Origin of the sequence: Pseudoalteromonas amylolytica (assembly GCF_001854605.1) — a bacterium.
GTDB lineage: Bacteria > Pseudomonadota > Gammaproteobacteria > Enterobacterales > Alteromonadaceae > Pseudoalteromonas > Pseudoalteromonas amylolytica.
Window position 1 is genome coordinate 1 of record NZ_MKJU01000008.1, and the last position, 57,671, is coordinate 57,671.

Annotated in this window: 42 protein-coding genes (1 of these 42 running past the window's edge); 29 read left to right on the forward strand and 13 right to left on the reverse strand. The window is 42.9% G+C overall.

Annotation, left to right across the window (positions count from 1 at the left end; genetic code table 11):
- The 11 genes from BET10_RS03765 to BET10_RS03815 all read left to right on the forward strand — a co-directional run.
- The coding region (locus tag BET10_RS03765; protein WP_070983505.1) for a non-ribosomal peptide synthetase at positions 1–5,420 on the forward strand (5,420 nt) is incomplete at its 5' end.
- Between the two features lie 2 nt (positions 5,421–5,422).
- Positions 5,423–8,887 carry a non-ribosomal peptide synthetase gene (locus BET10_RS03770; RefSeq protein ID WP_170829108.1) on the forward strand — a complete coding sequence of 1,155 codons (3,465 nt, stop codon included), beginning with the start codon at positions 5,423–5,425 and terminating at the stop codon, positions 8,885–8,887.
- A 58-nt stretch (positions 8,888–8,945) separates the two neighbouring features.
- Complete coding sequence (locus BET10_RS03775) at positions 8,946–16,100, forward strand: non-ribosomal peptide synthetase (RefSeq protein WP_070983509.1); 7,155 nt, start codon at positions 8,946–8,948, stop codon at positions 16,098–16,100.
- Between the two features lie 8 nt (positions 16,101–16,108).
- Entirely contained in the window at positions 16,109–16,927 is an 819-nt protein-coding gene (locus BET10_RS03780; RefSeq protein ID WP_070983511.1) for a hypothetical protein, read from the forward strand.
- A complete protein-coding gene (locus BET10_RS03785) occupies positions 16,927–19,227 on the forward strand; it encodes a M28 family peptidase (RefSeq protein WP_070983514.1) in 2,301 nt (766 codons plus the stop codon). The genes BET10_RS03780 and BET10_RS03785 overlap by 1 nt, the downstream gene beginning before the upstream one ends.
- A gap of 4 nt (positions 19,228–19,231) precedes the next feature.
- On the forward strand, positions 19,232–20,878 hold the full coding sequence (locus tag BET10_RS03790; protein WP_070983516.1) for a cyclic peptide export ABC transporter: 1,647 nt from the start codon (positions 19,232–19,234) through the stop codon (positions 20,876–20,878).
- A complete protein-coding gene (locus BET10_RS03795; protein WP_070983518.1) occupies positions 20,869–21,789 on the forward strand; it encodes a branched-chain amino acid transaminase in 921 nt (306 codons plus the stop codon). The genes BET10_RS03790 and BET10_RS03795 overlap by 10 nt, the downstream gene beginning before the upstream one ends.
- A gap of 8 nt (positions 21,790–21,797) precedes the next feature.
- Positions 21,798–22,148 carry a nuclear transport factor 2 family protein gene (locus BET10_RS03800; RefSeq protein ID WP_070983520.1) on the forward strand — a complete coding sequence of 117 codons (351 nt, stop codon included), beginning with the start codon at positions 21,798–21,800 and terminating at the stop codon, positions 22,146–22,148.
- A 36-nt stretch (positions 22,149–22,184) separates the two neighbouring features.
- The gene (locus BET10_RS03805; protein ID WP_070983523.1) at positions 22,185–22,820 is read left to right on the forward strand and encodes a DsbA family protein; all 636 of its coding nucleotides are present in this window, start codon (positions 22,185–22,187) and stop codon (positions 22,818–22,820) included.
- A gap of 15 nt (positions 22,821–22,835) precedes the next feature.
- Positions 22,836–23,342, forward strand: a complete 507-nt coding sequence (locus BET10_RS03810) for a disulfide bond formation protein B (RefSeq protein WP_070983526.1) — start codon at positions 22,836–22,838, stop codon at positions 23,340–23,342.
- Positions 23,343–23,398: 56 nt separating this feature from the next.
- Complete coding sequence (locus tag BET10_RS03815) at positions 23,399–24,742, forward strand: hypothetical protein (protein WP_139158531.1); 1,344 nt, start codon at positions 23,399–23,401, stop codon at positions 24,740–24,742.
- A 202-nt stretch (positions 24,743–24,944) separates the two neighbouring features.
- Here the strand turns inward: BET10_RS03815 and BET10_RS03820 are convergent, their stop codons facing one another.
- From BET10_RS03820 to BET10_RS03835, 4 genes are all read right to left on the reverse strand, one after another.
- Positions 24,945–26,129, reverse strand: a complete 1,185-nt coding sequence (locus BET10_RS03820; RefSeq protein WP_070983530.1) for a right-handed parallel beta-helix repeat-containing protein — start codon at positions 26,127–26,129, stop codon at positions 24,945–24,947.
- Between the two features lie 179 nt (positions 26,130–26,308).
- Positions 26,309–26,728 carry a hypothetical protein gene (locus tag BET10_RS03825; protein WP_083330431.1) on the reverse strand — a complete coding sequence of 140 codons (420 nt, stop codon included), beginning with the start codon at positions 26,726–26,728 and terminating at the stop codon, positions 26,309–26,311.
- A 137-nt stretch (positions 26,729–26,865) separates the two neighbouring features.
- Complete coding sequence (locus tag BET10_RS03830) at positions 26,866–28,203, reverse strand: NAD(P)/FAD-dependent oxidoreductase (protein WP_070983532.1); 1,338 nt, start codon at positions 28,201–28,203, stop codon at positions 26,866–26,868.
- Positions 28,204–28,224: 21 nt separating this feature from the next.
- The gene (locus tag BET10_RS03835) at positions 28,225–28,782 is read right to left on the reverse strand and encodes a GNAT family N-acetyltransferase (protein WP_070983535.1); all 558 of its coding nucleotides are present in this window, start codon (positions 28,780–28,782) and stop codon (positions 28,225–28,227) included.
- A gap of 285 nt (positions 28,783–29,067) precedes the next feature.
- On the opposite strand from BET10_RS03835, the gene BET10_RS03840 reads away from it, so the two are divergent.
- Both BET10_RS03840 and BET10_RS03845 read left to right on the forward strand, forming a co-directional pair.
- Complete coding sequence (locus tag BET10_RS03840) at positions 29,068–30,510, forward strand: chitinase (RefSeq protein WP_083330432.1); 1,443 nt, start codon at positions 29,068–29,070, stop codon at positions 30,508–30,510.
- A gap of 419 nt (positions 30,511–30,929) precedes the next feature.
- Entirely contained in the window at positions 30,930–32,132 is a 1,203-nt protein-coding gene (locus tag BET10_RS03845; protein ID WP_240503634.1) for an RsmB/NOP family class I SAM-dependent RNA methyltransferase, read from the forward strand.
- On the opposite strand, the gene BET10_RS03850 is transcribed toward BET10_RS03845, so the two are convergent.
- On the reverse strand, positions 32,122–32,712 hold the full coding sequence (locus tag BET10_RS03850) for a LysE family translocator (protein ID WP_070983537.1): 591 nt from the start codon (positions 32,710–32,712) through the stop codon (positions 32,122–32,124). The genes BET10_RS03845 and BET10_RS03850 overlap by 11 nt on opposite strands.
- A 409-nt stretch (positions 32,713–33,121) precedes the next feature.
- On the opposite strand from BET10_RS03850, the gene BET10_RS03855 reads away from it, so the two are divergent.
- On the forward strand, positions 33,122–34,747 hold the full coding sequence (locus BET10_RS03855) for a winged helix-turn-helix domain-containing protein (protein ID WP_070983539.1): 1,626 nt from the start codon (positions 33,122–33,124) through the stop codon (positions 34,745–34,747).
- An 18-nt stretch (positions 34,748–34,765) separates the two neighbouring features.
- Here BET10_RS03855 and BET10_RS03860 read toward each other — a convergent pair whose 3' ends face one another.
- The 5 genes from BET10_RS03860 to udk all read right to left on the reverse strand — a co-directional run bounded on the left by BET10_RS03860 (position 34,766) and on the right by udk (position 39,444).
- Entirely contained in the window at positions 34,766–35,677 is a 912-nt protein-coding gene (locus BET10_RS03860; RefSeq protein ID WP_070983541.1) for a glycoside hydrolase family 16 protein, read from the reverse strand.
- 196 nt (positions 35,678–35,873) lie between these two features.
- On the reverse strand, positions 35,874–36,356 hold the full coding sequence (locus BET10_RS03865; protein WP_070983543.1) for a GNAT family N-acetyltransferase: 483 nt from the start codon (positions 36,354–36,356) through the stop codon (positions 35,874–35,876).
- A 237-nt stretch (positions 36,357–36,593) separates the two neighbouring features.
- Complete coding sequence (locus BET10_RS03870) at positions 36,594–37,334, reverse strand: hypothetical protein (protein ID WP_070983545.1); 741 nt, start codon at positions 37,332–37,334, stop codon at positions 36,594–36,596.
- 240 nt (positions 37,335–37,574) lie between these two features.
- Positions 37,575–38,798, reverse strand: coding sequence for a NupC/NupG family nucleoside CNT transporter (locus BET10_RS03875; protein ID WP_070983547.1), 1,224 nt, complete (start codon positions 38,796–38,798; stop codon positions 37,575–37,577).
- Positions 38,799–38,814: 16 nt separating this feature from the next.
- Complete coding sequence (udk, locus tag BET10_RS03880; protein WP_070983550.1) at positions 38,815–39,444, reverse strand: uridine kinase; 630 nt, start codon at positions 39,442–39,444, stop codon at positions 38,815–38,817.
- A 303-nt stretch (positions 39,445–39,747) separates the two neighbouring features.
- Here udk and BET10_RS03885 point away from each other — a divergent pair, with 303 nt between their 5' ends.
- From BET10_RS03885 to BET10_RS03915, 6 genes are all read left to right on the forward strand, one after another.
- Entirely contained in the window at positions 39,748–40,962 is a 1,215-nt protein-coding gene (locus BET10_RS03885; RefSeq protein WP_070983553.1) for a phosphopentomutase, read from the forward strand.
- A 15-nt stretch (positions 40,963–40,977) separates the two neighbouring features.
- Complete coding sequence (gene deoD, locus BET10_RS03890; RefSeq protein ID WP_070983555.1) at positions 40,978–41,679, forward strand: purine-nucleoside phosphorylase; 702 nt, start codon at positions 40,978–40,980, stop codon at positions 41,677–41,679.
- A 192-nt stretch (positions 41,680–41,871) separates the two neighbouring features.
- Positions 41,872–42,870, forward strand: a complete 999-nt coding sequence (locus tag BET10_RS03900) for a hypothetical protein (protein ID WP_139158530.1) — start codon at positions 41,872–41,874, stop codon at positions 42,868–42,870.
- A gap of 65 nt (positions 42,871–42,935) precedes the next feature.
- Positions 42,936–43,676: a ferredoxin--NADP reductase gene (locus tag BET10_RS03905; RefSeq protein ID WP_070983562.1), complete on the forward strand. Its 741-nt coding sequence runs from the start codon at positions 42,936–42,938 to the stop codon at positions 43,674–43,676.
- A gap of 67 nt (positions 43,677–43,743) precedes the next feature.
- Positions 43,744–44,070 (forward strand): hypothetical protein, encoded by a 327-nt coding sequence (locus BET10_RS03910; protein WP_070983564.1) that lies wholly within the window; start codon positions 43,744–43,746, stop codon positions 44,068–44,070.
- A 19-nt stretch (positions 44,071–44,089) separates the two neighbouring features.
- The gene (locus BET10_RS03915) at positions 44,090–44,980 is read left to right on the forward strand and encodes a type 2 periplasmic-binding domain-containing protein (RefSeq protein WP_070983567.1); all 891 of its coding nucleotides are present in this window, start codon (positions 44,090–44,092) and stop codon (positions 44,978–44,980) included.
- On the opposite strand, the gene BET10_RS03920 is transcribed toward BET10_RS03915, so the two are convergent.
- Positions 44,955–45,824, reverse strand: a complete 870-nt coding sequence (locus tag BET10_RS03920) for a TPR end-of-group domain-containing protein (RefSeq protein WP_070983569.1) — start codon at positions 45,822–45,824, stop codon at positions 44,955–44,957. The two genes, BET10_RS03915 and BET10_RS03920, sit on opposite strands and share 26 nt — an antisense overlap.
- Positions 45,825–45,981: 157 nt before the next feature.
- Between BET10_RS03920 and BET10_RS03925 the strand changes: the two genes are divergently transcribed.
- Positions 45,982–46,701 (forward strand): substrate-binding periplasmic protein, encoded by a 720-nt coding sequence (locus BET10_RS03925; RefSeq protein ID WP_070983571.1) that lies wholly within the window; start codon positions 45,982–45,984, stop codon positions 46,699–46,701.
- A 7-nt stretch (positions 46,702–46,708) separates the two neighbouring features.
- Here the strand turns inward: BET10_RS03925 and BET10_RS03930 are convergent, their stop codons facing one another.
- Positions 46,709–47,617, reverse strand: a complete 909-nt coding sequence (locus BET10_RS03930) for a histone deacetylase family protein (RefSeq protein WP_070983573.1) — start codon at positions 47,615–47,617, stop codon at positions 46,709–46,711.
- A 136-nt stretch (positions 47,618–47,753) separates the two neighbouring features.
- On the opposite strand from BET10_RS03930, the gene BET10_RS03935 reads away from it, so the two are divergent.
- Positions 47,754–48,746 (forward strand): L-threonylcarbamoyladenylate synthase, encoded by a 993-nt coding sequence (locus BET10_RS03935; protein ID WP_070983575.1) that lies wholly within the window; start codon positions 47,754–47,756, stop codon positions 48,744–48,746.
- A 180-nt stretch (positions 48,747–48,926) separates the two neighbouring features.
- The gene (locus BET10_RS03940; protein WP_070983578.1) at positions 48,927–50,933 is read left to right on the forward strand and encodes an alpha-amylase; all 2,007 of its coding nucleotides are present in this window, start codon (positions 48,927–48,929) and stop codon (positions 50,931–50,933) included.
- Positions 50,934–50,976: 43 nt separating this feature from the next.
- On the opposite strand, the gene BET10_RS03945 is transcribed toward BET10_RS03940, so the two are convergent.
- The gene (locus tag BET10_RS03945; RefSeq protein ID WP_070983580.1) at positions 50,977–51,993 is read right to left on the reverse strand and encodes a tetratricopeptide repeat protein; all 1,017 of its coding nucleotides are present in this window, start codon (positions 51,991–51,993) and stop codon (positions 50,977–50,979) included.
- A gap of 123 nt (positions 51,994–52,116) precedes the next feature.
- Between BET10_RS03945 and BET10_RS03950 the strand changes: the two genes are divergently transcribed.
- The 6 genes from BET10_RS03950 to BET10_RS03975 all read left to right on the forward strand — a co-directional run.
- Entirely contained in the window at positions 52,117–52,704 is a 588-nt protein-coding gene (locus tag BET10_RS03950) for a GNAT family N-acetyltransferase (protein ID WP_070983582.1), read from the forward strand.
- A gap of 116 nt (positions 52,705–52,820) precedes the next feature.
- Positions 52,821–53,876, forward strand: a complete 1,056-nt coding sequence (locus tag BET10_RS03955; RefSeq protein ID WP_070983584.1) for a DUF418 domain-containing protein — start codon at positions 52,821–52,823, stop codon at positions 53,874–53,876.
- Between the two features lie 130 nt (positions 53,877–54,006).
- A complete protein-coding gene (locus tag BET10_RS03960; RefSeq protein ID WP_070983586.1) occupies positions 54,007–54,258 on the forward strand; it encodes a DUF2999 family protein in 252 nt (83 codons plus the stop codon).
- A 208-nt stretch (positions 54,259–54,466) separates the two neighbouring features.
- Positions 54,467–54,697 carry a FeoA family protein gene (locus tag BET10_RS03965; protein WP_070983588.1) on the forward strand — a complete coding sequence of 77 codons (231 nt, stop codon included), beginning with the start codon at positions 54,467–54,469 and terminating at the stop codon, positions 54,695–54,697.
- A gap of 8 nt (positions 54,698–54,705) precedes the next feature.
- Positions 54,706–56,808 (forward strand): ferrous iron transport protein B, encoded by a 2,103-nt coding sequence (feoB, locus tag BET10_RS03970; protein ID WP_070983590.1) that lies wholly within the window; start codon positions 54,706–54,708, stop codon positions 56,806–56,808.
- A 187-nt stretch (positions 56,809–56,995) separates the two neighbouring features.
- Positions 56,996–57,671, forward strand: the 5' portion of a protein-coding gene (locus BET10_RS03975; RefSeq protein WP_070983592.1) for a DUF417 family protein. Its footprint extends 164 nt past the window's final position; the window shows 676 of its 840 coding nt (coding positions 1–676); the start codon lies at positions 56,996–56,998; its stop codon lies beyond the right edge, outside the window.

A 57,671-nucleotide genomic window follows, 5' to 3' on the forward strand; every position in this document is an offset into this window, starting at 1 on the left:
AATTAACCGCAGAGCGTTTTATCACGGTTAGTTTGTACGAAGGTCATGAAGAAAGAGTATACCGTACTGGCGATTTGGTTCGTCAACTACCGGATAACAATATTGAGTTCATTGGGCGTAAAGATGATCAGGTCAAGATCCGAGGGTTCCGTATTGAACTTGGAGAGATTGAGTACCAGCTTTCTCAGTCAAGTGATGTGCAGTCTTGTGTGGTGGTCGCACGTGAAGATGAGCCGAATAAAAAGCAGTTGGTTGCCTATGTGGTATTGAGTAACAAGGAAGCAATTAGCGCGGAGGTGGTGTCGTCTTTGAAGTTACGACTTACCGAGCAGCTACCCGATTACATGGTGCCAAGTGCGATTTTGGTATTGGATGAAATGCCACTGACAGCCAATGGTAAGGTGAATAAAAAGCAATTACCTATGCCTGATTGGGCGAGTATCGCAGTCAGTAACTATGTTGCTCCAATGAATGATATTGAACAGCAATTGGTGGTGATTTGGGCTGAGCTATTAGGTTTGGCAGCGGAGCAGCTTAGCATTGATGCTAACTTCTTTGAGCTTGGTGGTGACTCTATCTTATCGATTCAGGTAGTTTCAAAAGCGGCAAAGGCAGGGCTGTTCTTTAGTGTTAAAGCCCTATTTGATATGCCGACTATCCGTCGTTTAGCCACCAGTGTGAACACGGGACCAAAGGTACTTGCACCACAAGAAGCCACGAGCGGAGCACAACCTTTGTTACCCATTCATCGTGAGTTCTTCACGGATGAAACGGATATTAATCACTTCAACCAAAGCTTGTTATTACAAGTACCAGACACGCTGACGTTGGAGTTACTACAGGCTATGTTCACTGAGCTTTATCAGCGTCACGATGCATTACGCTTAGTGTTTACAAAATCGCGTGATGAGCAGTGGCAGGGACAGTATGTAGCACACAGTGCACAATCAATCTCATCGCTGGTATCACAGATCACATGGCCACTTACGAGTGCTCAAGCGCAGATCAGCGAATTTGCTGATTACGCAACGCAAGTGCATAAGAGTTTAGATATCACAGCGGGTCGTTTGATGAAAGCGGTGCTAGTTAAGAATCTAGAGCCGACCAAGCAAGATCAGCATGTGTTTATTTGCGTTCACCACTTAGTGATAGACGGTGTATCGTGGCGGGTGCTGCTGGATGACTTAACCACGTTATTTGAGCAACACCAAGCGGGTAACGCCTTGAAACTGGGTGCGAAAAGCTCATCTTACCAACAGTGGGGAGAGTTTTTGGAAGACTACGCCCAACGCTCAAGTGTGGTTGATGAGTTGGGTTATTGGCAAGCGGTGGTGTCTAGTCCGGTTGCTCGTTGGAGCGCATCGGCTCCTGAACATGGATTGGCGACCACCTATGAAGAAGCCAACTTTAGTTTATCTACGGCTTTGACATCTCAGTTAATTAACGAGAGTAATCAGGCATATAGAACGCGTATCAACGAGTTGTTGTTGGCGGGTTTGTTTGTGGGTATGAAGCAGTGGCAAGGTGTATCGGGTATCCGATTGGATTTAGAAAGCCATGGTCGAGAAGCCCTGAGCGATGAAATTGACTTAAGTGAAACCTTAGGGTGGTTTACGAGTATTTATCCATGCTTGTTAAGCCATGACAGTGATGATGTTGCAGCGCTCATTTGTGCAGTAAAAGAGCAGTATAGAGGGATCCCAAATGGTGGCATAGGGTACGGTTTATTACGCCATGGGGTTGGCTCAGTAGAAGGACATGCGGTGCTATCAGAAGGTGATGCAGGCAGCGAACTGTTGTTTAATTACTTAGGCCAATTCGATGCGTCCACAGGGGAGCGGCAAAAATTCAGCCGAGCAGATATATCAACAGGACAAGGCGTGAGTGTTCGTCGTGCGCAGGCGTATGGTTTGTCATTGAATGGATTTGTAGAAAAGGGACAGCTTCATATCAGCTTAGGGTATGACAAAGCGGCTTATTCGCAAACGTTTATCGCACAGTGGATGGCGGCCTATGAAGCTGGTCTGGCAGCGGTAATAGCGCATTGTCAGCAAGTTAACCGAGGCGAGTTAGCGGGGCGGTTTACTGTCAGTGATTTTCCGCTGGCCACGGTTACAGAGCAGGCATTAATAGACTGGTCAAGCTTAACGAAGGGGCGGCTATTAGACTTATATCCGGCGACGGGTATGCAACAAGGTATGCTATTTCATAGCTTGTTGTCGTCAGACAGTTACGCGACCCAAGTGAAAGTAGAGTTTACGGATTTACATGTTGAGCACTTTAGACAAGCATGGGAAAAGGTAATCGCGAGACATGATATTTTCAGAACCAGCTTTGTGGGTGTAGAAGACGGTAATGCACACCAATTAGTACAATCGGATGTGATGCTGGATTGGCAGGAGATCTCATTATTAGAGCTGACGCCGGTAGCACAGCAAGCAGCGATAGAGCAGTATCGTACAGAAGACAAAGCGAAAGGGTTTATAGCGGCTCATGCCCCATTGATGCGATTGACGGTGTTCAACTTGTCAGAGGCAGCAGAGGGTACAAAACAAGTACTACTTTGGACACACCATCACGCCCTATTAGACGGTTGGTGTACGTCGCTGGTGTTTGGAGAGGTGACAGAGTATTACCGAGCACTTCAAACAGGCAGTGAAGCACAGCTTGGTGCGGTGGAGCCTTACAAAGGGTATGTCCAATGGTTAGCGGAGCAGCCAGCGACAGCGGCAAGGGAATATTGGCATCACCACCTTAGGGACGTAGAAGGGGTCACTCCCTTACCATTTGTAGGGTATGGGGTAGAGGTCAGTGAGCACGAAGAAGCACGAAACGGTATTCATCAGGCACGGTTTAGTTTAGAGGCGGAGAAAACAGCGGCGTTGGTGAAGCTTGCACGAGCGTGTCAAACAACAGTGAATGTGATAGTCCAAGCGGCTTGGAGCCTATTATTGAGCCGTTACAGTGGTGAATCACAGGTAATGTTTGGTGTCACAGTATCGGGGCGTCCGGCGCAGCTCAAAGGTGTTGATGAGATGGTGGGGCTATTTATCAACACGGTGCCGATGAAGGTTACGGTGGATGAATCACAAACGCTAGAAAAGTGGTTGCGTCAACTACACAAAGATTTAGTCGATGCGGACAGTTATAGTTACCTACCCCTATCAGATATTCAGCAGTTAGCGCCTACACAGCAGCAACTATTTGATAGTTTGTTTATTTTCGAGAACTATCCGGTTGACGAAAATATTAGTAAAAATGCACAACAAGCGGCGCTTGAAGTGAATGATATTACTAACTATGAAGGCAATAACTACAAAGTAAGTGTGATAGCGCATTTAGATGAATGTTTACGTGTGAGTCTAGATACGCAGCCAGGCCTATACAGTGATGAACAAATACATTACTTGCGAAGCCATCTACTGAATATACTTACACAGTTTGCGCTGTGTGCAGAGGATAAAGTGTCAACGATTCGTGCGTCTGTCACGCCGCTTAGTGTGCTTCAGATGCACCACGATAGCGAGCTTGCGAGTTCAGCAGCTTTGATTTGTGGTCAATCAGTGAAGTTTGATGAAGACACTTTGATCCACAAGCAGTTTTCTACAATAGCAGCAAGTAAAGGATCTCAATTGGCCGTTTGTGATGGAACCCAACAGCTTTCTTATCAAGCGCTTGATTACTACTCTTCCAAGCTGGCACAACAGCTAGTCGAACAAGGAGTCACTTCAGGACAGTATGTTTCAATCTGCATGAATCGTTCAGTTGAGTATATTGTCGCTATCTTAGCGGTGCTTAAAACAGGCAACGGTTATGTCCCATTGGACCCGAACAACCCAGTCGATCGTTTACGTTACATCCTTGAAGATACTAAGAGTCAGTTAATGTTAGTGGATACGGATATGTTCACAGATAAAACACCACTAGACGAAGGGATAGACACACCGTTATTTGCAGTCAATTTAGCTGTACTTGGTGCTGTTGAAGACGGCGTAGTAAATAATGTGAACTCAGATCTAACCCCATGCTCAGCAAAAAATACGACGGCGTATGTCATTTATACGTCCGGTTCAACAGGACGTCCAAAAGGAGTGATGATCAGTCATCACAGCTTATCACATTACCTTGAGAACGTTGAACAATGCTATGTTCAGGCATGTTCCGGATCATTGATTTGCACAAATATGGCATTTGATTTGACCATCACTTCAGTCTTTGGGCCTCTTTTAACGGGTGGAGTTTGTAGACTCGTCAGAGAAGGGGATGATGAATTTGCCCAATTCTGCTCAAGATTGAGTGCAGAACACACGCCGCAACTATTAAAGTTAACGCCTTCTCACATTAGTGCCTTGGTCGCTTCTTTACGGGGTCAAATTATTCCAACTGCACACGTGTTTGTACTTGGTGGAGAAAGCTTGGAATGGAACCTTGTAAAGAGACTAAGAGAGATATTTGTTCAATGCAGGATCATTAATGAGTACGGACCAACAGAAGCGACAGTTGGTTGTGTTTATCATGAAATAAACGACGGTGATAGTGGTACCGGTTCAGTTGTTATCGGTAAGCCAATGCCAGGTGTTAAAGCCTTGGTACTTAATAAGAAACGGCAACTCGTCGCGCCAGGGCAAGCTGGAGAATTGTATATTTCAAGCCCAGGTCTTGCGCAAGGCTATCTCAATATGAAACAAGAGAGTGAGCGTAAATTCGTCCATAGTTCGATTTTTGATCTACCAAACGCAGAAGATAGATTTTACCAAACAGGTGACTTAGTTCGTCTAAATAGTGAAGGCAATTTACAGTATTTGGGACGGGTTGACTCACAGGTGAAATTGCACGGCTACCGCGTTGAATTATCTGAAATAACAGAAGCAATTCTTCGGTTCGAAGCAGTAGAAAACGCTGTTGTGAGGATGGACAAAGGGCAAGTGATCGCGCATGTGATAACGACCCATAGCCAATGCAATCAAGATGAATTATTTACTGCATTGTCACGGGTTCTACCCTTTTACATGATGCCTTCCGAAATAATCTTTGAGCGTGAATTTAAGCTTACAGCGAACGGTAAAGTCGATCTGAATGCGCTGACTCAAAGCCTGCATAGTGCACAGCAAAGCCGAGGTCTAGAAAGTGATATGGAGCTTTCTGTAGCGGATATTTGGTCTGAACTGCTTGGTGTTGAGGTTACATCATTGTCTGCATCGTCAAACTTTTTTGCCGAAGGCGGTCACTCATTGCTAATGCTACAGCTGTTAAAAGAAATTAACAGTAAGCTTTCTAGCACTATAGAACTGCAAGATATTTATCAAAATCAAACGATTAAAACCCAAGCTGAGGTGATAGAGCTATCACTATTGGGTAACCAATGGAACCAAGTTACGGAAGGTACCGTGGCTGATGAGAGTGCAGAGATAATAATATGATCATGGAATTAGTCAGAGATATTCAACGAAGAGACTTAAAAGTATCTTTAGATGCCAATGGCGACTTGAAGTTACAAGGTGAACTCAAAAATGCAGACTCTGAGTTTTTGAGTCGCCTGAAGGAAAGTAAAAGTGTATTGGTGGATTGGTTAAGGCAACATAGTCAAAATCATGTCCAGATCGGTAAAGCAGACAGAACGAAACCTCTGTTAGCATCTTTTGCGCAACAGCGTTTATGGCTTGCGCAGCAAATTGATGAGAGCAGTGCTCGCAATCATGTTGTTTTGACTACTCAAATTGACAACGGCGTAGATAAAAATGCTTTTAAACAAGCATTGGCACACATTGTTCAACGACACGAAGTCTTAAGAACTACATTTGTGGCATCAAGTGTAGGCGTTGAACAATGCATACAACAAAGCGTTCAAATACCTACCCACTTTGAAGTAATAAACTATATATCGCACGCAAAGCTACACGAGCAAATTCAATCGAAGCTGCAATTAGAGAACCAAGAGTCTTTTGATTTGGAAGAGGGTCCGTTGATGCGTGTCTGTGTATTGGAATGCGCTAACGACCAAGAGAAAAAGCTAACCGTTGTTAATTTTTGCTTTCATCATATTGTTACAGATGCGGTATCGACCGACATTTTCCTTACCGAGTTTATGCACTGTTACACAAAGTTCCTACAAGGCAGCGAACCGAACCTGCCTGAATTACAGATCCAATATGCTGACTTTGCCCAGTGGCAACAAGAAATAGAAAACAGAGGCGGGTTTGAGCGACAGAAGGCATTTTGGCGGGAGCAGCTAAAAGATGCCCCTCATGTACACTGTTTACCTTTAGATGGTCTAAGAAAGGCGCAATCGGCTAACCGAGCAGGTGAAGTCCGTTTACTTTTAGGTAGTGAAGACACCGAGGCGTTAAAAGCGTTTGCTAAAAAGCGTGGTGTTACGTTATTTATGTTGTTACATGCGGCATTGGGACTGGTGATATCCAAGCACAGTCAACATGACACGGTTGTTATCGGTTCCCCCGTTGCTAACAGAACGAATGCTGAAACGACTGGGCTAATGGGGTTTTTTGTTAATAACCTTGTGCTACGCACGTCGACGAGTCACGACACGGTAGAACAGTATTTATCGCATGTGCAGTCAGTAAATCAACTATCACAAAGCAACCAAGAACTGCCTTTTGAGTTGGTTCTAGAAGCTGCAGGTGCGAGTCGAAGTAACTTATATAATCCACTTTTTCAAATTATGCTTAATTTGAAAAATGAGGATGAAGAGTTTGTTGAAGTCCTAGAGGGAACTCGCGGATATAGTTCGAAGAGTGAACAAATAAAGTTTGACATTGATATAAACTTTCGTAACTATGATAATGAGTTAGAGCTTATTTGGGCGTATAATACAGACTTGTTTGGTACGCATAGAATGGAAGTCATGGCGCAACAAACTATGGATAGTTTAAGGCAGTTTACAAGGATAGAAAATCTTAATGATGTTGCGGTTTCTGAATTGTTAGCTGCAACTTCTGATGAGATTGATCACCTTATGGCGCTGTCTAATTCACGTCACAAAAGCAACAGTGAAAGACCGCGGACTGAGTTCATTCATGAGCTGTTCAATGCGCAAGCTAAGTGCAATCCTAAAAGAGCCGCGATTGTAGATGTTCAAGGCACAATTTCCTACCAGCTTCTGAATGAGCGAAGCAACCAACTAGCAAATTACCTGATAAAAAATGGGGTGCAGAAGCATGCGCGCGTTGGCATATTATTAACAAGACAGGCTGAGTTTTTCGTAACTTTGCTAGGTATTTTAAAAGCTGGTGCTGTTTATGTGCCATTTGACCCTGAGCATCCGGTTCAAAGGCTTTCCTACATGCTTGAGGATTGTGCTCCTCAAGTCTTGATTACTTGTGAAGGTGAAGCAAAGCACATTGCTGAGCTTCAGAGCCAGTGCCAAATAATCCAAATCGATTCGAATCAAGTCCGACAAGATATTGCTGATTGCGAAATTGATTCCGTGAATGTCGCTTTTCAACTTTCAGCGAATGATCCGGCCTATATTATTTATACTTCAGGCTCTACCGGTCAGCCAAAGGGCACGGTAATTAGCCATCGCAGCGTTTCTTGGTTCGCACATTGGCAACAACAAGCATTTGACGTGTCTTCAGACAGTAAAGTACTGCAGTATTTTCCTTATTGCTTTGATGCCAGTGTGTGGGAATGGTGTATGGCACTATGCTCAGGTGCATCTTTACATCTTTGTACGAAGGAAGAGCGCCTGTGTAGTGAAACATTGCAAAACAAGATGATTGATGAACAAATCACTCACGCTACCTGTACGCCCAACGTATTCAAATTTATCTCAAGCAAAGAAGCATACACTTTAAAGTACTTGTTTATTGGTGGCGAAGCTGTACCACAAGCGTTATGTAATGAATGGAGCGAGAAGTATCAGTTTGTTAACTGCTATGGGCCTACCGAAACCACGGTCATTTCTAGTTACTCGATATTGTCTCCTAATGAGCCTGTAAATATAGGTAAACCAACTTTGGGAGCACACCATTTCGTGCTCAATGAAAACAAGGAAATGGTGCCGTTTGGTGCCGTGGGAGAGCTTTACATTGGCGGTGAGCAACTTGCGATTGAGTACCTTAATCAACCAGAGTTAACAGCAGAGCGCTTTTCTATGGTGACTTTATCGGATGGGGTAAAGCGCCGCTTATATCGCACTGGTGATATTGTTAGGTTTAATCACAATGAAAAGCTAGAGTTTTTAGGTCGCGTTGATAAGCAAGTAAAAGTGCGTGGTAATCGAATCGAGCTAGAAGAAATAAAATTCCATATCAACGTCAGTGATGCCATTTCAGCGTGTGAAGTGTTAGTCATTAATTCGGCGTCTGTACACCCAGTGATAGCTGCGTTTTTGGTGCCACACTCGAGTGCATGTGCTGATGATGAGAAAGCACGGCATGAGAAAGAAATCATAACAAGGTTACGTGCTGCACTCCCCAGTTATATGCAGGTTCAATCTTTCGTTTGGTTAGAGCACTTACCCTTTACGGTGAACGATAAAATAGATACTGAAAAACTAACCGAGTTGTTTTGTACTGAGGTTGGCAACAAAGAAAGAAAGGTGCCCAGCTTCGATTTAGAAGAGGCGGTTTTCAAGCAATGGGAAACACATATTCCAGCGGAGCGTATTGGGGTCGATGACAACTTTTTTGCGCTTGGTGGACACTCTATTTTAGCGGTTCGGATATTGTCTGAGCTGAATAGCTCGTTCAATGTCAAGCTTGAACTCAAAGACCTTTTTGAGAACGCTACGATAGAAGAGTTGACGCTAGTACTGGCGGAAAAAATAGCGATGCAGCAGCAAACAGAAGAAGCGTTTGAAGCGTTTTTTATGTCGCTTCCTAACGATATCGCTCAACAGGTTTTGAGTAAATTGGTTGAGCATTAACGCATTGTTATTCCTCACTTTAAATAATAACTAAAACAAATAAGAATCAAGGTTAGAAATGGATAGCGATTTACTTAAGAGTGCTTTTAAGTCTGTAAAGTTCAAGCAGGAAAATAGCAACGAGATTAAGATATTAAACAAAACCCAAGGTCCCCAATCTCATGCTCAAGAGAGGCTTTGGCTACATTACCTTTTGGAACCTACGGCCAATGCCTACAACCTTAACCTGTCCTATCGCATAACGGGGGAGGTAGACTTTGATCTGTTTAAACAAGCCGCAGAAAAGCTGGTTGCGAGAAATCAGGAACTTCGCACCAACTTTGCCCAGGTGGATGGGGAAAATATTCAGATTATCAATGATGAGGTCGTCTTGCCTGTGTCATTTTATGATCTGTCAAACCCTGAATTTTCAAGTGATCTTGATAAAGCCATAGCGAAAATTGAGCAGGAACAGATTTTACCTGCTTTTAATATGACGGATGATTGCTTAGTGCGCTTTAGTTTGGCCCGCCTAGGTGACAATGATTATATTATGACAATTGTTGTTCACCATATTCTATGTGATGGTTGGGCTGCGTTTTTGCTTGCTGATGAATTTCAAAAAATCTATCGCTGTTTAGCGGATGGTCATGAGCTGCCAGCAAAACAGCCAAAGGTGTCCTATTTGGATTATTCGATTTGGGAGCGTAGTCAGCAGCGCCAAGCCTATTATGATGAAGCAATCGCTTATTGGCGAGATGTGCTGCATGATTTACCTAAACTGAATCTATTTCAAACACAAAAAGATTCAAAGCAACCAAAGCAGGGTAAATTGTGTAAGGTAAATTTGAACCCAGAGCAACTCAAGCAGATAAAAGATTTTTGCAACCATAGTCGCCTGACTTTGAATATGTATTTGCTAGCATGCTATCAGCTAGTATTGGGTCGATTTAGCGGTCAAAATGACATTGCTGTTGGCGTATCTGTGGCGAATAGAGATAACAAGCAGCTTCATGATCTGGTTGGTTTCTTTACGAACTTATTGGTGATTAGAAACCAATGGGATGACACGACAAATAACATTCAACTGCTTGAGTCTGTGAAAAGCAACATGTTGGATGCAATGAAGTATCAGGATGTCTCGTACCATCATGTGAAGAAAGCTGTTTCAAACAGTGGTGCAAGAGAAAGTGCAGAGCTGTTTCAGGCAAACTTTTTTATGACGGAGCAGCTAAAAGAAATCGGCGACGGTGAAAGTGGCTTTGCAGGCATGACTTCGCAAAGGCTTATGCTTAATGAAACTGCAAACTTGTATGACCTGACTTTATCAGCTGAAGTCTCTGAGCGGGGATTAGACAGCTCATTTTTCTTTGATGAAACCAAATTTGACCCATTTATCATCGAACAATTGGCCGCGGCTTTTAACGATGCGCTGCTTAATTTATGTGCTCATCCTCAAGCTAGGGTGCATGACTATGAATTGGTCGATCGCCAACAACAGTTTTTAAACAGTGTTTATCAAGGTACCACCAGAGATATAAATAAACATGGTGACAACCTTTTCGATTGCTTTTATCGCCAAGCACAACTCCACCCAGATAGGGAATGTCTAGTTTATAAAGAGAACAAGCTTACTTATCAACAGGTTCTCACACGCGCAAATCGCCTATCTCATTACTTGCTTGAAGTTGGTGTTGAGCCAAAAACCAAAGTAGGGATCTCACTTACGTCTAAAATGGAAGTCGCGATATCGACATTAGCTATCCTTCAAATCGGCGCAGTCTACGTTCCATTAGACCCAGCGGGCAGCAGCGAATACTTTGATCAAACGATTAAAGTGGCCGCTTTGCAAGCGCTTATTAGTGAAGAGGATGTACTAGATAATCTGCCTTCTTTCTTACTTAACTTTGTAGAAGTCATTGCTGTGGATGAGGAAGAAGAAGATATTGCGCAGTGTAGCGATAACTGTGTTGAGGGTGGCTATATAGCCAATAACTCTGATCTTGCCTATGTCATGTTTACATCGGGTTCTACGGGTAAGCCAAAAGGAGTACAGATCACCCATGGAAATATCTTAAGAACCTTGAGTGATCCTAATTACCTTCCTATTAATGCTGAAGATAGAGTGATGCATGCAGCCCCCATTACGTTTGATGGCTGTACGTTAGAAACGTGGGCTGCGTTTCTAAATGGCGCCGCACTTGTAGTCGTGAATGACAATCGAATTGACCTTGAGCAAATTGAAGATTGTTTAGTTAACCAGCGCATTACTTTAGCATGGTTAACTTCTGTCATGTTTAATACCTTTGTAGATTATCGAATTGATGCTCTAAGAGGTCTTAAACAGTTGATGATTGGAGGGGAGGTCGTCTCTCCCAAACACATCAAAAAGGCGATGGAACAGCTTTCAGAATTAGCTATTTACAACGGCTATGGTCCGACAGAATGTACGGTATTTTCGTCCATGCAGCTTATTCAGCAACGAGATTTATCAAGGATCAGCATCCCCATTGGTAAACCTGTCGATAACACTCGTTTGTACATTTTGGGTCGTAATGAAGAGCTATTACCACCAGGTGCGATAGGTGAGCTTGTCATCGCTGGTGATGGCGTAGGTGTTGGTTATATCGGTGTGGATGATGTAATAAAGCATAAGTTTAAACCTTGGTCTCATGGACAGTTATCAGAAGATCGCGTTTATTTTACAGGCGATTTGGTAGCATGGAATCAGTTTGGTGAACTAGAGTTTGTGGGCCGTACTGATGAGCAAGTAAAACTTAATGGTCATCGTATTGAATTAACCGCTATAGAAAGCGCAGCCCTAGAGCTAGAAGGCGTCGCACAATGTAAAGCAATCATACAAACGATGCCTGACAAAAAGCTACTGACGCTATTTTGGGTCGCGGCAGATAGCGTTCAAGTCACAGAATCTGCACTTCGAAAGCATCTAAAGTCCAAACTTCCGACAAATATGCAGCCAAGTGTATTTGAAAAGGTTGAATCATTTGAATTCACTCGCAATGGTAAGCTCGATGTCAGAAAGCTCAAAATGGTTAAAGCCAAGGAAGAAGATGATACTAAATCTAGCTTTGTAGAAGCGAGCAATGAATCTGAGGCGCTACTGATAAAAATTGCGTCACAGATACTTTATCTGCCACAGGTTAATTTAGCTGATAACTTCTTTAATTTGGGGGGCGACTCATTATCTGCGATTCAACTCAAATCTGAGCTACAGAAGGTTGGCTATGATATTGATATAGAAAAGATATTTGAAGCTGATAGTTTAGTGGAGATAGCTGCTGAGATAGAGGTGGCTGATTTTGAGAAAAGTGGCAGCACAGCGAGCAGTAGACAAAGTTATCCTTTATCGAGTTTGCAGTTAGGTATGTTGTTCCACAGTAACATGGATCAAAGTACGGCTTGTTACCATGATATAAGTAGCTACGAACTCGATTTTTACGTTAACGTTGAAGCGCTCAAGGTTACGCTTAACGCCATTATCACAAAACACGAAATACTACGTACGGTATTTGATTTCTCAGATCTTGCAAATCCTCGTCAGCGAGTATTAACGCACTTTGATACTCCATTATCTGTTATAGATCTACAGGACCTTAGTGAGCAAGAAGTTGCTTGGTCGCTAGATAATTGGTCAGATTCAGAGAAAAGAGAAGGCTTTGACTGGGCCGTTACACCACCTTGGCGTGTAGTCATTCACCAATTGCCGCAAGACAAGACCATGGTACACCTGAGTTTTCACCATGCTCTTTTAGATGGCTGGAGTGAAGCTGCACTAGTCACTGAAATTTTGCAGCAATATCAGCAGTACATGGACATGGGAGTGCTTAATGAAGAGAAATTGTCTATCCAGTACAGTAGCTTCATTGAGAAAGAGCAGGCTGCGTTAAATAATACAGAACACCGCAATTTCTGGGCCAGCTATCTTAATGATTGTGACTTCAGCAACGAGTTAAACTCACAGGTAGCGAAGGGTGAAGCGAAAGATATTTATCTAGATTTATCATCGTCATTGAGTAACCAGCTCGTTACAACAGCAAAGCGCTTGAATGTGCCTTTAAAGTCTTTATTGCTAACTGCGCATATGGTTGCTTTATCTGGCTTGTTTAAAACTCATGATGCTCTATCTTGCTACGTTTCTAATGGACGTAACGACGGCGTAGATGGTGATAAAGTGCTTGGTTTGTTTTTGACCGTTCTCCCATTTAGGTTGACGATTAAAGAGCAAGGTTGGGATGATTTAATTACATCGGTATGGCAGTTAGAGCGCCAAATTTATTCACATAGGTTTTACCCTTTAGCTGAAATACAAAAACAAACAGGGCTTTCTCACGCTAGCAATATTTTGTTTAACTACACTGATTTTCATGTATTGAAGCAGGTAGAAAGCGAAAACAGTCGAATTACACGCTCAATTGCGGGTGACACAGGAATCCCACTCAGTGTCGACTTTTTTATGGCAAATGGCGATATTAAGGGTTGTATTGGTTATCTCAGCACGCATGTTGATGATGAGAAAGCCCTTGAGCTTGAGTCTCTTATTAATTTAGTACTCAAAGAAATGGTTGAAGCAACCCCTGCAATTCAGCCAGAAGAGGTGTGCCGCCTACCTCGCCATAAAGGCATTGGCAACAGCTCGATTCTAATCAATGAAGACTATCAAAGCGTTGCGGATATTGTTTCAGAGAAAAAGTCAGTTTTAACGTTATTCAACGCGCATTTACAAAATGCTCCAGACAACCTTGCCGTTATTGAAGGGGATAGATCATTATCGTACCAAGAGTATGAATCGCTCAGCAATCTATTTGCTAACACTTTGTTGGCCAAAGGGGTTAAAGCGGGAGATACGATAGCTATCTATTCAAAGGGCTCAATGGACAGTTTGGTTGCAGTGCTTAGTGTACTTAAAGTAGGCGCAAAGTTTGTAAACCTAGATCCTCGCCATCCAATTGATCGCTTATCGCAAATAATTCTTGATGCCAATGTGAAACTACTTTTGCATGACTCATTGGAACAATTTTCAAGCAATTCACAGGCATTGGTAGAGACGTTCTCAATTGGTGATATCTCAAAGCCTACGGACTCCAATTTGCATGAGCTTCAATGTACAACTCAAATTGAGCCAAATTCTGTGGCGTGTTTGATCTTCACTTCGGGGACCACGGGCAAACCAAAAGGTGTGTGTTTAGATCATGCTAACCTTTTATCTTATGCAGTGTCTGCACAACAAGATTATGCGATAAGTAACTCAGATAGGGTTATGCAATACTCGAACTTGAGCTTTGATATATTCCTAGAGGAACTATGCCTGTCTATCTTTGCTGGCGGTACTTTGGTTATCGACAACAGTAAATCATTGTCATGTGCGCAGTTGCTTCAAGTGTTCGAAAAGCATCAAGTTTCAGTGCTGACTTTACCAACAGGGTTTTGGGCATCCATGGTATTGGAGCTCGAGCAAGATGCAAGACTCACTATGCCTGCCAGCGTAACAACGTGTATTGTTGGTGGCGAAGCGATGAACGAAAAGGTTGCAGCAAGTTGGCATAAAGTTACAGCCAACAGAACTGATCTAATTAACACCTATGGGCCCACCGAAACGACATGTGTAACAACAAGTTATCGTGTTACTCCAGAACATAAAAATGAGTTGCCGATAGGGCGTCCATTGGCCAACAGCATTTGTGTTGTTGTGGATGAGAAAGGCGATGTAGTACCTCATGGCGGTGTAGGGGAGCTGTTAATTGGTGGTCAAGGGGTGTGTGGCAACTATTTGAACTTGGACCCTGATAGCGACACTGATACGTTTGTAGAAAATCGCTTTAATGTATTTGGAGGCAGGCTTTATCGCTCTGGTGACTTAGTAAAGCTCAACGATGAGGGACAGCTGCAGTATCTTGGACGAAAAGACAAACAGGTTAAGATAAGGGGTTATAGAGTTTCACCTATTGAAGTGAATGAAAAAGTTAATGCGCATCCACATGTGCTAAAAAGTCATGTTGTAATTAACTCAGTTCAGGTCATCGCGTTTTACATTGCAAATGACAATTCCAAAGATGAAAACAGCCTAGCTCAGATAATCCATGATGATTTAATCACCACTCTACCTAGCTATATGCTGCCATCAGTGTATCAGCGAATTGACGCTTTGCCACTGACACCAAACGGTAAAGTGGATGAATCTCAACTATTAACGCTGCTTCAACAGAATAATGCTGAACGGGCATTAACGACACAGACAGAGCAAGAGATAGCAAACATTTGGGCGTTTTTATTTGCACAAGATATAGCATCTTTTAACGCTGACAGTGAATTTTTCATGTTGGGCGGTGATTCATTAAAAGCGGTTGTGTTAATTGAACAGATAAGAGAAAGCTTTGGTATAAGCCTATCTATCATTGAACTTTATAACGCAACAACCATTGAAAGATTGGCGAGAACCATAGATAAGGCTAAGCAAAGTAAAGGGCAAGCTTTTGTCAAAAAAGTGCGAACAGTAACACAAAGCGCTCCTACTTTGGTGGCCATTCACCCCGTTGAAGGCACTGCGGGGGGTTATATGCGACTATTAGAGGGTATTGATGCACAGGCCAATATATTAGCCTTTGAGCGTCCAGAGTTGGCGGATTCAGATACAGTTACCTACAAGACGATTGAGACACTAGCGAATACGTACTGCCAAGGTTTACAAAACTATGATGGGGAGTTGATCTTGATTGGCTGGTCTTTGGGCGGAACAATTGCTTTTGAAATGGCTTCAAATCTTGAGGCGATGGGGAAAAAGGTCACGCATTTGATCATGCTTGATAGTTATTTTGCAAGTCATAGAGTTATTGCAAATAAGCTACCTCCACTTCAAGAGCAGGAGACATTTAGTTCAGAACAATGGCAAGGGATCTATAAAGAGATCGCGCAAATCGCCAAAGATTCACTAAATTTGTCTTTGATAAGTCGCTCAAACACACTTTCTGAGGTCGCAGTATTAAATGCAATAGCACAAGAAAATTACACGCCACATGGCAAGTTATCCTGTGCAGTCACGCGCTTTGTCGCAGGAGAAAGCGATATAAAACTTGATGATACGCTATCTCAATACACGGATGGTGGATTAGAAGAAATCACACTATCAGCAAACCACTATTCAATTATGACGCAACCTGCGGTCACTGAAATCAGTAATTATCTTAATCGAATTTGTAAATCAACTAAGGATGTTTAGATTTAATAATGGCTAATAATAATACACTTTATCTAATGGGCGGCATGCCTAAATCTGGCACATCTTGTCTTGCCGGTGCGCTTTATGAACTGGGTTTGGAAATGAACCTAGGTAATGTTAACGCAAATCTACAGCTTTTTGCGCCGTCATCAGGGGAAGAATTTATCACCGAAGACAAGTACTACATGTATGAATCTGGTGGACTAATGACGTTAAATGAGCAAATGTTACGAGGTGCTATTTCGGGCTGGGAGCATTACTCAACAGCGAGAAACCCTGGCTCTGGCAGTATGCTAAATCCTCCTCATGTTGACAGCTTGTGGATGGACGAAAGGGTTCTTTCTATTATTTCATCTTTTGCTATGACTTCATTGAAAGAGTTCCCATTTGGGATTAAAGACCCACGAATCACGTTTCTATACTCCATTTGGGCAAAAGGCGTTGAGCTGGCAGGTATTAAAGCCAAAGGTATTTTTTCAGTTAGACCACCATTGTCGGCAGCTCATGCATTAGTGACAAGAGGATGGATGAACAGCTATGACTCGGCGCTTGAGCTTTGGTTGAGATATAACCGCACAGTATTGAAGTGGGCACAAGAGGAAGAGGCACAAGTCGTTATTTACAACCAGGATGACACGTATCTGACACAAATCGAGGCATTGTGCGAGAAAATTGGATTAAATTATCAACAACATGTCATGGACAAGTTTTATAAAGCCGCTTCACCTGAAGATATTGACCCCGCTATTCTTGCGAATCACCCAATGAAGCGCAGTATCGAGGATGTCTTTCAGGCGTTAGTTGAAAGCCGTGTTGGTAACAAATAATGGTGGCGCTACAAAAACCCCATAGTCAGGTAGAACTGACTATTGGCTTCATCTTGATAGTTATCTTGGTGACGTTTCAAGTGACACTGAGAGATTTAGCTTTGCCTGAAGTTCAGCCTAGTGACAGTACCTCATTCTCTGCTAATAGGGCATTGGTGGACTTAAAGGCATTAAATCCTGACAGTAAACCTCATCCAGGTGGGAGTGCCCAAAATGAGCGGATTGGAAATGCAATCGTTGATAAACTAGTTAGCCTAGGGTATCAGCCAGATATTCAAGAGCAATTTTACTGTAATGAATACAGCAACGTTGCTGTAGAGTGTATGACAGTGCGTAATATTGTGGTGCATATACTTGGTAAAAAGCCGCAAGAAAATGTGCTGTTGTCAGCGCACTACGACTCGGTAGCGGCTGGTCCTGGGGCAGCTGACGCAGGGGTTGCTGTGGGCACTTTGCTTGAAGTTGCACGTCTTATGAAAGATCGGCCCCAAAGTAATATTGGCATGGTCCTACTATTTAACGAAGGCGAAGAAGACGGATTATTTGGTGCGCGAGCTTTTACACAGCACCACCCGTTAGCTAAGCAAGTAAAACTGGCTTTGAATATAGAAGCGCGTGGCAGTGCAGGTTACAGTGTGTTGTTTGAAACGGGCACGAATAGCGGCGAGCTAGTTAAAACCTATGCAGCGCAAATGACACCAATTTGGACTAACTCCCTGTTTGGTGAAGTATATCGTTTCATGCCAAATTTTACGGACTTTAACGAATACCATAAATTGGAATTGCCAGGGCTTAATTTTGCCAATGCAGAAATGGAACCACATTATCACACACCGCTTGATAATTTTGACAACTTAAACCTTCAGACTTTACAGCACCACGGTGACAATGTCTGGCTGTTTTTAGATGCAATCCTAGAGCGTGAAGATTTAGCTTTCAAAAAAGAAAACATTGTTTTTACGGACCTGTTCGGCTGGCTACTCATTTATTGGGCAAATGGCACTACGATGCTGCTTCTGGGTATATCGTCAGTGTTATTAGTGGCTTCAGTTTATGCTGCTCGTAAGCATAAGCAAGCTACAATAAAAGGCGTGTTAGCCGGTTGGTTAACCGTTTTAGCGTTAGTATTACTGTGTGCTATTTTCGCTCAGGTATGGCAGTTAGTGGTCCAAACATTGACTGGCACAGGGCCTTGGCGTTCTTCCATTATTGCCATTTCGCTTAGCATTTGGTTTATCTGTGGCTTTGTTCTGCTGCTCTTTGGTCGTCTGTTTGCGAAAAAGCTGACGAGTATGGACTTACATTTAGGTTTGTTAACATTTTTCCTTATGTTTGCAGCGATAGCAGCCGTCCTAGCTGTAGGAGTGAGTTATCTATTTATCATTCCGTTACTCGTTATCTTGCCAATAACAACCATAATGCTGTTTGTACACCGAGATAATGCAGAACCTTTGGTGTGGAGTTACCGATTAGCTATCTGTGTAGTCTTGTTTGTTTTTTACCCAGTTATTCAAATAGCTGATATTTTATTTAGCTATAACCTATCTGCATTTCAAGGCCTTATTTGGGGATGTATTTTTGCGAGCTTACTGAGTGCTGTGCCAGTCAAAGAGGTGCCGGTAAAAAAATTAAGAAGGCTGTTCCTCGTATTCAGTGTGATCTTCTTAGCTGCGACGTTTATACAAAAACCATTTACTGAAAATAAACCTCAGGGGCTAAACTTGCAGTATATGGAAGATGACTCTACAGCAAGCGTGATTGCGGGTGTGCCACGTAAAAAGTTAGCACCTGAATTACGTCAAGCTTTACCAAACTTGAAAGTTGACACCCCTTTTGCATGGGAACAACAACGTTATCGTGTAGAGCAGTCTGAATCGCAACAAATAACCCCACATATTCAGCTTGAATCACAACTGATAGATAACCAGTTGCACTTAGGTATTGATGCTCAGCAAGGTCATAATCTTCTGAATGTAAAAGTGTACTTTGCGGCTGATTCTAAGTTGACAGAAATTGTGAGTCGTGAACACCAACATGTGTACGATCCGCAAACCACGAAGCATAGAGATATGCTGTCGTATTCGTGTTTAGGCTATACGTGTGCAAATCTGAATTTAGTAGCGCATTTTTCTGAGGAGCCTAAGGGTGAAGTCTTGGTTGTGGCAAGTTATATGGGTCTGCCGAAGTCAAAGCAACACCTGATTGAAGCGAGAGGAAAGCGCTCTGTGCCGAGGAATCAAGGCGATCTGACTATGTCAGTTAAGTCTATTACGCTTGGTACAAGCGGCTCACAGGAGTAATTTAATGACTTGGTTACTAAATAGGCGAGTGGTAATCATTGGTGCTTTGGCGTTTGTCACAAGCACCATCTCTGCTGTTTTGTCTCTTTATCTACTATTTGAAGTATCTAATAACATCAGCCAAGAGCAAGGCCAAACACAGTTGCACCCTGCTTTTTTCATGATGTTGATATTGCTACTGACGATAATGATAGGTTCACGCTATATCTTATCAAAATTTTCGTCAGGGATAGTGTACGCATTACGCAAGTCTTTGGTTGATAAAATTGGCAGTAATCGATTTCAAAGAATACAGCAACTTGGAGAAACACGGCTTTACAATGTGCTATTGAATGACGTAGACAATGTTTCTCAAACATTTGCGAACCTACCCATGCTTTTCTACAACATGATCACGATGCTGCTGGCACTGCTTTATTTAGCGAGTTTGTCACCGTATTTATTTATGTTTTTGGTTGCAGTGATGGTACTCAATGTCTTTTTATCTAGAGGCTATTTTCAAGTTGCGACCAATATTGGAGATAGTCTGAGAAGTAAAAAGGATGGGCTAATAGAAAAATATAAAGGACTTATCTTTGGTAAAAAAGAGCTTCAGATAAATGCCAAGCGTAATGAGTTTTTAATTGAACAACGTATTATGCCCCAGCTTAGCGACTTGGAGCGTTTACAAAGAAGTAATCAGTTTGTATGGGGCGTGCACAACTCAATTGCGGTAGTTTCAATGTTCTTGCTATTTGGCTTTGTTGTCAAAAGTGAGGGAATTGTCAGCAACGCAGTGGCATTACAGTTTTTAGTCGCGGTGATGTATTTTAGCGGTGTCTTCAGAGAGTTAGTAGGTTATATCGAAGTATATTCAAATGGCGTTATTGCAGCGAAAAGAATTGAAGCTGTATTTGAAGAAACAAATGCTGAAGAAGCTTATAAAGCTAAGGAAGTAAAGTCGTTTACACAATGGACTCATCTACATATCGAGAACTTAACCTACCAATATGGCGAAAAATCTGACCAAGGATTCTCGTTTGGCCCAATTAACCTATCAATCAAGCGTAATGAAGTACTTTTCATCATCGGCGGAAATGGCAGTGGCAAGTCCACTTTCATAAAGCTATTGATGGGTCTTATTGCGAGTGAGCAGGGTTCGATAAAACTGGATAGTGAAGTAATAGGCAAGAATAACACCGAGCGCTATGTCCAGTTATTTAGTGCAATTCACTCTGATATGTATTTATTCCGCGAAATTCTTGACCATAATGGCGAACGAGCTGAACGGAATAAAGTAAATGAATTATTTGAGGTTTTTGGCCTAACAGACCGTGTTAAAGAAGATAAGGAGGGGTTTGCGGTTAATGCGCTTTCTCAAGGGCAAAAGAAAAGGTTTGCCATGGTGAATACCATCTTAGAGGACCGTGACATCATTATTCTAGATGAATGGGCAGCGGATCAAGACCCTCAGTTTAGGAAAGCGTTTTATAGAGACCTGATTCCTGAATTGAAAAGCAAGGGGAAAACCCTAATCGTGATTAGCCATGACGATCATTATTTTGATGTTGCGGATCGCGTCATCAAATTTGATGCTGGGAGTTGTAAAGAGCTGTGCGTCAAGGACTATTTAAGTACTAAAAACATGTTGAAGGAGGATGTGTGTCTATAAGAAATATAGAAAAAATCTGGTTAGATGGAGAGTTGAAATCGAATGAGGATGCGGTTGTTCATTGTGCGACCAACACATTGCATTATGGCTTGGGCGTCTTTGAAGGTATTCGGTCATACTCGGATGGCGAGAATAGTTACATTTTCAGGCTAGACGAGCATGTTAAGCGTTTGTTTGATAGTGCTCTGATCATGAATATAACGATTCCGTATACTCATGATGAAGTAAAACGAGCAATTGAAGACACAATTGTCGCAAACAACCTTAAAGAAGCCTACATCAAGCCAATGGTTTATTTAGGCAGTGAGAGTCTAAGCCTCGATACTCGAGAGCATACGGTTCATTTAATGGTGATAGCTTGGTCTGCATATAACTACGCAAGCAATGGTGCGCAGGGAATAAAGATGAACGTGTCATCTTTCACGCGACACCATGTCAACATAGCGATGACAAAAGCAAAAGCGAATGGCAATTATATGAACTCTCAGCTCGCATTACGAGAAGCAAAGAATGCGGGGGTTGATGATGTTTTTCTCTTAGACTCTGATGGTTATGTTTCCGAAGCGACAGGTGCAAACGTCTTCATGGTCAGCAATGGCGTGCTTTATACGCCAGAACTAGCGAACTGCCTAAATGGATTAACGCGACAAACCGTTATGCAGCTTGCTAAAGATGCGGGAATTGAAGTTGTTAGTAAGCGGATAACGCGAGATGAGTTATATATTGCTGATGAGGTATTTATCACGGGCACAGCAGCTGAAATTTTGCCTGTGTGCGAAATTGATAATCGAACTGTTGGTAAAGGCTGTGTAGGTGAATTAACACAGTCATTTATTAATGACTATCAGCTTATGGTAAGAGCAAAGTTACCAAACTATACAAGATGGAATTATAAACTAAATATTCTTTAGGACGAGTTATGGAAAATAAAATAATAATAGAAAATATGTTTTTGATTATCGACTCAGGAGAGTTTGATCGACTAGTTGAAGTTTTTCATCCGGATGTTGTTTATCAGCGCCCCGGGTACTCAAATATTGAAGGGCTGGAAGACTTAGAAAACTTTTATAAAAATGTCAGAGTCGTAAGACGGGGGCTTCACACCATTAATGACCTAGTTTGTGAGGGAGAAAAGTTGGTGTGTATTGGTGCATTTGAGGGAGAAAATTCCAAAGGGCAAAGTTTAGAAACTCGATTCTCAGACGTTTACCAACTCAAAGACGGAAAAATTAGTCATCGAGAGACTTACTTTTTTAAACCTTATATTTAGTCGTATCAATAAAAAAATTACATATGGAGATAAAACATGAATAAAAAAGTTAGCGTTATTTTTACTTTTCTTTTTGGTCTACTTTTTGGCCCAGTGGTTGCTGCTGAATTTAAAGAAGGGGTTGATTATGAGCAGCTGGAAACTGTTGATGAAAGTTTAAATGGTAAGGTGATAGAAATATTCAGCTACCATTGTCATTATTGTTATAGAGCGATGCATAGTGTAAAAGCATTTAAGAAGCAGATGCCAAAAGGAATGACCTTACAACATGTGCCAGTAACATTTGGATATAGTCAATTAGACTCATTTGCAACAACAGCTTTACTGTTAAGCGAATTGGACTTAATGGAGGAGTTACATGAGTATACTTTCCACATTGCCAAAATGCCGATTAAAGGTGAAAAGCATTATAACAAGCTAGAAAATATGGAAGGCGTTAAAGCATATTTACTAGAGCAAGGTGTATCTGAATCTCAGTATCAACAGGCACTTAAAAACATCGAAGAAAAGCAGTTAATTAAAAAATACAATAAACTGGCCTCGAAATATCAAGTAGAGGGTACACCTACTTTTATTATCAATGGTAAATACAAGGTAAGTGATTATAAAAAGGGCTCTCAATATGATGAGTACTTCACAGAGTTGTTGTTACATGTTGCAAGCTTGAAGTAATAGGGGCATGCGAGAGTGAATTCAGACTTTATTTATGGGAGAGCAACATTAGTTGCCTCTCTTCTAACCATAGTATTTCTCATTATTGCTTTGATTATGCAGTACGGGTTTAAAATGATGCCTTGCCCTTTATGCTTAGTGCAAAGAGGTGTTTTTGTTTTACTATTTATAACCATATTATCGGAATACCTAAGCCGTAATAAGACTAAGGTAAGTGCTACTTTTAGACTGTTTAGTGTTTTTTTCAGCGCAGCAGGTATGGGGATTGCGGGGCGACATGTATGGCTACAAAATACACCAGCATCGGAGCTACCGTCTTGTTTGCCGAGCTTAGACTATCTCATCGATACCTTTAGTTTTGCTCAGATTATAACAAAAGTGTTTGCAGGTTCTTCAGAATGTTCTGAGGTAAGCTGGACCTTTTTAGGTTTAACTATTCCAGAACAAACATTCATTATATTTTTCCTTTATTTTATCTTCAGTTTAATTAAATTCTATCCATTTCTACATCAAGGAAAGTAGAGCTATCTAGTTATTTACAGGGGAATTGTGTGGTAGAAAGTGTTGTAAGAAACTATGTGAGTAAACTTTCTGTTCTCAACGGTGAGTTACTGCAAAGTAAGTATATTCAAGGAGTGGCTCAATCAAGTGCTAACTTGACTGAGCTAGCTCCAGGGAGATTGGCGACCTATGAATACAGAGTTAATCCTTGGCCGTTTTTTATCAATGATGTAAATAAGAAAAAAATAGAGCTGGCTTCAATTAAAATAGTTCAATTGATCCAAAAGCTCCTTGTAGGAAAGTGGAGTCAAGGTCATTCTTTACATCATTACTATGGGTTACCAGAATTAGATTATGGCAAAGCGATTAATGCGCCATTTAACGGCAATGTGATCGGCCGCTCTGATTTATATCATGATGGAAGTGCTTTCAAATTGTTGGAAATCAACCTTGGCACGAATGTGGGTGGCGCAGATATGGTATATTACAAGGACATTTTACTTGCCCAGCCATATCTGAGAGACTTTTTAATAGAGAACTCTGAAATTAGCTTCATAGACACATACCAAGTGTTAATCGAAAATGCGTTAGCTGCCATGAGAGAGAGGCAACTTGTGGGTGATGATGGTGTGTTTACTATCGTCATTAGAAACAAACAGGCTGATGAGCAAATTGCGCAAGTATATATCAACCTTTACCAGCAAATTGCGCAGCAAATGGGGGACTCATTAAGAGTCTTTGTAGTTAAAGATGAAAAGGGATTTCAATATGCTGACAACCACCTATATTTTCAGGGGCACTTGGTCGGCTTTGTTGCTTGGTTACCTGAGGGTATGGAAACTTACAACATTTATGAGAGTTATCCTGATGAACTAAAAAAGGTGTGGCTGGAGCATAATGTTTTAGCAGGCGCTAACCTCTTAACGCATATTATTGAAAACAACATGAGCTTGGTACTGTTGTACAAACACCGTAACGATGCTTTGTTTGATGATACTGAGCGAGCTTTAATCGAAGAGGTTGTTCCTGAGACTGTGCTGCTTAGCGAACTAGATGATGATGCATTTAAAAGGGTAGAAGAGAATAAGGGAGACTTTGTTTTAAAACCGCTTATGGGCTGTCAAGGTAACGAGGTATACATAGGTTGCTACGTATCTCAGTCAACGTGGTCACAATACTTGGCACAGGCAAGAGCTAAAAATAACACCATAGTTCAGGTGAATGTCACGCCAAATAGTATTTATGCTATCGGTGAACATGGCGGTTTAAATCAGTGTACTCCTGTTTTTGGTTCATTCTTTTGCGGGGATACTTATGCATCCAGTTGGATTAGAAATAGAGAAGTGGATAGCGCATTTGATGGCGTTATTAATTCCGCTAACGGTGCATCTGAGATGATAGTGTTCCATTGTCGTAGCTAGTGGCCACATATTTTAAAGCGGATAGCAATGAACTTCATAAGGCAACTTTTAGTGTGTTGTCATGCGAACGTTATGATTACACCTAAACCTGAGGTTGTTAAGAGTAGGGCGAACGCTTTGACGGTCACTTGATTTTGTTGCTATCCAAAGTTGAACACCGTGGCTGTGAAGTGCCACGGTGTTACTCAGCACATCGACTGGTTTACTCAACAATGTAATGATGATTGTTATGTAACTCTCTTATAACTTGGTCGTTTAAGAAAGAAAAGGTCATAGGGCGACTTGCAGCGTCTAACTCGCCATTATTCTCAATGGTATTGTCAGTGATAATGTGAGGGGCTGATGTATTGGTCGCATATAGCTTGATGCCATAGGTAACGGGTTGCACCAATAGATTATTTTTATAAACATGCGGTAGACCGCCACTTATCTGGCTGTTTTGCTGCGCGGCATTACGCGCAAAAATACCATTTTCACCTGCATAGATAACATTGTTGTTCAGCACTCGCAGGTTATCACCATCTAACACCATACCGTTACCGCCACTTCGGTAAATAAGGTTGTTACTGATCTCTACATCATCTCCCCCTACCTGAATACCGGTATTCTGCCACACAGGTGCAAACGGGCTAACGCCAGTACGATAGATTTTATTGCCCGTGATTTTGGCGTTACCTAGCACTGAGTTTAGCTGAATACCATCCGCGGCTGTGTATTCTAATTTGTTGTTATATATACGAACATTTTCTAGTTTATGGGGGTAAACGGTGGTTGTTTCACCATTACAGGTTAACGTTCTACTTTTTCCTGTATAGCCCACATACATGCCTTCACCTTCTTCTGTGTGGTGCACATAGTTGTCGTGAATGCTTATACCGTGCATGGTGAAGTTTTCAGCCCATGTTGCAGAGTCGCAGTTTGGGTCGGTTTTGATCAACATGCCTGCAAATCGTGCGCGATAGATTTCAATGTGATCCACTTCGATTTGCTCAGAAAGGTTGCCTACACTGAGCGTGCCGCCTAAGCGCACGCCATAAGGTATAGATTCATTGTCAGATACCGAGGTTAGGCGGACCCATTTAGAACGCTCAATGGCGATGCTGTATTCATATGGGTTAGTGGTGACAACACCGTCTTGATTTCGGATTTGCACAGGCTGTGACTCACTACCGATTACGTTAGTAACTTTAATCGGCCCACGCGCCCCCTCTGCTAGACAAATTGTATCTCCAGGGGAAACATTCATTGCAATTCCATCAATTAAGTATTGTGATGAAGGTACGATAAAGTCGCATTCAGTACTGGCAGCGGGTGCTGCAAAAGCAGATGTTGTCAGTATTACAGGCGCACCTAACAGGCTGTATAGTGCAAAAGAAGAGTGTTTCATAAAATATCCCTAATTTATTTTTTGTCCACAATAATTAAACAGGTAATAGGGACTGTTGCAAGCTCTAATGTATATAGATGTAAAAATAGGCTTAAATTAGGAAAATAGTATTGTGTTTTAGAAAGCAACGAAAGCGCGAAGCGCTCTCGTTGTTTATATCAGTTAACAGGCCTTGGCAACTATTGACACTTAATAGTTGCATAAAGCTGGTAGCATTGGTTCTTGCTACCAGTACTTTTCTTGGTCCACACTTTTGAGTACCAGTCATAGTTAGCGTATGAAGACTCATCTTCACCACACTTGATAGTACTGCCAGTTACTTCTTGGTTGTGACCACGCTCTTCACAGAACTGATTACCATTTGTTGGATTAACAAAGAACGACTCTAAATAACCACGAACCCACACGCGAGGGCTGTAGTATGTGGTCGCGCTAGTGGCAAAAATGCCGTCCACTTCACTGACTTCGACCACTGCTTTGTCGAACGTGACAACGCCATCTTGTTCAATGTTTTGCACCAGTTGCTCAGTTGATTCAATTTGAGCAAAAGCCACGCTTGAGGTGATGGCCAAAAGGCTTAACGCTATTTTCGTTTTCATAGTTAATATACCTGTTGTTTTAGTGTTTTCAGATTCAGGTATATTTAAGTCTTACTTGATGACGGTTGCGTTTTTAAAATGTGTACTATCAATTAACTTATTTATTAATTCGTGTGACATAGCGTTAATCTTATTACTTACCCAAATCGGTCCTTGAGATGAGCGTATTGATAATAGGCCAGCTGCCCGAATCTCCTAAAGCGTGGGAAAGGGAGATACGGCAGCGGTGTTTGATATAGAGGTAACTCAGGAATCGGCTGTTTGGCAATCAATTGCGCGAGCCGATAGGCTGCTTGTGAACTAAAAGACACACCTGCGCCGCAATATCCTAAAATGTAGCCGACATTGTTTTGCAGATAAACGTGCGGCATATCATCAAGTGCTGCGGCAATAAACCCATTCCAATAATAGTCATGCTGTATGTTGGCAAGTGCCGGAAAACATGCAGCAAGTCCGTGTTTTAAGTTATTCAGATACACATCGGCGTGTTGATCTTTGGCAAACACCGCGCCTCGACCGCCAAACAAAATGCGATTATCGGGCAGTAGGCGGTAGTAGTATTTGAGGGTACGGGTATCCATTGTCACTTGGTGAGTTTTCAAGCCCGTCAATGTTAGCTCTTGTTCACTCAGCGGTCGGGTTACCAAAATACTGCTTAAAATTGGCAAATATCGATTATTGATATAAGGGTGAGATTGCTTATTGTTGTATGCGTTGCCAGTGTATACCACGGTATTGGCGGTGATGGTCGCATCATTAACGTGTAGGTGATGGCGGTTGTTTTTTTCTTCAACCCGTTCAACCAGCGCATTTTCAAACAGTTTTACACCTGCTTTTATCGCAATTTCTCGATAGCCAAGTAACAATTTCAGCGGGTTGATGCCAAAGCCGTCTGGTAGCCTCATTGCCCCGTAGGCTTGCTGATTAAGCATATATTCCTGTTCTAGCTCTGTGCTTGTCAAAAATTGTGCGTCACCGCCTAGGTGCTGTAAAAACTCGGCTTGAGTGCGCAACCCTTGCATGGCTTTTTGGTTATGGGCAATTTTCAAATAGCCTTTTTCTTGCTTCTGGCATTGGATATTGTGCTCATCAATGAGTGACTCAACACGATGCACCGCGGCACTAAATTCATCATAAATGCCCCTGCAGGTTTGCATACCCCATTTTTTTGCCATTTGCGGATAACTGAGGCGACCGGAACCCTTGAGTACAAACCCTGCATTACGGCCACTGGCACCAAAACCCACCTGATTGGCTTCTAGCACACAACAACTCATACCGTGCTCATGTGCCAGATAGTAGGCAGTTAAAAGGCCACTAAAGCCGCCACCTATGATTGCAACATCAAAGTGCTCACTACTGGTCGGTGCGCTGTTTGCAACAGGTAAATCTATGGTACTGGCCCAATAGCTAGGCGCATATCCTGATGCCTGGCAGTGTGTGTGGGTAAGTGGGTCGTAAAGGGAGTCGCTCATAAAATTCTTATTCATTATTGATTAAAACATTAAAGCCATTTCTGCTGCTTGGCAGTGGCATTCATTGCCGCATATGGTGCAAACATAACCGTCATTGAGGCAGTTTTCGAGCCAACGGTCATCATGAACTTTGACCAGCTTACCACCTGCTTTAGAAAAGTACTTTACCGCGCCATTACCTGGGCTTTGCATCCATAGATGAGCAACACCTGCCAATGCGCCTTGTTGTCTAAGTGCCACGATTGACTCATGGAGTAACTTTGGACCTATGCCTTGACCTTGTGCCTCTGGTGCCACAGCAATGCATTTGAAGTATGCCATTTGCGAGGGTAATACCGGCCAGTTTTTAGGTGTACACCATTTATCAATGGGCCACTGCTCTGCGGCATAGCTGGTGCGAAAACCAAGCAACTGTCCTTGTTCATCTAATGCGACAAAGCAAGCGTTAATATCGAATTTAGTGCCCATAGCGACCATTTTTTTGAGACCTGGCGCATCAAGGTAGTTGTCGCCATGTACTTGGTTGGCAAGTTTGATGACGGCGTGATGGTGTTCTGGGCGTAATTCAGTAATGACCATAATTTAAATACCTGCTTGTTTTTAACCTTATTACCTTACTGTGAATTTAATAATAAATCTTTATGAAAAGGCAGGAACACAAAAATTTATTTAAACGCTGTTTTCACTTTGTTATTAATCAATTAGTGACAAGTACAACAGTGCAGGTTAAAAAACCACCGAATTGGATTGTTACAATCCTTTACATAAAGTGATTGACAGCGATGTCATTTGATTAATACTGTGAGTTAATTGTGTGAACTTTATGTTTCACGCTTGATACAACGTAAAGGAAGGAAGAACAACATGTACAAACTCACTCCCTTGGTGGTTGCACTGAATTTGGCGGCGATCACGAGCGCTGGCGCAATGACAATAGAACCTGACCCGCAAAACCCCGGTGGTTATTTGGTTTCAAAAGCAGAGCTGGACGAAGCCGCACAAAGCAAAACCAGTGACCCAATGTACGCCATTTGGGCTAAAGCTTTGGAAACGCGTGACAATAGTATTGTAGAGGCAATTGCACCCGGTCTTAGCACTAACCCTGACAATGTAAAACGTGTTGAAAGCGTATTTCCACAAGCGCAATGGGATTTCTTGACGCAGATGGCTGCGCCGGAATATACCTACACACGCTTTTTACGAGCAATCGGAAAGTTTCCTGCCTTTTGTGGCGACTACACTGATGGACGTGATGCCGATGCCATTTGTAAAAAATCTATCGTGACGGCATTTGCACATTTCTCACAAGAAACGGGGGGGCATATAGCCAAAGACAATGTGTCTGATAACCCGTTGGGTCTTGAAGAGTGGCAACAAGCGTTAGTACATGTGCGTGAAATGGGCTGGTCAGAAGGGCAACCAGGATATACAACAGGTTGCGGTCAGAATGACTGGCAAAACCGACGCTGGCCGTGCGCGAGCGGACAGGGCTACTTTGGTCGTGGTGCAAAGCAGTTGTCGTACCACTTTAACTACGGTGCATTCTCAGAAGTTATGTTTAACGGCGATGCGACGGTGTTGTTAAATAATCCAGGTCTGGTGGCAGATTCATGGCTCAATCTAGCATCTGCTATATGGTTTTTCTTAACGCCACAGGCACCAAAGCCTGCGATGTTGCATGTGATTGACCGTACTTGGACGCCGTCGCAGCGTGAGCAAGATGCAGGGATCGGCTATGGCTTTGGGACTACCATTAATGTCATCAATGGTGGCATTGAATGTGGTGAGCAGAATAAAAATAAAGGACAGCCAGTAAACCGTATCCGTTACTGGGAGGGTCTATCACATCATTACAATGTGCCAATTGAAAGCGACGAAGAAAACACCTGCTGGCAACAAACACCATACGGTAGTCTCAACCTCAATGGGGCCACGGATGTACTTTACACCAACTGGGAAGGAGACTGGGCTTATTATTCCGACAGACCTGGTGGCTACTCTTTTGAATGTAAGTTAGTGGGTTATCAAACCGCATATTCTGCGCTGGTACCGGGAGATTATGAAAAGTGTGTAACCAACTTTTACCAATCACATGCTAGTTGGCCACAAGTACGTGTGGTGGACAACCTTGAACCACCTGTTGATGAGCCTCCAGTCGGCGGTGTACCCGCATGGGATGCGAGTAAAGTCTATGTAGGCGGTGAACAGGCCAGCTATAAAGGCGCGATTTACGAAGCAAAGTGGTGGACAAAAGGGGATGTGCCGGATTCGTCACAACCATGGAAGTTTGTCAAAAACGCTGAGTAATCACTAGCATTGCAAAAAGGTAAAAAGCCGATAGTGGCAAACTATCGGCTTTGCGTTAAATCTAGAGTAGGCTAGATTAACAAATTTACTGGTTGGTGTTGGCTTTGAAACTTTGGCCTAACTGATTCAACTGAGAAATTTAATTTACTCAGGTACAAATAAAATAGGAGCAGTGTCATATAAGCCAGACTGAAGTCTATCTTAACCTGATACTAATTTCTTACAATGAAAGAGATGTAATGAATTGTAAAAAGGTAATTTTTTACCTAAAGTGAGTCCTCAGGTGAGGAGCAATCGATACGCCTAAACAATCAGCCAACAGTTATTCCCCTTCTTTCATCGCTCAGCAGATTTTCTCGCGGTTGTACGTAAAAGCAGTTACAATTCGCCTTTATAACTCCCTAAATATGAGGTCATCTGTGTTTGCAGACCGTCAATGTGTAGAAACGCAAATCATTGCGCTTGAGCAAATTATGTTTACTGAACAATATGCGGATAAAGTAATCGAGCGAACGCTTGCTGAGCAGCCATATTGGGACCTTGCAACACGGCACGTTTTTGTAACTCAGACATATGATATTGTTCGCTGGTGGCGCAAGCTCGTATTTGCTGTGACTGGGTGTGACGAGGTGAGCCCGTCGGAAATTTGGCATATTTGGGGGGGTTATCAGTTGCTTGAAGGCAGCAGTGTGCCCCCGTGGCCTGAATTGGAAGGGCTAAGCTTGCAAAACATTGAGCAGAACCTCTCTAAAGCTTGTGATGCTCAGATGAACAGTTACCCCGACTGGCTTTGGCGACACGCCGAGCAAGAGCTGGGAGCGCAGTGGTCACAGGTTGCCTCTGGATTGAATACCCCAGCCAAGGCTTATCTTCGTGTTAATACGTTAAAAGCGCAGAGTCAACAGGTTCAGCAAGCACTGAGTGAAGAAAACATTATCACGCAGAGCATGACACTAGACAATGCGCTAGAGGTCACAAAATACGGGCACCTGTTTAAGTCTAAGGCCTTTTCTCAAGGCTGGTTTGAAATGCAAGATGCAGGTTCTCAGCAGATAGCACCCTTACTAGATGTTAAGCCCGGTTTACGCGTAGTCGATGCGTGTGCAGGTGCTGGGGGTAAGAGTCTTCACATCGCCGCTTTGATGCAAAATAAAGGCTACATTTTGTCAATGGATATTCATCAACACAAATTGGATGCATTGAAAAAGCGCGCAAAACGCTCTGGCGTACACATGCTTGAAACTCGCCTCATCAAAAACAGCAAAACAGTGAAGCGGTTAAAAGACAAGTTTGACCGTGTTTTACTGGATGTGCCGTGTTCTGGCACGGGTGTACTGCGCCGCAACCCAGATGCTAAATGGCACATCCAAAGCGATAATCTTGATTCGCTGGTCGCACTTCAAAGTGAAATATTACAGCGCTATAGCCAAATGTGTAAACCCGGTGGCCGATTGGTGTATGCGACTTGTTCAGTATTGCCGAGTGAAAACCAGCAACAGGTCGAGACCTTTTTGGCTAACAATCCTCATTTTAAACTAGTTGAAGAGCTACACCTGTTACCTGGCGTAAACAGTGAGTTTGATGGCTTTTATGGTGCTGCGTTAGAGCGTATCAGTGACTGATAAGTACTGACGCCACCACTAAAATCGCTACCGAACATAATCCATTAAGCCGCTTAATATGCTGGCGGCTTTTAAAGATGTTACCAAGTTTAGCCCCCGCCAGCAGCCATAGACCATCAATAACACTCACCAAAGCGATGCAAATTAGCGCGGTGATCACAATGCTCTGTGCTTTTTGCTCGGTGTGTATTTCAAATTGAGAAAACAGTGTGATCAACGAAGCATAAGCTTTGGGGTTAATGAGATTTAACAGCACGCCTTGCGAAAAACTAGGTATGAGCGACTTCTTGGGTTGCTGCGTATCTTGGAAGTACAGTTTATAAGCCAGATACACCAGGTAGCCCACACATACAAATGACAGCAATGATGACAACCGAGGTGAGCTTGCCAACAGTTGTGATAAACCAATATTAACTAATACCATAGCCAGTGACAGGCCTGTCAGAATGCCCGCCAGAAACGGTAAATTACGCTTGTATCCAAAGTTGGCGCCAGAGGCTAGTAAAGAAATAGGGGCAGGGCCGGGGCTGCCGAATAACAGTAGTGTCATAAAAAGCAAAGAGAATAGGGCGTCGTGCATAACAACTCCTTATAATTTATGCCACTGAACTACTGAGGTTAGCTCAGGCGCATCGGAGTCTGTATACGGTGGTTACATATTTTAAAGCAAGCCGTAGAACGGGCATATTGTTGTTAGAATGGTAAACCGAACACAAGACTCTTTGGCGCGGTTCTACGTACTTTATGATGTATTATTTCGCTTTCAACAATACTTTAAGCTTTGTTTACAAACCTTAAGCTGTCAATACGAATGATTAAATAACCTTAGCTAAGGTTATTTATGTAGCGAGTCAAGCTGCTCAAAGCAGCCAATAGGTTGACTCTGGCTCATGCTGCTATTTTCTTCATATTAAAGAAGCAAACAAGCGCTTGTTGTGGTCAAGAGAGTCTATTAAAGTAATGATTTATAGCCTATCTTTGGAGTATCAATGAGTTTTAGCAGGAGGCTGTTCTCACGTACGACACAATTTCGCAGCTTAGGGTTTACCATTGACCTAAAGCAAGGCGTGATCTTCAACCGCCATAAGCGCGAGCGCATTCGTGCAAAAACCCTACAAGTGTTGCAGGTGCTGCTGATGAATCGTCAGCAAGTGGTATCTAAACAACATCTATTAGAGACCATTTGGCAAGGAGTTGTGGTACAAGAGCAAGTACTTACTCAATCAATTAAAGAGCTGCGAGATATTCTCGGCTCTGAGGCGATTAAGACGTTTCCTAAAACTGGCTATCAGTGGATTGCTCCAGTCAAACCAATAATCAGCTGGCAGGCTAAAGCTTTTTTGGCAGCGCTGGTGTGCTGCTTTGCCACCGTTATAGCACTGGCAAGCTACTGGATGGTTCAGTCTCAAACACCGCACCTGAATATTGCGTTTTTGCCCGTTGAAAATGATATTCCCGATGAAATTCATCAGCGAGTGCCTTTGCGAGGAATGGAATACTTATCACAACAACTTCAGCATCACTCTGACCTTCGGGTAATCGGCCATGATCAGGTTTTATATGCGCTCGAACATACCAAAGCGAGCACTTCCTTACAGCCAACACAGGAGGTGCTCGTTAGTTTACAGCGTAAGCTTGCGGCTAATTTAATTGTTCTTACCCGTATCACCGGCTATCCACAAGACTATCAATTGCATTACACTTTGATGTTCGAGCATAACATTGAAAAGGGTGTCGAGTTTGCCCAAACTATCGAGCAAAGTTTTGATAAGCTTATCGCCTCGTTAGCGAAACGCTATGCGGGAGAGTATCAATTGACTGAACAAAATTGGCAGAGTGATTTCAGTAATGAAGCATTTGCACGAGGCGTTGAGCTTTACTTAAAGCAAGCCTACCAACAAGCAATCCCTTTGTTTTCTTCCGCTTTACAAGTAGAACCAAATTTACTGGCGGCACGTCGCTACCTTGCCGCTAGTTATGCAAACCTTCGCCAAGAAGGCAAAGCGATTGCAATTTTGCAATACACCACGCAGTTGCCTTACATTGAAAACACCAGAGAGTTGATCAGAGCACATCTAATGATTGGCTATTTACTTATAAATTGGCCACAGGGAGAGCCTAGGAGTCAAGAGTTACAAGCAGCTCAGCACCATATTGAGCAGGCTCAAAAACTGGCTCAAAACCAGCAAGATAAGCTGTTTATTGCTTACACTTATGAAGAGTTAGGTAAAATCAAGCGCTTGCAAGGGGAGTTCGAACATGCCGCACAATTATTGACTCAAGCACTTGAATATCATCGGTCATTCTATGGTCAGTATGGACAAACTGCGGCATTGATCGAACTGGCTAAAGTGAAGGCGGATCAAGGTCAGTTTTCGTCGGCAAACCAATACCTAGAACAGGCGCAGGAAATCGCCGATGATAATGGGGCTCCTGCAAATCAAATTTGGGTCTTGCTTGCCAAAGCGGATATTGCTCGGCTAAAAAATGAATTAATTAAAGCCGAACAATACGCTGTTCAAGCGCAGTCTATAGCACGTAACAGTGATCAACCGCACCTTATTTCGAGGGTCGAGGCTTGGTTTAATGACCGCTCACCTTACTCTTTGAATTAACATAACCTTCTAGGATAGTTACAAGCTACAATAGTCGTCGAGCTTTGGTTGCCAATCAGGCACAGTATCGAGTTGTTGAATGTTTTTTTCGCGCAGCTTTGCTACTTTACTCATAACCGTTTGCGTATCGAGTTTGGTATCCTTTATAAAGTAGACCCAATCTATATCTTGATAATATTGGCGCATCTCTGTGCTTTGCAAAATTTGTTCTGCAATAAACCACAGGTTGAAGTTAATCGACATCGCCACTTCTGGGTAAACCTTTGAACTATGTTCGGCGAACAGCTCACCATTGATGTAATAGTGCAATTGGTTGTCAGCTACCTGTAACAGCAAGGTATTCCATCCTTGCAAGCTTTTTTGGACAGTACTGTGTTCATGGACTTGTGTGAATGGATTGAGTTTAAATGTTTCCCATGATGTAGCAAATAATGTCTTATTGCCTTTCCCCCATCCGCCGTTGGCAAGATATTCAAAATCCATTTCGCTGTAATCTGGGTCCATAGGTGCTGCAAGTGGACTGATAGCATAAAAGGTTTCAACGATGCCATCACCATCGGGGCCATACTGTGGCTGGTCATTAAAGTACACACGAGCTGCATAAGTTCCGTCACGATATTTACGCTTGTGACACACTTGGGTGTGACGAGTATTTTGGGCGGAACCATCCGTTTTTGAAGTTAAACGCATCACAGTGTTGTTGTGATCAAGCGCATCGGGGTGAAAGCTCACCCCCTCTTGCCACCATTTTGCACCCTTTAAACCTGGGTGGCCTGTTTCAGTGCGTGCTTGCCAGCCATTCTCTTGGGCGTGTGCAAAGGTTTTGTAGCTAAAGTCATCAAACATGACGGCATTTTGCGCCGTTGCGCTATGAACGGTAACGATAGAAAGTGTGGTGATACTTAATTTTAGTAATTTATTTATAATCATTGTTTTATCCTTACTTATATAGGCTAGGTTGGCCTGACAACTTTGTAAGGAAAAAACGGTAAAAACTCTAATTAAAAATAATTAAATTGTTCCAAAAATAAAGTTAACCCATTGATGTATCTGCTTACTTTTTAGTTTATTGAGAGAGGGTCTATGGCTTTACTCCTGTTGTTTTTTAGTTTTGAGCCCTAACAATTTACTCCACTTCGGTTTTGTAGATTGAGAAGCCTCTGCTTTGATAGTTCTTCAATGCGCTTGGATGGTCCAAGTCACAAGTATGAACCCAGAGCCGTTTGGTTGTAGTGAGTGACCATGCAGTGTTAATTGCGTGACTAAGTAATGCACCACCATAGCCTTTACCAATAAAATCTGGCGTGAGTCCAAAGTAAGCTATCTCAACATGACCGTTATTTTGCATACTCAATTCGTAGTATCCGGCGATAGCACCTTGAACGTAAGCCACCCAAGTGCGGATATGATTACACTCAATATGGCTTCGCCACTGCTCTGTTGAGAACGACAATTTATCTGTCCACTGCCACTGTTTACCGACTAAGGCGTATAAAAATTGATTGAACTGTGGCTGGGCGAGCTCAACCTCTGTAATTGTCAACGGAGCAGGAATTGGTGAGGGGGTAAATGCTTGTTCACTCAGCATTTCAAGGTAGTAGGTTTGCATTATTTACATCCAGATTAAATTTTGAAAATGTTGAGCATTACACCATTGTTTTATGGTTCCTGCCAAATGGTCTAAATAGTTTGATGATCACTCGTTATTTTTTGTGGCTGTTAAGGCCATATCCCATGACAGGGTATCTCTCATATCATGGTATAATGAACGTACAACTTCTACCCGCTTTACAAGTGAGTTTACACTCGAAAAGCTACCTTCTGGTATATAAACCTCATACCAAGCTTATTGCTCTTTTTGGTAGTATTTGTCGATTGCGTACTGCATTAATGGCGGGTTAGCATCTTCTATACCAGCGACGAACAGTGAAATAAAATTAGGTTTTAGCCAACTATCTTTAGCCATTTGCTCTAATATGCCGATATTATCAAATACGTCTGCTTTGCTAATTGAAGCTGTATCAGCATTTTTCAAAATGAATAACTTTCTTGGTACAAAGATACTCGTGGCTGTACCACCTTTGCCCCAGTTTTGTTGATAAAACCACACTTGTGAACCATCTTTGGTTGGTACTAGGTAGGGCGGTTCTTTGGCGACAAAAGTTTTGTTTAAGTACACAGTTTTGCCACCCCAAAGGTTCTTTACCGGGATAACAAGTTCAATATTGTTTGAAAGTGTGTTACCACAAATTGCGTACCCGACAATCATCCAGCCAATTTGCCCCTGTTCTGAACGGATTGGTTCAACGTTAGGCTTTTCCTTGCGACAGCTAAACATGCGGCCACCAGAGGCGTTGCTGTGAACGAATTTACCATTTTCATACACACTGTACCTGAACAATTGTGCGGGTCCTGTTGCTGTGGTCACAGCTGTACTTGTTATTTTAAGCACATACTTATCTGAGCCATGAGTAAATTGCGCTTCTATAGTTGCCATACAGAAGTGGGAAAAGGTCAGTGCGGTAGCCGCGATGAATACTTTTATGCTCAAAAGATATTTTTGTTTTGATACTGGATGAAGGCTCATATTAAGGTCCTCATTTGGGAACTTGGAGGCGTATTGTAGTCAATTTAGTTTGTGAGGCAAGCGTCGATGAAGCGCTTTAGTGAAAGAATTTGAGACGTGTAGAATTGATAACACCCAGAAACGATAAAAGGGCCTTACGGCCCTTTGGTGAAGTATCGTTCAAGTTAGTATAAATGCCTTAACCCCTTAAGGCATTCAACCAATTGTTTTGCAAATGCGGCAGGTAATCTCGTTAAGTTTCTAAGCTAGCGAGAGGAAAAACCCTGCAATTGCTGCGCTCATTAGGTTAGCCATTGACCCTGCTAAAACCGCCCTGAGCCCTAAGCGTGCGATATCCTTTCTTCGACTTGGCGCCATACCGCCCAGTCCGCCTAGTAAGATTGCAATCGATGACAGGTTAGCAAAGCCACATAACGCGAATGTGACAATCGCTTGAGTATGTTCACTTAACCCTTCTCGATAATTCATAAAGTCTAAGTAGGCAACGAACTCGTTAACTACCAGCTTTTGACCGATAAAACTACCGGCTGTTACCGCTTCATTCCATGGTACACCAATCATCCAAGCAACCGGTGCGAAGAGGTAACCTAAAATTTCTTGCAATGTCAGTGATGGGTGATCAAACCAAGCACCAATACCACCTAACATGCCATTCAATAAAGCAATTAACGCAACAAAGGCAAGTAACATTGCACCTACGTTTAATGCAAGGTGCATCCCGCTTGACGCGCCAGCAGCGGCGGCATCAATGACGTTAACTGGTTTATCTTCCTCGGCGTTTACATCCGCCAAAGTCTGTTTTGGCTGCTCTGTTTCTGGCACAATCATTTTTGCCATCAAGAAGCCGCCGGGAGCTGCCATAAAGCTTGCCGCAATTAGGTATTTAAGCTCTACACCGATAGCAACATAACCCGCCATTACTGAACCTGCTACAGTTGCTAAACCACCTACCATTACTGCAAACAACTCTGATTTAGTCATGGTCGGTATAAATGGTTTAACAATCAAAGGCGCTTCAGTTTGACCAACGAAAATATTCGCTGTTGCTGATAACGACTCAGGCTTTGATGTTTTGAGCAGCTTTTGCAGCCCACCACCTAAAATTTTAATGATCCATTCCATAATACCGAGGTAGTACAAAACCGCTACCAAGGCTGAAAAGAATACAATAACGGGTAAAACCTGTACCGCGAAGATAAAGCCAAGTGAGCTTTTATCTGCCAGCGGTCCAAATAAGAACCCAATACCATCATTGGCATAGCCAATTACAGCTGAAACTGCGCTGGACATACTTGCTAAAGCATTTTTACCCGCTTCAACAAACAGTACAAAGCCGCCAATCGCGATTTGCATCGCAAGCGCTACGCCAACCGTACGTTTATTAATAGCACTACGATTTGTTGAAAAACCGTATGCCACGCTCAGTAGCATTATCATGCCCACCAAGCTCATTATTGTTGTCATGCCCTAAAGTCCCGTTTTATTCTTGCAGTAAATATTTTATTTTACTTTTAATTATATCAATCGCAACGCGATTCATACCGCCACGGGTGACGACCAAGTCGGCATTGTGCTTCGAAGGCTCAATAAACTGATAAAACATTGGTCTTACCGTTGCTTGATATTGTTCAACCACAGACGGTAAGCTTCTACCGCGTTGTTCAATGTCTCTTTGCATTCTACGCAGTAAACAAATATCCAAAGGCGTATCAATAAACACCTTGATATCAAATTCTTCACTTAATGCGGGGTCGCTTAACAGTAAAATTCCTTCAATAATTAATATCTTAGCGGGAGTCACTGTGCGCGTTTCGCTGCTACGTGTGTGTTGGGCGTAATCATATGTAGGCACTTCTACAGAATTACCCAACCGCAATTGCTCTAAATGAGAGCGTAGCAAGTCGTGCTCAAACGCATCCGGATGGTCATAGTTTGTTTGTGTTCTATGCTCAAATGGTAGATGCGATTGATCTTTATAATAAGCATCTTCCTCAATGATGGCGATAGCGCCTGATTCGAGCTCATTAATCAATTCGTTATATATTGTTTGCGTAAATAGAGATTTGCCAGAAGCAGAAGCCCCAGCAATGGCTATAATTGTTCGTGTCACTAAAGTTCACACCCAGCAGTTGTTAACGTTGGAAGATCACAATAGCAAAAAAGACACGATTAATCTCTTTTGCTTCGCTTAGGATGCAAATTTAGCGATTTTGCAGACAACAAAACAGGACTTATGTCCTGTGGGACAAAATCAACAAGTTCAACGCAGATAATGAATTTTATGATGCTTTTATGACAGCGGACTTATGTCCTGTACGATTATTCGGAGCAACAATAAAGTAGCAATCTATGGGAGCGCAAGTTGAATAATTACACAAATGTAAACCCATGTCTTGTAAAAATGAGGTAAACAATGGCAAGAGCAATCATTTTAATGGCGGATAGCCTAGGCATTGGTGCCGCTCCAGACGCTGAAAAGTTTGGTGATGTTGGGGCAAATACACTTGCACACCTCTTACAAGCATATAAAAAGGAAACAGGCAATGCACTGCCTTTACCTAACTTGAGCCGGTTAGGTTTACTCGATGCATGCGAAGCTGCGGGCAACGAACACTGTGAAACCAGTGAACGTCAACCAGCGCAAGCCGCATGGGGTTATGCCAAAGAGCTATCAAGTGGTAAAGATACGCCATCGGGCCATTGGGAAATGGCGGGTGTCCCTGTGTTGTTTGATTGGGGTTACTTCCCAAATACAACACCTTGTTTTCCTCAGGCGTTTGTCGATGAGCTATGCAAGCGCGCTGATATTCCAGGCATTTTAGGTAACTGTTATGCCTCTGGAACAACAATTTTAGAACAACTGGGTGAAGAGCATGTAAAAACAGACATGCCTATTTGTTACACCTCAGTTGATAGCGTTTTTCAAATAGCCGCTCATGAGCAATCGTTCGGCCTTGACAAGCTTTATCAGGTATGTGAAATCGCACGGGCACTGCTTGATGAAATGAATATAGGAAGAGTGATTGCGCGGCCGTTTATAGGCACTTCGAGTGCCGACTTTATTCGTACCGGTAATCGTCGAGATTACTCGGTTTTACCACCAGCGCCCACGGTTCTTGATAAGTTGGCCGCAGATGGTGGTGAAGTGATCAGTGTTGGTAAAATTGCCGATATTTATGCACACCAAGGCATAACTCAAAAGCACAAAGCGCCTGGGTTAATGAACTTGTTGGAGAAAACTGCGGAGCTAGTAGACAGCGCGCCTGAACACAGTTTAATTTTCACTAATTTAGTGGATTTTGACGAAAAATTTGGCCATCGCCGTAATGCCGTTGGGTATGCTGAAGCGCTTGCACAGTTTGATGCATTTTTGCCGACTATACTAGATAAGTTGCAAAGCGATGACTTGTTGTTGATCACGGCGGATCATGGTTGTGACCCAACAGCAGCTGGTACCGACCATACACGCGAATATGTACCAGTATTGGCTTATACGCCGGATATGGTAAATGCTCCGTTAGGAGAAAGACAAAGTTTTGCAGACATAGGTCAAACCCTTGCCCAGTGGTTTAATTTATCTGCGCTTGAGTATGGTGAAGGGTTTATTTCTTCGCTAAACAAAGCATAAAAAAGGAAACAAACAATGAGCACACCTCATATTAGTGCAAACAGTGGTGATTTTGCCGAAACAGTATTAATGCCAGGCGACCCGCTTCGTGCGCAATATATTGCGGAGCACTTTTTAGAAGATGCACGCCAAGTGACTGGTGTTCGTAATATGTTCGGCTTCACAGGTACTTATAACGGTAAGCCGGTAAGTATCATGGGCTCAGGTATGGGTATTCCTTCAATGTCTATTTATGCCAGAGAACTTATTGTAAGTTATGGCGTAAAAAATCTGATCCGAATTGGTACGTGTGGCGGTATAAGTCAAGACATCAAAATTCGTGATGTAATTTTTGCACAAGGTGCAAGTACAGATTCGAACGTAAACCGTGCCCGTGTACGTGGCTACGACTTTGCAGCGATTGCAGATTTCGGTTTACTTGAAAATGGTGTTAACGCAGCACGCAAATTAGGCATTGAAGCGAAAGTAGGTAACGTATTTACCACAGATACTTTCTATCAGGCTGACAGCAGCTTTTACGAGCAACTAGACAAGCTTGGTATTATGGCTGTTGATATGGAAACAGCAGGCATGTATGGCGTTGCGGCAGAATATGGTGCTAAAGCGATGGCTTTATTCACAGTAAGTGATCATGTGATCACAGGTGAAGCAACACCTGCGGAGGAGCGTCAAAGCACCTTCAATGAAATGGTAAAAATCGCACTAGAGTCGATTTAAAAGTTTTAGTTTGCAGGTTGTCACAGCCTGCAAGCTTCAAGTTCCTTGGTAACGTAATCGCAGAGTTTTGGAGACACGCCTAAAACAAAGCGAATCACACCCAAAAAGCCGCACCCTGTGCGGCTTTTTTTTATCTGAATTTTCTCTGTAACCACTTCAATATCTTCAACTATGCTTATTAAATGATGACTTATGATGGTCGAATTTATGACGTCGATAGCACTGCTTTTTTCCACCTTACTCATGGTGCCTTTAACCACCGCACAGTTAGAGAATTTCACACAATTGGCTGGTAATGACCCAAAGCACGCGCTCGAACTATATCCCAAGTATTTAGCTAAGCTGGATGAGCAACACGTTGAGATGCAAGTTGCCTTACACCTCGACGCGCTACTGGCGGCAATGAATGCACACAGTTGGTCGGCTTTTGTGACGATTACACAGTCACTTAAGGAGGCGCAATTACAGGATATTTTAGCGGGCAAAAGATTCAAGCTACTGACTAGGGTGGGTGTTGCCTATCGGTATAACAACCAACTGGAGCAAGCAAAGCGCCATTATCAGTGTGCACTCGGTTTAGCCAATAGTGATTTAGAGCTGGCGACATTAAAAGTTAATCTAGCGATTGTATTTCGTTTGTTAGAGCAACCAGCTATGGCGTTTCAACTTATCGATAGTATTGATAGTGGGCAATTAACAACGCGTGTAAAAGCGGGCTATAGTGTGATCAGAGGCAACATTCTTCTATCTTTACATCGTTTTGATAATGCAGTGACATCATTTGAGCTGGCACATCGGCTCTACATTGAGTTGAATAACCAACAGTCTAGGATTGATGTCACTCGAAATATACTCGGTGCAGCACTTGCCTCAAAACAGCTCGAAGCTTACGCCAAATACCGCGCTAGTTATGTAGATGAGATACGCCAGTACAGCCCTAAGTCGCAAGATTATCTAACTTGGTTAGATATCATTAGTAATAGTATGCAAACAGGCTCGCTCACAGAGCAGGATGAAATATTCTTAAGGCAGCAGGTTAGTTCACTCATCGAACTTGGGTATAAGGAGCCGGTGAAAGCGCATTTGCACAATATTAATGCGATGTACCTCTATCCCAATGACGTAACAGGTAGAAAAGGCGCGCAAGCATTGCCAGAGAACCTAGGCAAGCCTTGGTGTCCCTCGCTTTGACTTTAATCGTTTATCTGCCATGTTTTATTTAGGAATAACCGCGCTTAAGAGCTGGAGGCTAAACAATGGCAAAGTGGACAACTGGGCATATATTAGAAATAAATTGGTGGACCCCTAGTTTATTCAGCTTAAGGATTTCGGCACACATTCAACCATTTAAAGCGGGTCAATTTACTAAGCTTGCGCTACAAGTGGGCGACAAGCGCATTGCTAGAGCGTACTCATTCGTTAACCCTCCCCAAGACCCTATTTTAGAGTTCTATTTAATAGAAGTACCCGACGGTAGTTTATCTGAACGTTTAGCTGAGCTAAAAGTTGGGGATGAGATAATGATTGAAGAGCAAGCAAATGGCTTTTTAACTTTAGATGAAATACCCTATGCGGACACTTTGTGGATGTTAAGTACAGGAACTGCGATTGGCCCGTTCTTATCGATTATTGCGCAAGGAGAACTGTGGAATAGATTCAAAAATGTGGTTTTGGTTCATGGTGTGCGAAACAACATAGATCTAACTTATCAAGACCGCATTAAGACCGCGCAAAAGTCATTCCCCCAGCTTCACTATGTACCCGCGGTATCAAGGGAGCAGCCAGAACTGGGCCTATCTGGTAGGATAACAAACTTGTTGGACTCAGGTGAGCTTGTCAAATATTGTGGCTATGACGCGCTACCTAAATCGAGTCACTTTATGTTGTGTGGTAACCCGCAGATGGTGAAAGATACAACTAACTTGTTAATTAGCAAAGGGTTTGAAAGACATCGTAGGGCCAAACCGGGTCATATAACAGTTGAACAGTACTGGTAGTTAGGGCACAGTTAGTTCTAAAGTGATGTAGGCCTTAGCCGGTAGATTTTATAAATTGGTATTAAAGATGAGTGATGATAAAAGGATAAAATTGCTATACCGAGTTGAGCCTGGGTGCTTGGGGCCAACTGGTCAGGATTTCATCGAGGGCTTTTGTAATTTTGCAAATGAGAAAATCAAACCCCCCGTGTACGCGTTGTTCAGTTTTGTGCCGCGTTACGATAAATCGTTGCCAGAAAGAGAATATAAGGTAGGGAATAAAAACCTGTCGGAGCAGCAGGTTAGTGCTTACTTAGGTCGTCTTGAAAAGGATAAAAATCAGTTTGAAGAACAAATAGATGAGTTACTTTCTCACGCCATTGATGCTTATTTAAAGCGCACTAACAAGACGTGAACCCTACACAGGTAATTATATGATACGTGTATTGATATGTATTTTTGCACTAATTTCAAGCAGTAGCTTTGCTGAAACAATTAGATATGTGGACGCAACAGCGCTGCGAAATAACCCGAATAACATGTACTTTGTAAAGGTGCTGGAGTTGGCACTCGCCAAAGCTAAAAAAGATACCGGTACAGAGTGGCTACAGCCGTTGGATGTGATGATCACACAAAAACGTCAGTTAATTGAACTAAAAAAACAAAACATTGATGTAATGTGGACCATGTCTTCGGCGCAGCGAGATCAGCAAGCATTGGCTGTACCTGTACCATTGGCATTTGGGAGCTATGGGTTACGATTGTTGGTGATCAACAAAGGTGATCAACATGTATTTAGCAGGATTGAAAAAGCTGAGCAACTAAAAAGGCTCACCGCACTGGTTGGTCGAGACTGGCCAGATAAATTAATTCTACTAGATAATGGCTATCGAATCGATGACTCCAGTAACGAGGAGCTATTGTATGGCGTATTACAAAAGGAAAATGCTCACTATTTCCCAAGGGCTGTGACAGAAGCAAATTCAGAGCTTTCGGTATTGAACAACAAACAATTGATGATAGCACCTAGGCTCGTAATGCAATACCCTGCGGTAATGTACTTTTATGTTCGAAAAGGCAACTTAGCATTGGCCAAAAAGTTAACGGAAGGATTAAATGCAGCGCTAAAAGATGGAAGCTTGGAGGAGTTGTTTTTTTCATTTGAACATCATCGCAAAGCGTTTGCTGCGTTTGATTTCACGCAAGCTGAGTTTATTCAATTGGACAACAGACAGCTTAGTGCATCCGTAGATCTTGAACAGATCTACAAGATGCAAAATCGGTTGATTGGTAACGCGTCTAAATACCTTCAATCATCTCATTAAAGCCTGCATTGTCGTGCAAACTGGCGAACGCTGCTTCATGAAGTAATTCATTTTTTAGATTTGGCGCATATTCTAAAGCCATGCGAATGTCGGCCATTGCGTCAGCATGTTGGTGCAACATAGCGTAAGCGCAGGCGCGTTGCCAGTAAGCATAGCCATAGTCGTTATCCATTTCTAATGCTTGATTGCACAACTGAATAGCGACACCAGTTTGCCCAAGTTCCAACAGCGCATCTGCTTTATAGGCGATGGCTTCCACATCTTCAGGCTTACGCTTTAAGATCTCGTCATAAATTTCAATTTTGGAGTTCATGTCGCTTTCTAAGTTGGCTCTCATCCACAGCGAGTGAACTTCATTGGTTATGGTTATCTTCTTGTGGTTATTAAGGATCTCTTCTGAACGCTCTTTAAGTTTAGATTCTAAGACTTGCAGCCGTTGTTCATACTCTTGTGTAATATTGCCAACACGTTCTTTGACTAAATCTTCTACTTTGCTTTTGATATCTCGTAGTGAGTTCCAACCAACTACTACCAAAATAGATGCCGTGGCAGTAATAATAAACAACACGTTATTAATCGTATCTGTGGTGTATGTCAGTGCCCGATCTGCGGCATCTAGCTGGCTATGGGTAACTTGCTTGGTCAAATCTTCTCTGAGTTTCTGCTGGTCATAACGAACTGATTTGAGCTCATCTAGGATGTATCGTTCGAGCAGTGGTCTGTACATGGGCTCTTTTAACTCATTGAGCACTTGCTGTTGCTGTGCCTCAGTTTGAGTGGTTTGTTGGGCATTTGCGCCTGCGCTGAAGATAATAGCGCATAATACAAAGAAGAGTGATTTCATAGCTGACTATACTTTAAGTTAATTCAGGTTGCATGGTGCATTAAGTAGCATAAAAATGCAAAATCATGTGGCGAGTTTGAGTCTCTTTATCGCTGGTTTTGCAATATAAGTCAGCTATGCGCATAATAGTGGACCGTAAATCATAGTGAGCAGCGAAATGAGAATATATTGGATTTTGTTGTTACTGCTGCCTTGCTTTAGCAATGCACAACTTCTGCTGAATGTGGTAACCGAAGAGTGGGTACCCTATAACTTCACCAATGAAAAGGGTGAAATCGTTGGCCGTGCGACCAAGAAAGTCAGAGAAGTGTTAGATGCAGCTGATGTGCAATATGAGATCCGCAGCTACCCGTGGGCGCGATCGATGAAGCTGGCACAAAGTAACAAAAACACTATGATTTACTCGATATACCGAACCCAAGAGCGAGAAAACCTATTTCAGTGGGCCTGTCCATTGCTCAACCCTGTAAAAGAATACTTGTTTAAGCTGCGTACCCGAGACGATATTCACATTGAAAGCCTTGAAGATGCTAAAAAGTACACCATTTCTTTGGTGCGAGGCAGTGTTTCTCATGAGTATCTATTAGAAATGGGGTTTAAAAATGGGGTAAATCTGGATTTAACAGCCGACCCAAGCGCGAGTCCGCGTAAGCTATTAGCCAGAAGAGCCGACTTTATCATCACCACAGAATACACCGCATACGAAAGAATGAGAGAGCTTGGCCATCCATATGAGCTATTGGAGGCCGTGCATGAGGTTAAAAATGCCAATGAGCGCCGTGCGTGTATGGCTTTTAGTAAAGACACCAACGCCAAGCTAGTGTCGCGTATTCGTAAGGCACTAGCAGAGCACAATACACGATTTATTGGCCCTTGATAGGGCGTTACAATTGTGCAGCTTGTTCAATGACGATGCTGTGGCGCTGGGCTAAGCGCTGATGGTCTTTGTCATACCCACCACCAATTACAGTCGCGACGGGGATACCGTATTGTTGACAGGTTTTTAATACCAAAGCATCGCGTTTGGCTAGCCCCTGCCAACTAATATTGAGCTTGCCTAACGAGTCATGCTCCCATACATCTACACCAGCATCATAGAGTACAAGCGATGGCGTTAAATCTTGTAATAACCCCGTTAAGACTTCTTCAACTTTGGCTAAATAAACCGAGTCTGAGGTGTGATTATCTAACCCGATATCTAAGTCACTATCATGTTTGCGAAACGGAAAGTTCTTTTCACAGTGTATCGAGCAGGTAAACACATAAGGGTTGTGTTTAAGTAGTGCCGCAGTGCCATCACCTTGGTGCACGTCTAAGTCAAATATGAGGATGTTGCGAGCCAGACCTTCGTTGATAAGAGTTGTGGCCGAAAATGCAAGATCATTCACCATGCAATAGCCAGATCCAAAATCATAATGGGCATGGTGGGTGCCACCAGCAAGATGGCACGCGATACCATGTTTAAGTGCAAGTTTAGCTGCTTTCAACGTGCCCAAGGGGGCGGTGAAGGTTCGCACCATTAGCTGCTCTGACCAAGGCAAGCCGATACGACGCATGGCCTTAGGGCAAAGTCGATTGTGCCACAAATCCCACAGATAATTATCGCAATGGATCAGTTCTAAGTGGTCGGGCGTCCCTAATTTTGGCGTGTAGACATTGTCTCGTATCAGCCCTTTAGTTAAACATTGCTCGTATAGGCGGGCAAATTTGCTCATTACAAAGCGATGCTGAGGATCAAAACTAAACGAGTAGTTTTCATGATAGACCAGTGGCAGGTTAGGATTAAATGTCATTGATTCACCTGTTGCAACGGCAAAATTAACGATGGAGCTGTGTTGCAGATAGGGTATAATATCGCGCTTTCGGCGCAACTACGAGCGCATTGCAGACATTTGACTCCATTTACACTGGCAGTGAGTAGTAACATACATGATAACTGAAGTTTTAGCGATAGATGATGAACATAGCTTGGACAAAGCACTTGAAGCGTTACGTTTAGGCGAATTGGTGGCTATTCCAACAGAAACGGTTTATGGCTTGGCTGCCGATGCAAATCAGCCGCAGGCGGTGAGTAAAATTTTTGCAGCCAAAGGTCGACCTGCGGATCATCCGCTGATAGTCCATGTTGATAGTGTTGAAAAAGTCGGTCGCTGGGCAGCATATGTACCTGAGTGTGTGGCAAAGCTTGCAGATGCTTTTTGGCCTGGGCCATTGACACTCATTTTACCAAAAGCCGAACATGTATCCACCGTCGTCACCGGTGGCCACAACACAGTAGGAATACGTGTGCCGAATCAAGCAGGTGTACTTAAGCTATTGAATAGGCTTGATTCTGGGTTGGCAGCCCCATCTGCAAATCCCTATAAACGTATTAGCCCGACCACTGCTGAACAAGTGATGTATGGGATGGATGGAAAAATCGCGGCGGTATTAGATGGTGGCCCATGTGAAGTGGGGTTAGAGTCAACAATTTTGGATATCAGTACCCAAGAGCCGCGAATTTTGCGCGCAGGTCCCGTTACTAAATCACAGATTGAAGCTGTATTGGGCTGTGAAGTGAGCGTGCCGCAAAGCCACAATGTAGCGGTGCCGGGTAATGTTAAGGCGCACTATCAACCCAGCAAACCTGTACAATTATTATGTGGTGAGGTCTTGGCCTCGACTTTAGCTGAAGTATCGCCCAGTGCACAAAATGATATCGCGGTTTTATATTATTCGCAGCAGTTACAAACTGCACTTGAAGGTAACGAAGCCGTGACAATGAAGCTTTCTGCCAATAAAGCGCACTATGCGCAAAATCTATATTATGCGTTGCATCAATTGGATCAAGCTGATGTCACACAGATTTGGGTGGAATTACCACCAAACGATGAAACATGGCTAGACGTTCATGATAGGTTGAGTCGATCAGCAGCCAAGTAGTTGTTAGTTAGACTTTTATTGGTCATTTTTAATCGGTCAATACACGTTGTTTGAGTCTTTTTATACTGTTTTAAGTATTGTTTGATTTTTTATTGCATACGTATTCAACGGGATAAATGTGAAACGGTGCTCTACATTGTTATCGGTTTGTAAATAACGCAAAATAACAAAGAGCACATTATGACAACATTAAATAAAATATCTAAAGCATCGCTGATTAGTGGTGCAGCACTGCTAAGTCTAGCGCAATCTGTGCAAGCACAGCCCACCACTTTCGTGCATTTATTTGAATGGTCTTGGCCCGATGTCGCGCAAGAATGTGAAACCTTTCTCGGCCCTAAAGGGTATGCTGCCGTACAAGTGTCTCCGCCAAATGAACACATTAAAGGTGATCCATGGTGGACACGTTACCAACCTGTGAGCTATCAACTACAAAGCCGTGGTGGCAGTGAAGCTCAGTTCAAAGAGATGGTTAGTCGTTGTAAGTCAGCGGGTGTTGATATTTATGTTGATGCGGTAATAAACCACATGGCCGCAGGCAGTGGTGAAGGCGTTGCCGGTAGTGTCTATGGTGATAAGTACTTTCCAATGTATAGCCCACAAGACTTTCATGAGAGTTGTGCAATCAATGGTGAAGATTACGGAAATGATCCGTGGCGGGTGCAAAACTGTGAGTTAGTAGGGCTTGCAGATTTGGACACCGATGCACCGTATGTACAGTCGCAGTTATCAGGCTATTTAAATTCTCTAGTTGCAGCAGGCGTTGCTGGGTTTAGGCTCGATGCATCAAAGCATATGCCCGCAGGAGACATTGCCAGTATTCTTTCTCAAGTAAATGGTAGTCCACTTGTCTTTCAAGAGGTGATTGATCAAGATAGTGAGGCGGTCAGTGCTAGCGAGTACTTTGGCAATGGGCTTGTTACGGAGTTTAAATACACCACTAAACTGGGTGAAACATTTAAAAGTGGCAAACTCGCATGGTTGAGTAATTTTGGTGAAGCTTGGGGCATGATGCCAAGTTACAAAGCGGTGGTATTTGTCGATAACCATGATAATCAACGAGGCCACGGTGGTGCGGGTAATGTGGTCACTTTTGAAGATGGCAAGCTGTACGATTTAGCAAATGTGTTTATGCTAGCCTATCCATATGGCTACCCAAAAGTGATGTCTAGCTACGAGTTTAATCATGACAGCGATGCTGGTGCGCCAGCGGTGCCTGTACATGACAATGGGCAGCTTAACTGTTTTGCACAGCAATGGCAGTGTGAGCATCGTCACGACTTTATTTCAGGGGCCGTGGATTTTCGTAACAATACCACCGGACACTGGCAAGTAAGTAACTGGTGGGACAATGGCAATAATCAGATTGCTTTTTCAAGAGGAAGCGAAGGCTTTGTTGCTATCAACCGAGAATCGGGCGCGATGCAGCAGTACTTACAAACTGGACTAGCACAAGGCGTATATTGTGATGTACTCAGTGGTCAGCTCAGCGAAGATAAGCAAACGTGTACAGGGCGACAGGTTTTAGTCAATGAGCAAGGGCAAGCTTTGATCTCTTTGGCTGCTATGGATGCGATAGCAATACATCATAATGCTAAAACCCTAAGTGATGCCACACCGCCAACCATGCAGCGCACCATCGTATTTATCAAAGCGCTAACCGAAGCGGGTCAAGACATGTTTATTCGCGGTGGCATTGACCACGGTTATGCGCAAACACTAGGTCGAGACTGTTCACTTAATGCCAATGATTGTGCTTTGCAAATTATTCACAACAATTTGAAAAATGCCACCACCAATGTCTGGAAAGCGGGTGATAACTACCTAGATTGGGGGGCTTATGAAGCGGGCCAAGATACATCAGCACAAGGCAGTCCATTGGATTGGACAACAGACTTATGGCCAAGCGAATGGGGAACTAAACGCACCGTTGAACAAGATGGATATGGTGAAACGCCGCTTAACCAATATGGTGCTCACTACTGGATGTTGGATGTACAAATGGATTGTTCAAACACCGTAAATGGATGGTTTGAGTTAAAAGCCTACGTTAAGAATGGTCAAGGCTGGGAAGGTGATATTGCCCAAGCAGATGCGCCATACTCTAGCAACAATCATTTTGCACAATGTGGTAAAATCAATGTCTTTGAGTTTGGTTCAAACAATGTGTACTACACAGATTTATAATTAAAAGTAGACAATAAATGATGAAAAGTGGCCCCTATGAGGGTCACTTTGATTTTGTGTCATCAATAAGGCAGTGTTCATTAAGTAAGTCTTTTGGCACATGTTTTTGTGGTCTTATTCGATTATATCGTGCCACTTGGTTGGCGAAGTGTTCACTCAACCATCGAACATTCACCATATCAACATACTGTTGCATGGACTGTTGTTGGCCATGTTCAAACAAAAAGTCACCATGCTCAATAGCGTAGGCTAAACGTTGTAGGTGTACTTCATTTGGGGCTTCTAACATGTTAACTAGCGCACGCATAATGACAAAGTGATAATAGTAATGATGATTGTTGTTCGGTACTGCAAAAATTGTTTGTCTTACAGAGTTTTGATAGCGCCAAAACTGTGCAAAGTCACCAAGTAAAACCTCAGTATTGAGCAAGTTCAAACCAATTCTTGCCGCGGTCTCAGTCTCATTTGCCAAGCTTAAATCACGATATAACTCCTTGAACAAGTCTCTAGCTTGATAGAGCTGGTTGTTATCAAGCAGATTATTAGCCACATTAATTTTTACACGTAAACGCTGTTGTTCATCTGTAGCAAGTAACTTTGCTTCTTCGAGGATCTGCTTTGCTTTATCATGCTGCTTTAGGTGTACCATCGCAGACTGTAAATTAAGCAAGGTGTGAAAGCGAAAATGGGGATCGTTTTGATTAAGGTCTAATGCACATCGATATGCAAAAATAGCATCTTGGTAATGGCCATTGATACGCATTAAAACTCCCATATTACTGATTATCTTAGCTTTATGATTGTCTATAATGGGTTGCCATAGCGGCTGGGAGAGCTTAACTGAAATGTCATTGGCTAATTTGGGTTGGTTGCTGACTATCGCGGCTCTTAACGTGAGCTGATAAAATTGTGCTGACCCAGTATTGGCTGGCAAATTTGTATGCTGGTAGTAGCGCTCGGCAAGCTCAGCAGGCTCTTGCATAAACTGAGACTTTAGTTCAGCTAAATCGGGTGGCGTGCTCTGTATCAAACCAATTAAAAACGCAAAATTTAATAGCACATCTACTCCAGCTATAAGACAAGGTGCCAATGAGGCGAATGTTGCAGATTTAACTTTATGTAAAAGTTACTCAGATAAACGCAGTGTAACATCGAATAATTAATCGTAAAGGAAATAACAACAATGTGGATAAAAAACGTACCACTTGTGGGCCGCTGGGTTACTCTAATACCACTGGCTATGGGGCATTCGGAGGCGTTAAAAAATGCTGTGCAAGATGGTGAGTCTTGGCGTCTTTGGTATGCAAATGTGCCTAAACCGGAACAAATGGATGACTATGTCGCGGATGCGATAGTCGGCGCTGAACAAGGTAATGTCGCGTATGCTGTGATCAATAATCAAAGTCAACAAATTGTCGGAACGACCCGTTATTATCAAGTGGATGGTGACAACCGCAGGGCAGCTATTGGCTATACATGGTATGCAAACTCTGCTCGCCGTACTGCGATTAATACCGAAGCTAAATTGTTATTACTAGAGAACCTGTTTGGGCAATGCAATGCGGTAGCAGTTGAGTTTCGTACGCACTTTTTAAATCATACATCACGCGGGGCAATTGAACGCTTGGGCGCTAAATTGGATGGCATATTACGCGCACATCAAATTATGAGGGATGGTTCGTTAAGAGACACCGCCGTCTATTCGATAGTTGCTAGTGAATGGCCCGCTGTTCGCAATAATCTCAAGTACAAATTGTCCTCAAGGATGTAATGAAATGTAGCCAAACGGTGCTTATACTTTGCAATTTTCAACCAATCCTTACAGTTAATTTGTGTCAATTTCTTTATGCTAATCCAATCTGACTCGGAGTTCAGGACAATAGATTAATGACACGATTAGTAGGGATTGATGTTGCAAGGGCGCTGGCTTTATTTGGCATGGTTATCGTGAATTTTAAGCTGGTTATGGGAGTACAGGAGGATGACTCTGCGCTGTATTACATCACCAGTTTATTAGAAGGGCGAGCTTCAGCATTATTCGTGATTTTAGCCGGTGTGGGTCTGAGATTTATGGCGACTCACGATGCGCAAACACGGCGACTGCCTTTGGTGCGTTGGCAGATTTTTAAGCGGGCCATTGTCTTATTTGGTATCGGTTTAGCATACACGCCGATTTGGCCCGCTGATATTTTACACTTTTATGGACTTTATTTTGTTGTTGCTGCGTGTGTGATCTCCTTCTCAAATCGTTCGCTGTTGTGGGTATGTGCTGGTTTAATAGTGGGTTTTGTATTGCTGTTAAGCTTGCTTAATTATGAGCAGGGCTGGAACTTTGAGAGGTTAGTCTATAAAGACATGTGGTCATGGCAGGGCATGTTTAGACACTTATTATTTAATGGCTTTCACCCTGTCTTGCCATGGGCTGCATTTTTAGTCTTTGGCATTTGGCTTGCCCGACAGCCTTTATTGGATAAATCTTTTCAACACGCCGCTTGCAAGCGAGCTTTGACAATATTAATACTAATGGAAACGACATTGTGGCTGTTGCGTAGTTGGCTTGAACTTGATAACACAGACAAGGACCTTAGCGTGCTGTTGTCATCGCAAATGATGCCGCCTTTGCCAACGTATATGGTTTCAGCTAGCTGCTCTGCGATTTTGGTCCTAATTGGGTGTATATGGATTGCACAGAAGTGCCGCCAGCACCGTGTTTTTAAGCATCTTGCTCAGGTAGGTCGGTTGTCATTAACGTTTTATGTGGCACACGTACTTATTGGTATGGGCACTTTAGAGGCATTAAATATGCTGGGAGGTCAAACAATAGAAACCGCGATTTTGTGTGCAGCAATATTTTGCTTGGCTGCGGTATTGGTCAGCACATTATGGCTTGCAAAATTTAAAGCAGGCCCACTTGAGGCGCTATTTAGAGTGATCACAAAGTAAGCATGTCATGCGAGTGCGTTATTCAATATCTTGAAAATAACATTAATCGTCACTATTTATAAGTATCACTCAGCGCTGCTGATGCACACAGCGGGCTGAGACAGTCAGATAATACAGTTAAGGCGCAGGCATGAATCCTATTTTAGCAATTTTAAAAGAACATAATATCAGCGATGAACAAGTGAATGAGTTGTTCCAGACGCTCACAGAGAATCCAATGATGGCTATGGGGGTTATTTCATCGCTAGGTATTCCCCCTGAAAAGCTACAGCAGTTAATGGGGTTGGTGATGCAAAATCCAGCACTCATAAAAGAAGCTGTTGATGAGCTGGGTTTAGACTTTGCTAAAGTTGAACAAGCGAAAGCAAAGCTCAATCAATAATCCACTTTTGCTACGGCGAGGTCCCAGCTCGCCGTTGTCTTCATACAGAACACACATCGCACCACTACAAATCACCCAATTAGTTTGAGCAAAAACATTGAATGATAAAAGTGAGCAGCGCTACCGCTTTCATTCGTTTAGGGTCTGAGTTATCATGCATAAAAATCGTAATGGGAATTATTGCTAATTACAATAAGTGGTTTAGCCTATGACTTTAAACGAATTAAAATTTCAGCAAAAAGCGGTAATAGCCGCTTTGAATCATCAAGATATTGCGTTAGCAAGTCGTATTATGGCTTTGGGGTTGGTCCCTGGAGAGACAATAGAGCTTATGAATGTGGCCCCCATGGGATGCCCGTTGCAGGTCAAAGTAGGCGATACGCTAGTAAGTGTGCGTAAAAGCGATGCAAGCTTGATAGCACTGCAAACAGCCAAGTAGGGGAAAAAATGAAAATTGCATTAGTTGGTAACCCTAACTGTGGCAAAACGACGGTATTTAATCGTCTGACAGGGTCTAAACAAAAGGTTGGGAACTGGCCAGGTGTAACAGTTGAGCAAAAAGTAGGGCAGTTTTCACTGACTGTTGAAACGGGTGCCAAAGAGGTTGAGCTAATTGATTTGCCGGGGTTGTATAGCCTTGAGCAAATAGATGCTGGGCAGGATGAGCAGATTGCGATTGACTTTTTACACAATGGTGACGCAAGTCTTATCATCAATATTGTTGATGCCGCAAACCTTGAGCGTAACCTGGTGTTGACCACTCAGTTGCAAGAGTTGGGTGTGCCCATGGTAGTGGTAGCAAATATGGTGGACGTGGCCACCCAGCGTGGTAAAACGTTAAATGTTGATTTGCTAAGTGAGCGCTTGGGTTTCGCCGTTGTGGAAATGGTCGGCTCGACGGGGAAAGGAGCAGATACGCTTAAACAGGCGCTGTCCAAGGCGATAGAAAGTAATGAGCCTGCGCCTTCAATATCGTCTGAAAAACCATGCGAAGAAACCGATCCAATTAAGCAAACCACTGAGCGATACAAAAAAGTGCGTGGTTTAACGCAAGGCGTGAATGTGATTTCTCCTCAGCGCTCAGACATCACCGACAGCATAGATAAAATCGTACTGAATCGCTTTTTAGGTGTGCCAATCTTTCTTGGGATGATGTATCTGATGTTTACCATCGCGGTAAATTTTGGCGCAGTATTTATTGATTTTTTTGATATTTTTGTCGGCGCGCTGTTAATCGATGGCGTTAAAGAGGCACTCGGTGCTATCAATGCGCCCACTTGGCTTGGGGTTATATTGGCAGATGGTTTTGGTGCCGGTATACAGCTAGTTGCAACATTTATTCCTGTGATTGGCGTGTTATATCTGTGTTTATCTTTGCTTGAAGACAGTGGTTATTTATCTCGTGCAGCGTTTGTCATAGACAGGTTAATGTCGTCCATTGGTTTGCCTGGTAACGCGTTTGTACCACTTATCGTTGGCTTTGGCTGTAATGTGCCTGCGGTGATGTCAGCACGTACCATGAACCGTGAATCAGACCGTTTATTAACCATCATTATGGCACCCTTTATGTCATGTGGTGCGCGTCTAACGGTTTATGCTTTATTTGCTGCGGCATTTTTTCCAACCAACGGCGCCAATGTGGTATTTGCACTTTATTTGTTGGGTATCGTTGTTGCCATAGGCAGTGGTTTTGTATTTAGAAAACTGGTGTTCACCGGTGAGAAAACGCCTTCATACACTGAAATGCCCGCCTATCACTTGCCGGTATGGCGCAATATTTGGCTAACCACTTGGCATCGCTTGAAGAGCTTTGTGATGCGAGCGGGTAAAACAATCGTGCTGGTTGTCGTGTTATTGAGTTTAGTAAACTCAATTGGTACGGATGGCAGTTTTGGCAATGAAAACACCGAACGTTCGGTGTTGGCAAAAGTTGCTCAAGTGGTGACTCCGGTATTAAAACCGCTTGGTATTGAAGAGGACAACTGGCCTGCAACTGTGGGTGTGGTGACAGGCTTATTTGCTAAAGAAGCGATAGTCGGTACTTTGGATGCGTTATATATTGGTGAAGGTGAGCAAGCAAGCGAGTATTCGTTGGTAAACTCAACAGTGGAAGCATTGCAGACCATCCCTAGCAACTTCATTGATTTGCTTAGTAACTTAGGCGATCCGCTCGGTTTAGGCGCATTAGATGAAACGGATGCCAACAGCAACGCGTTACTGACGCAAATGGCCAGCCAGTTTAACGGCCAGTTGGGAGCCTTTAGCTACCTTGTTCTGATCTTATTGTATACCCCATGTGTTGCGGTGTTAGGTGCGGTTAAGCGTGAATCTGGCGCTCGTTGGATGTGGTTGGTAATAGGCTGGACAACGTCTTTAGCGTATATTCTATCAACCAGTATTTATCAGATAGCCAACTTCGCCCAGCAACCTCTGTTTGCCAGTGTTTGGTTGCTCGCAATGGCGGCTATTACACTTGCATGGTGGGCAGGTTTGAGAGGCTTAGGCAAGCAGTTAAACCAACCGCCAACGTATCAAATAAATTTAGGTTAGCAAGCCTTGAAAAATCCAGAAGCGGCGCATTGTGCGCCGTTTTTTTATGGCTTTTTCGAGACTCACAACGCGTAATTCCGCCCCATTATTGGCATTTGCCCCAAGACGTACTAAAGCTTGTTATCTATGAATTAAAAGTTCTCGGTTGGCGGTCTAGTGCCATATCTGAAATTTATAAGAGAAAGCTATGTTAGATAAGTATGAAAATTGCGCGATTAAGGCATGTTTAGCATTGAGTTTGCTATTTTTGGGTGTGTCGTTCATGTTGGATGGCAACACCAAGGGCATGACTATTTTGTTGGACTTTTATCATTTGGAGTCAATGCTATCCCCCCAAGCTATGGGGCTAATCACCGGAGGTGTATTGGTGGTGACGGCGGTGATGGTGGCGCTGGCAAGGGAGGCTAAATCAAACCTCATCACTGCGGGGGCACTGCTATTTATTGCTGTGGTAGCCTTGCTTACTTTGCTAAGTCCAAGTCGTTATCTTCAGGATTTAGGGGGCTTTCCTATTCTTGGTTCGGGGCAGGGGATCATAAAATATGCTGCACTTATACCGCTGGTATTAAGTATTTATTTATACAAACGTTTTTCTTTAAAACAATTGGCTTGGCTGAACTACCTGAGCGTTGCAATGGTGTTGTATTGGATTGGTGGCTTAAAGTTTTTTGAATTTGAAGCCAAGGGCATTGTATCTTTGGTAAGCACATCGCCTTTTATGTCTTGGTTGTACGATGTATTTTCTGTGCAGCAGGCATCCAATATTATTGGTGTGTTTGACGTGTTTTTTGCCTCATTATTGGGGCTTGGGCTGTGGCTTAAACGACCAAATATACTCTGGGCCGGAATACTTGGCTGTGGAT

Excerpts from the sequence above, each read along its gene's own strand:
- BET10_RS03770 (WP_170829108.1), top strand. The coding sequence starts at position 5,423 with ATGGAATTAGTCAGAGATATTCAACGAAGAGACTTAAAAGTATCTTTA.
- BET10_RS03775 (WP_070983509.1), top strand. The coding sequence starts at position 8,946 with ATGGATAGCGATTTACTTAAGAGTGCTTTTAAGTCTGTAAAGTTCAAG.
- BET10_RS03780 (WP_070983511.1), top strand. The coding sequence starts at position 16,109 with ATGGCTAATAATAATACACTTTATCTAATGGGCGGCATGCCTAAATCT.
- BET10_RS03785 (WP_070983514.1), top strand. The coding sequence starts at position 16,927 with ATGGTGGCGCTACAAAAACCCCATAGTCAGGTAGAACTGACTATTGGC.
- BET10_RS03790 (WP_070983516.1), top strand. The coding sequence starts at position 19,232 with ATGACTTGGTTACTAAATAGGCGAGTGGTAATCATTGGTGCTTTGGCG.
- BET10_RS03800 (WP_070983520.1), top strand. The coding sequence starts at position 21,798 with ATGGAAAATAAAATAATAATAGAAAATATGTTTTTGATTATCGACTCA.
- BET10_RS03805 (WP_070983523.1), top strand. The coding sequence starts at position 22,185 with ATGAATAAAAAAGTTAGCGTTATTTTTACTTTTCTTTTTGGTCTACTT.
- BET10_RS03820 (WP_070983530.1), bottom strand. The coding sequence starts at position 26,129 with ATGAAACACTCTTCTTTTGCACTATACAGCCTGTTAGGTGCGCCTGTA.
- BET10_RS03825 (WP_083330431.1), bottom strand. The coding sequence starts at position 26,728 with ATGAAAACGAAAATAGCGTTAAGCCTTTTGGCCATCACCTCAAGCGTG.
- BET10_RS03830 (WP_070983532.1), bottom strand. The coding sequence starts at position 28,203 with ATGAGCGACTCCCTTTACGACCCACTTACCCACACACACTGCCAGGCA.
- BET10_RS03835 (WP_070983535.1), bottom strand. The coding sequence starts at position 28,782 with ATGGTCATTACTGAATTACGCCCAGAACACCATCACGCCGTCATCAAA.
- BET10_RS03840 (WP_083330432.1), top strand. The coding sequence starts at position 29,068 with ATGTACAAACTCACTCCCTTGGTGGTTGCACTGAATTTGGCGGCGATC.
- BET10_RS03850 (WP_070983537.1), bottom strand. The coding sequence starts at position 32,712 with ATGCACGACGCCCTATTCTCTTTGCTTTTTATGACACTACTGTTATTC.
- BET10_RS03855 (WP_070983539.1), top strand. The coding sequence starts at position 33,122 with ATGAGTTTTAGCAGGAGGCTGTTCTCACGTACGACACAATTTCGCAGC.
- BET10_RS03860 (WP_070983541.1), bottom strand. The coding sequence starts at position 35,677 with ATGATTATAAATAAATTACTAAAATTAAGTATCACCACACTTTCTATC.
- BET10_RS03865 (WP_070983543.1), bottom strand. The coding sequence starts at position 36,356 with ATGCAAACCTACTACCTTGAAATGCTGAGTGAACAAGCATTTACCCCC.
- BET10_RS03870 (WP_070983545.1), bottom strand. The coding sequence starts at position 37,334 with ATGAGCCTTCATCCAGTATCAAAACAAAAATATCTTTTGAGCATAAAA.
- BET10_RS03875 (WP_070983547.1), bottom strand. The coding sequence starts at position 38,798 with ATGACAACAATAATGAGCTTGGTGGGCATGATAATGCTACTGAGCGTG.
- BET10_RS03885 (WP_070983553.1), top strand. The coding sequence starts at position 39,748 with ATGGCAAGAGCAATCATTTTAATGGCGGATAGCCTAGGCATTGGTGCC.
- deoD (WP_070983555.1), top strand. The coding sequence starts at position 40,978 with ATGAGCACACCTCATATTAGTGCAAACAGTGGTGATTTTGCCGAAACA.
- BET10_RS03900 (WP_139158530.1), top strand. The coding sequence starts at position 41,872 with ATGATGGTCGAATTTATGACGTCGATAGCACTGCTTTTTTCCACCTTA.
- BET10_RS03905 (WP_070983562.1), top strand. The coding sequence starts at position 42,936 with ATGGCAAAGTGGACAACTGGGCATATATTAGAAATAAATTGGTGGACC.
- BET10_RS03910 (WP_070983564.1), top strand. The coding sequence starts at position 43,744 with ATGAGTGATGATAAAAGGATAAAATTGCTATACCGAGTTGAGCCTGGG.
- BET10_RS03915 (WP_070983567.1), top strand. The coding sequence starts at position 44,090 with ATGATACGTGTATTGATATGTATTTTTGCACTAATTTCAAGCAGTAGC.
- BET10_RS03920 (WP_070983569.1), bottom strand. The coding sequence starts at position 45,824 with ATGAAATCACTCTTCTTTGTATTATGCGCTATTATCTTCAGCGCAGGC.
- BET10_RS03925 (WP_070983571.1), top strand. The coding sequence starts at position 45,982 with ATGAGAATATATTGGATTTTGTTGTTACTGCTGCCTTGCTTTAGCAAT.
- BET10_RS03930 (WP_070983573.1), bottom strand. The coding sequence starts at position 47,617 with ATGACATTTAATCCTAACCTGCCACTGGTCTATCATGAAAACTACTCG.
- BET10_RS03935 (WP_070983575.1), top strand. The coding sequence starts at position 47,754 with ATGATAACTGAAGTTTTAGCGATAGATGATGAACATAGCTTGGACAAA.
- BET10_RS03940 (WP_070983578.1), top strand. The coding sequence starts at position 48,927 with ATGACAACATTAAATAAAATATCTAAAGCATCGCTGATTAGTGGTGCA.
- BET10_RS03950 (WP_070983582.1), top strand. The coding sequence starts at position 52,117 with ATGTGGATAAAAAACGTACCACTTGTGGGCCGCTGGGTTACTCTAATA.
- BET10_RS03955 (WP_070983584.1), top strand. The coding sequence starts at position 52,821 with ATGACACGATTAGTAGGGATTGATGTTGCAAGGGCGCTGGCTTTATTT.
- BET10_RS03960 (WP_070983586.1), top strand. The coding sequence starts at position 54,007 with ATGAATCCTATTTTAGCAATTTTAAAAGAACATAATATCAGCGATGAA.
- BET10_RS03965 (WP_070983588.1), top strand. The coding sequence starts at position 54,467 with ATGACTTTAAACGAATTAAAATTTCAGCAAAAAGCGGTAATAGCCGCT.
- feoB (WP_070983590.1), top strand. The coding sequence starts at position 54,706 with ATGAAAATTGCATTAGTTGGTAACCCTAACTGTGGCAAAACGACGGTA.